This window comes from Chryseobacterium sp. L12 (genome assembly GCF_056133985.1).
The window spans coordinates 57,672-115,342 of record NZ_JBVYOF010000012.1 but is presented as its reverse complement, the minus strand read 5'-3'; the positions used below and the strand labels follow the sequence as shown (position 1 = coordinate 115,342).

The 57,671-nt window shown below is 33.5% G+C and carries 45 protein-coding genes (2 of these 45 cut by a window edge); 20 read left to right on the top strand and 25 right to left on the bottom strand.

Annotated elements, in window-relative coordinates:
- Positions 1-222: the end of an endonuclease gene (locus AC0NBN_RS07305; RefSeq protein ID WP_160812813.1), read on the top strand. It extends 1,551 nt beyond the left edge of the window; only the last 222 of its 1,773 coding nucleotides appear in the window; its start codon lies beyond the left edge, outside the window; the stop codon is at positions 220-222.
- 919 nt (positions 223-1,141) lie between these two features.
- Positions 1,142-2,206, top strand: a complete 1,065-nt coding sequence (locus AC0NBN_RS07300; RefSeq protein ID WP_160812814.1) for a serine hydrolase domain-containing protein — start codon at positions 1,142-1,144, stop codon at positions 2,204-2,206.
- A 134-nt stretch (positions 2,207-2,340) separates the two neighbouring features.
- Here the strand turns inward: AC0NBN_RS07300 and AC0NBN_RS07295 are convergent, their stop codons facing one another.
- The 5 genes from AC0NBN_RS07295 to dinB form a co-directional block, all read right to left on the bottom strand.
- Entirely contained in the window at positions 2,341-4,203 is a 1,863-nt protein-coding gene (locus AC0NBN_RS07295; protein WP_160812815.1) for a hypothetical protein, read from the bottom strand.
- Positions 4,200-4,682: an ABC-three component system middle component 2 gene (locus AC0NBN_RS07290; RefSeq protein ID WP_160812816.1), complete on the bottom strand. Its 483-nt coding sequence runs from the start codon at positions 4,680-4,682 to the stop codon at positions 4,200-4,202. The genes AC0NBN_RS07295 and AC0NBN_RS07290 overlap by 4 nt, the downstream gene beginning before the upstream one ends.
- Positions 4,675-5,778 carry an ABC-three component system protein gene (locus AC0NBN_RS07285; protein ID WP_160812817.1) on the bottom strand — a complete coding sequence of 368 codons (1,104 nt, stop codon included), beginning with the start codon at positions 5,776-5,778 and terminating at the stop codon, positions 4,675-4,677. Before AC0NBN_RS07285 ends, AC0NBN_RS07290 begins: the two co-directional genes overlap by 8 nt.
- Before the next feature lie 119 nt (positions 5,779-5,897).
- Positions 5,898-8,975 carry a DNA polymerase III subunit alpha gene (locus tag AC0NBN_RS07280; protein WP_160812818.1) on the bottom strand — a complete coding sequence of 1,026 codons (3,078 nt, stop codon included), beginning with the start codon at positions 8,973-8,975 and terminating at the stop codon, positions 5,898-5,900.
- Between the two features lie 10 nt (positions 8,976-8,985).
- A complete protein-coding gene (gene dinB / locus AC0NBN_RS07275) occupies positions 8,986-10,128 on the bottom strand; it encodes a DNA polymerase IV (RefSeq protein ID WP_160812819.1) in 1,143 nt (380 codons plus the stop codon).
- A gap of 61 nt (positions 10,129-10,189) precedes the next feature.
- Here dinB and AC0NBN_RS07270 point away from each other — a divergent pair, with 61 nt between their 5' ends.
- Positions 10,190-10,969, top strand: a complete 780-nt coding sequence (locus AC0NBN_RS07270) for a LexA family transcriptional regulator (RefSeq protein ID WP_160812820.1) — start codon at positions 10,190-10,192, stop codon at positions 10,967-10,969.
- Between the two features lie 101 nt (positions 10,970-11,070).
- Positions 11,071-11,679 (top strand): alpha-ketoglutarate-dependent dioxygenase AlkB, encoded by a 609-nt coding sequence (locus tag AC0NBN_RS07265; protein WP_160812821.1) that lies wholly within the window; start codon positions 11,071-11,073, stop codon positions 11,677-11,679.
- A 42-nt stretch (positions 11,680-11,721) separates the two neighbouring features.
- Here the strand turns inward: AC0NBN_RS07265 and AC0NBN_RS07260 are convergent, their stop codons facing one another.
- Together AC0NBN_RS07260 and AC0NBN_RS07255 are read right to left on the bottom strand one after the other, a co-directional pair.
- On the bottom strand, positions 11,722-12,486 hold the full coding sequence (locus AC0NBN_RS07260; RefSeq protein ID WP_160812822.1) for a DUF2971 domain-containing protein: 765 nt from the start codon (positions 12,484-12,486) through the stop codon (positions 11,722-11,724).
- 6 nt (positions 12,487-12,492) lie between these two features.
- Positions 12,493-13,554, bottom strand: coding sequence for a hypothetical protein (locus AC0NBN_RS07255; RefSeq protein WP_160812823.1), 1,062 nt, complete (start codon positions 13,552-13,554; stop codon positions 12,493-12,495).
- Between the two features lie 236 nt (positions 13,555-13,790).
- Here AC0NBN_RS07255 and AC0NBN_RS07250 point away from each other — a divergent pair, with 236 nt between their 5' ends.
- The 10 genes from AC0NBN_RS07250 to AC0NBN_RS07205 all read left to right on the top strand — a co-directional run bounded on the left by AC0NBN_RS07250 (position 13,791) and on the right by AC0NBN_RS07205 (position 24,525).
- Positions 13,791-14,072 carry a helix-turn-helix domain-containing protein gene (locus AC0NBN_RS07250; RefSeq protein ID WP_160812824.1) on the top strand — a complete coding sequence of 94 codons (282 nt, stop codon included), beginning with the start codon at positions 13,791-13,793 and terminating at the stop codon, positions 14,070-14,072.
- A 98-nt stretch (positions 14,073-14,170) separates the two neighbouring features.
- Positions 14,171-15,634, top strand: a complete 1,464-nt coding sequence (locus AC0NBN_RS07245) for a DUF3945 domain-containing protein (protein ID WP_160812825.1) — start codon at positions 14,171-14,173, stop codon at positions 15,632-15,634.
- 14 nt (positions 15,635-15,648) lie between these two features.
- The gene (locus AC0NBN_RS07240) at positions 15,649-17,781 is read left to right on the top strand and encodes a type IA DNA topoisomerase (RefSeq protein ID WP_160812826.1); all 2,133 of its coding nucleotides are present in this window, start codon (positions 15,649-15,651) and stop codon (positions 17,779-17,781) included.
- Between the two features lie 73 nt (positions 17,782-17,854).
- Complete coding sequence (locus AC0NBN_RS07235) at positions 17,855-18,400, top strand: DUF4062 domain-containing protein (protein WP_160812827.1); 546 nt, start codon at positions 17,855-17,857, stop codon at positions 18,398-18,400.
- Positions 18,390-19,892, top strand: a complete 1,503-nt coding sequence (locus AC0NBN_RS07230; protein WP_160812828.1) for an ATP-binding protein — start codon at positions 18,390-18,392, stop codon at positions 19,890-19,892. Before AC0NBN_RS07235 ends, AC0NBN_RS07230 begins: the two co-directional genes overlap by 11 nt.
- A 163-nt stretch (positions 19,893-20,055) precedes the next feature.
- Complete coding sequence (locus tag AC0NBN_RS07225; protein ID WP_160812829.1) at positions 20,056-20,889, top strand: hypothetical protein; 834 nt, start codon at positions 20,056-20,058, stop codon at positions 20,887-20,889.
- Positions 20,890-21,207: 318 nt separating this feature from the next.
- Positions 21,208-21,351 (top strand): hypothetical protein, encoded by a 144-nt coding sequence (locus AC0NBN_RS07220; RefSeq protein WP_474467716.1) that lies wholly within the window; start codon positions 21,208-21,210, stop codon positions 21,349-21,351.
- A gap of 38 nt (positions 21,352-21,389) precedes the next feature.
- Entirely contained in the window at positions 21,390-22,229 is an 840-nt protein-coding gene (locus tag AC0NBN_RS07215) for a hypothetical protein (protein WP_160812830.1), read from the top strand.
- 281 nt (positions 22,230-22,510) lie between these two features.
- A complete protein-coding gene (locus AC0NBN_RS07210) occupies positions 22,511-23,821 on the top strand; it encodes an AAA family ATPase (RefSeq protein ID WP_160812831.1) in 1,311 nt (436 codons plus the stop codon).
- A 2-nt stretch (positions 23,822-23,823) separates the two neighbouring features.
- On the top strand, positions 23,824-24,525 hold the full coding sequence (locus AC0NBN_RS07205) for an HNH endonuclease (RefSeq protein WP_160812832.1): 702 nt from the start codon (positions 23,824-23,826) through the stop codon (positions 24,523-24,525).
- A gap of 12 nt (positions 24,526-24,537) precedes the next feature.
- Here the strand turns inward: AC0NBN_RS07205 and AC0NBN_RS07200 are convergent, their stop codons facing one another.
- The 12 genes from AC0NBN_RS07200 to AC0NBN_RS07145 form a co-directional block, all read right to left on the bottom strand.
- Positions 24,538-26,166 (bottom strand): hypothetical protein, encoded by a 1,629-nt coding sequence (locus tag AC0NBN_RS07200; protein WP_160812833.1) that lies wholly within the window; start codon positions 26,164-26,166, stop codon positions 24,538-24,540.
- 45 nt (positions 26,167-26,211) lie between these two features.
- Positions 26,212-27,426: a phospholipase D-like domain-containing protein gene (locus AC0NBN_RS07195; RefSeq protein ID WP_160812834.1), complete on the bottom strand. Its 1,215-nt coding sequence runs from the start codon at positions 27,424-27,426 to the stop codon at positions 26,212-26,214.
- Between the two features lie 18 nt (positions 27,427-27,444).
- Entirely contained in the window at positions 27,445-27,657 is a 213-nt protein-coding gene (locus AC0NBN_RS07190; protein ID WP_160812917.1) for a PD-(D/E)XK nuclease domain-containing protein, read from the bottom strand.
- A 56-nt stretch (positions 27,658-27,713) separates the two neighbouring features.
- Positions 27,714-30,272, bottom strand: a complete 2,559-nt coding sequence (locus AC0NBN_RS07185) for an AAA domain-containing protein (protein ID WP_160812835.1) — start codon at positions 30,270-30,272, stop codon at positions 27,714-27,716.
- Between the two features lie 293 nt (positions 30,273-30,565).
- Complete coding sequence (locus AC0NBN_RS07180) at positions 30,566-31,258, bottom strand: hypothetical protein (RefSeq protein WP_160812836.1); 693 nt, start codon at positions 31,256-31,258, stop codon at positions 30,566-30,568.
- 29 nt (positions 31,259-31,287) lie between these two features.
- On the bottom strand, positions 31,288-35,919 hold the full coding sequence (locus tag AC0NBN_RS07175; protein ID WP_160812837.1) for a sacsin N-terminal ATP-binding-like domain-containing protein: 4,632 nt from the start codon (positions 35,917-35,919) through the stop codon (positions 31,288-31,290).
- A gap of 57 nt (positions 35,920-35,976) precedes the next feature.
- Positions 35,977-36,978, bottom strand: a complete 1,002-nt coding sequence (locus AC0NBN_RS07170) for a hypothetical protein (RefSeq protein ID WP_160812838.1) — start codon at positions 36,976-36,978, stop codon at positions 35,977-35,979.
- A 207-nt stretch (positions 36,979-37,185) separates the two neighbouring features.
- Positions 37,186-38,274, bottom strand: a complete 1,089-nt coding sequence (locus AC0NBN_RS07165; RefSeq protein WP_160812839.1) for a hypothetical protein — start codon at positions 38,272-38,274, stop codon at positions 37,186-37,188.
- A gap of 231 nt (positions 38,275-38,505) precedes the next feature.
- On the bottom strand, positions 38,506-39,537 hold the full coding sequence (locus AC0NBN_RS07160) for a hypothetical protein (RefSeq protein ID WP_160812840.1): 1,032 nt from the start codon (positions 39,535-39,537) through the stop codon (positions 38,506-38,508).
- Between the two features lie 35 nt (positions 39,538-39,572).
- Positions 39,573-40,436 (bottom strand): hypothetical protein, encoded by an 864-nt coding sequence (locus tag AC0NBN_RS07155; RefSeq protein WP_160812841.1) that lies wholly within the window; start codon positions 40,434-40,436, stop codon positions 39,573-39,575.
- 173 nt (positions 40,437-40,609) lie between these two features.
- Positions 40,610-41,548 (bottom strand): RES domain-containing protein, encoded by a 939-nt coding sequence (locus tag AC0NBN_RS07150; protein ID WP_160812842.1) that lies wholly within the window; start codon positions 41,546-41,548, stop codon positions 40,610-40,612.
- 47 nt (positions 41,549-41,595) lie between these two features.
- Positions 41,596-42,768, bottom strand: coding sequence for a restriction endonuclease (locus AC0NBN_RS07145; RefSeq protein ID WP_160812843.1), 1,173 nt, complete (start codon positions 42,766-42,768; stop codon positions 41,596-41,598).
- A gap of 85 nt (positions 42,769-42,853) precedes the next feature.
- Here AC0NBN_RS07145 and AC0NBN_RS07140 point away from each other — a divergent pair, with 85 nt between their 5' ends.
- Complete coding sequence (locus tag AC0NBN_RS07140; protein ID WP_160812844.1) at positions 42,854-43,066, top strand: hypothetical protein; 213 nt, start codon at positions 42,854-42,856, stop codon at positions 43,064-43,066.
- Between the two features lie 27 nt (positions 43,067-43,093).
- Here AC0NBN_RS07140 and AC0NBN_RS07135 read toward each other — a convergent pair whose 3' ends face one another.
- Positions 43,094-43,423, bottom strand: a complete 330-nt coding sequence (locus AC0NBN_RS07135; protein WP_160812845.1) for a hypothetical protein — start codon at positions 43,421-43,423, stop codon at positions 43,094-43,096.
- Positions 43,424-44,061: 638 nt separating this feature from the next.
- Here AC0NBN_RS07135 and AC0NBN_RS07130 point away from each other — a divergent pair.
- From AC0NBN_RS07130 to AC0NBN_RS07120, 3 genes are read left to right on the top strand one after another with little or no spacing between them, the layout of a single operon-like run.
- Positions 44,062-47,055: a SusC/RagA family TonB-linked outer membrane protein gene (locus AC0NBN_RS07130; RefSeq protein ID WP_160812846.1), complete on the top strand. Its 2,994-nt coding sequence runs from the start codon at positions 44,062-44,064 to the stop codon at positions 47,053-47,055.
- Between the two features lie 34 nt (positions 47,056-47,089).
- On the top strand, positions 47,090-48,466 hold the full coding sequence (locus AC0NBN_RS07125; protein ID WP_160812847.1) for a RagB/SusD family nutrient uptake outer membrane protein: 1,377 nt from the start codon (positions 47,090-47,092) through the stop codon (positions 48,464-48,466).
- Positions 48,466-50,958 carry a prolyl oligopeptidase family serine peptidase gene (locus tag AC0NBN_RS07120; protein ID WP_160812848.1) on the top strand — a complete coding sequence of 831 codons (2,493 nt, stop codon included), beginning with the start codon at positions 48,466-48,468 and terminating at the stop codon, positions 50,956-50,958. Before AC0NBN_RS07125 ends, AC0NBN_RS07120 begins: the two co-directional genes overlap by 1 nt.
- A gap of 13 nt (positions 50,959-50,971) precedes the next feature.
- Here AC0NBN_RS07120 and AC0NBN_RS07115 read toward each other — a convergent pair whose 3' ends face one another.
- The 4 genes from AC0NBN_RS07115 to AC0NBN_RS07100 all read right to left on the bottom strand — a co-directional run bounded on the left by AC0NBN_RS07115 (position 50,972) and on the right by AC0NBN_RS07100 (position 53,219).
- Complete coding sequence (locus AC0NBN_RS07115) at positions 50,972-51,211, bottom strand: hypothetical protein (protein ID WP_474467684.1); 240 nt, start codon at positions 51,209-51,211, stop codon at positions 50,972-50,974.
- Between the two features lie 80 nt (positions 51,212-51,291).
- A complete protein-coding gene (locus AC0NBN_RS07110) occupies positions 51,292-52,785 on the bottom strand; it encodes a DoxX family protein (protein ID WP_474467681.1) in 1,494 nt (497 codons plus the stop codon).
- A gap of 19 nt (positions 52,786-52,804) precedes the next feature.
- On the bottom strand, positions 52,805-52,975 hold the full coding sequence (locus tag AC0NBN_RS07105; protein WP_474467677.1) for a hypothetical protein: 171 nt from the start codon (positions 52,973-52,975) through the stop codon (positions 52,805-52,807).
- A gap of 16 nt (positions 52,976-52,991) precedes the next feature.
- A complete protein-coding gene (locus AC0NBN_RS07100; RefSeq protein WP_160812850.1) occupies positions 52,992-53,219 on the bottom strand; it encodes a hypothetical protein in 228 nt (75 codons plus the stop codon).
- A 276-nt stretch (positions 53,220-53,495) separates the two neighbouring features.
- On the opposite strand from AC0NBN_RS07100, the gene AC0NBN_RS07095 reads away from it, so the two are divergent.
- Both AC0NBN_RS07095 and AC0NBN_RS07090 read left to right on the top strand, forming a co-directional pair.
- On the top strand, positions 53,496-55,199 hold the full coding sequence (locus tag AC0NBN_RS07095) for an AraC family transcriptional regulator (protein WP_160812851.1): 1,704 nt from the start codon (positions 53,496-53,498) through the stop codon (positions 55,197-55,199).
- Between the two features lie 95 nt (positions 55,200-55,294).
- The gene (locus tag AC0NBN_RS07090; protein WP_474467673.1) at positions 55,295-56,089 is read left to right on the top strand and encodes an RteC domain-containing protein; all 795 of its coding nucleotides are present in this window, start codon (positions 55,295-55,297) and stop codon (positions 56,087-56,089) included.
- Between the two features lie 43 nt (positions 56,090-56,132).
- Here the strand turns inward: AC0NBN_RS07090 and mobC are convergent, their stop codons facing one another.
- Positions 56,133-57,671: the 3' portion of a conjugal transfer protein MobC gene (mobC, locus tag AC0NBN_RS07085; RefSeq protein ID WP_160812853.1), read on the bottom strand. It continues 462 nt past the right edge of the window; only the last 1,539 of its 2,001 coding nucleotides appear in the window; its start codon lies beyond the right edge, outside the window; it ends in the stop codon at positions 56,133-56,135.

Below are 57,671 nucleotides of genomic sequence, written 5' to 3'. Positions count from 1 at the left end.
TTCAGTATTTATCCAAATCCAGTTAAAAACAATGAGTTATATGTTAAAGGAAATAACTTAGGTAGCATCACAATAGGTGAAATTTACGATTTATCAGGTAGACTCTATAAAAAATTTATAAATCCTTTTAAAAAATCCAATACAATAAAACTTGATGGATTAGCTAAAGGCATTTATATGCTTAAAACGGATAAAAAAAATATCAAGTTTATAATAGACTAATGAAATAAGGTTTCTAATTTTAAGTATTATGTTACAGAAAGTGCTCTTTATAATACTAACAATCTTTATCACTTCGTCAATTTTGCACAGTCAGATTCCATACTATCCACGTTATATGTCAGCACGTAGTAAATCGTTGACTGTAAAGCTTGCTGATAACGGCGTTTTACCGCAGGTAGTTTACCCTAATAAGAGGATAAATTATCTAGATAAAATTATTTTTCAATCCAGGATTCAGACAAAAGTGAGATTATAGCATTTGTACTACTCAAAGAAAATAGTGATCTTTTAGTATTGTGTAATCAGGAAGTGAATGACATTTGTGACTGTCAAGGAGGTACATTTTTGTTTTATAAACCCCAGCAAAAGTTACAAAGAATAGAGAAAGCATTTAGTTTTTCTTTAAAAAGAAACTTGATTGATCGGTTAGATAAATTTGAAATACTATTAACGTCAGATAGTGAAGAAAAGAGTTTTTGTGACATTATTAAAAGCTTATAGTTTATAAAATGACTGCTGATTATCCTCATGTATAATACTAAATAATAAAGAACTTTGACAATGCAGAGTTAGCCTAATGATTGTCACAAATTGAATTAATTTTAAAGATTTAAATCGTTCTATAGTTTTATTTATCAACGTATGGTGATTATTAGTTAATTGCCGTACGTTTTACAATTTATAAGAGTACTATTATTACTAATAAATCTCATACTATTATTGTTTATCTGGCGCAGAGAAAAATAGTGTAATGAAATTTAAATTTCTGAATACTATTTTATGTAGTAGGTATTAAATTAATAATGTAATGTAACCCTTTTTGTAATTGTCTTAATAAAAACTTCAATCAATGACAAAATTATATTTGAGTTTTACACGATCTATATCCAATAAAAGGTTAGTGAAACAAAACAATTATATGATCGTAATACTGCTTTTCTTGTTTACCCAAACGCTGTTTGGACAGAAATTAAAAATGGAGATTGACAGCATTTCAAAAATTCATTTTACCGACAGTAGTAATGTAGGATTGAGCATTGGGGTAATCGAAAATGGTAAAGTCAGTACATATTATTATGGGGGTAAATATACCCATCAGATAAAAGATGTAGACAGTACAACCCTTTTTGAAATCGGTTCTGTAACTAAGCTTTACACAGCATTTATTTTAGCATCACTGGAAACAGAAAAGAAAATTAAGCGTATAGATTTACTGTCAAAATATTTACCAAAGGATATTGTAAAAGGAAAAGAATGGGCAAACAAAATCAGGTTAATTGATCTGGCGACCCATACTTCCGGACTTCCGGAATTTGATAATACAAAAAGTTTGTCAAACTTAAAGGGATTTGATGAAAATAATCCGTATGCCTTATTTACTGAAGACTTTATGATGTCGGTTCTTAAGAACACGGACAGTTTGGACAGCTACGGAAAAGTCAGATATTCAAACTTTGGAATTGGAATATTGGCTTACGCAATGTCAAGAAGTGAAAAAACCAGCTTCAATCTTCTTTTTAAGAAGTATGTTACGAATAAACTAAACTTAAAATCAACATTTCTGAAAGTTGAAGAAAATCAAATAACGAATATTGCGATACCCCATAGAAAAAAGGAGGTAATGCCATTGATTCAACTGGCTGAGCTAAGCCCAGCGGGAAGTATTAAAACCACAATGTCTGATTTACTAAACTTTCTAAATATACATCTTAAAAAAGAGAATAAAGAACTGAAAGATATTGTAGAAATGGTACTTAAAAACCAGTTAGAAAATCAAGAACAGGCAGTCGGTTTAGGTTGGGGTATTCATCAAATTAATAATGAAACCGTATATTTTCACAATGGTGGCACTTATGGAAGTTCAAGCATTGTAATATTGATTCCTTCAAAAAATTCTGCTGTAGCGATTTTGGCAAATAATGCAGATACGAAATTGACAAGCTATGCTTTGAAACTTGTAAATAAAATTATAAATAAAAAATGACTCAATTAGATATTTTTTATTTCTTTTATTTTTATAAGATGCCCAAAAATAAAATTTCCCATAATTGAGATTATCTTTAGAATGACTGATGATGACAATTTTAGCTTAACAAATCATAATAATTTATATAAATTTTATTTGGGAAAAAAGCCAGATCTCCCCTCGTTGGATCCAGTAAATATTTCAATGTTTACTTTGTCTTTTATTGATGCGTAAGTTTCCGCGTCAGGTTCTTTGTTATCAAAAATAATTACCTGGCTATTTTTTGGTAAATTGGCATAATCTAAGAAAAATGACTTTAACACTTGAGAAGTTAGAACTTCATTAATATCCTCAACTTGTTTTTTCTTTTCTTCAAAAGTAGTTAAAGGAGAATCCATAATAATTAAATTCGAAAATCCCTTGCTATTTTTATTGCAGTAGTCTAATAATCCAAATAAACAAGCTGCATAAGAAATTGATCTCTTACCCTTTCCATAACTTTTCCTACTCTTTCCTGAAATAACTATGTCAAAAATCTTATAATTTGAATCGAAATCTACTTTTACATGCGATTCATAATTCCATTTTTTTAATCTACTTTCAATCGTAGTAGCTAAACTATTCAGCAAAGAAAAAGAGAGTATGGTTACTTCTTCAGTATTATTTTTCTGACGAAGAATACTCTCAAGGCGATCCTTATCTGTAAGTAATTTTGAAATTCGAGTATCTATGAATGTTAATTCATTATGTGCTTTTTGAATGCTGAGAAATCCGCTAAGACTAGCCTTAAGGGTTTGAATTTTTGGTGAGAAATTATTTTCAAGATCTTTTTCAATTTCTTGCATATCCGTTTCCGCTATTAAAATCTCCTTACGAATCTTCTTTTCATCATTTTTTAAAGTTTCCATAGTTTCTTTTAATCCATGCAGTTTTGAAGTGTTTTTTTTAAGTTCTTCAACAGCTGCATTTTTAAAGTTTTCCTTTTCTGTCAGATGCGTTAAATGATTATCATCCAATGACGAAGAACAAATCGGACAAATAGTATCTCCAAGCTGAGCCGCTAAGGCTGAACTTTCTAAAATAAATCCCAAACGTTCTGTATCCGTCATGTATTGTTTTTCTAAAATTGTAAAACGGTTTAGTAGCTCTAATGTGTAGATTAATTCTTCATGAAGACTTTGCCGTTGGATAGTGATATTATTCTTTCTTTTTGTCAAGTCTTTTGCCTCATTTAAATTTAATTGTAATTCTTGATCTAAATTCAAATAGTGATTACTATCATTTGCAGTATCACTTTTTAGGCTATTAACTATATCATCTTTTTCTGATGCTAATTGCGATATTTGAGCACTTAAAAACTCCAGTTTTCCACTAATTCTAGCTTCTTTTGAACTTTTATCTTCTTTTTCAACAGTATCAGAGGCATCGTTACCTGTTAAAATTAAATTTAAAAGGGATTGTCCGATTGTTTGGTTAGTAAATTGGCTTGAATAATAAAATGGTGATGCTGTCTTTATTATTCGTTCTTCATCAACAAAAGTCAGCTTCCTGAGACTGTCAAAAGATAAATTTCTAGTGACTCCTTTTGTTCGGTTAAAGAGTAATCGTTTTTTTTCTAGATTACACAGAGACAATAAAAAGGTTGAAATGTGTGTATCTTTATCTACCTGACCAGTTGTAGAAAATTTCTTATATGTTTTTTCAGAAGTTATAAACTTTTCTATTGATGATTGTTTTACCATAATCTGATTCCGTCCAATTTCCCTATGCAAAGTGTAGGTAGTCTCATCAGCATATGCCTCAATTTCAAGATACACGTTGTTGTAACCAATACCTTCATTGATATCTTTAGGTTCTTCATTAGCACCTAAAGCGTAACTTATTGCAGAAAATACATAAGATTTACCCGTATCTGAAGCACCAGTTACTAAGTTAGCCCCCTTTTTAAAGCTGATCGTAGCATCTTTAAGACCATTGCCCTTTATTGCTAATTGTTTTATATAAAAACCAATCATAATAATTCTAAATTGTGGGTTGTTGTAAATTCACCTCCCCATTTTTGAAGATTAATATCTATAAATTGTTTAAGCTCAATATGTGTGTAATTTTCAAAATTTGAAAGAACCCATTTCGATCTCTCTACAAGTTTAACATAGTAGTTTGTTTGAAAATAAGTTAAAAAAAGATGTCCAGCTTCAGTAGAGGAATACATAAAACCTTTATCAGAGCTTGGTTTAAACTCAATTAATTCTTTTGACAACATGATAGCTAAGCCTTTTTGTATCAGTTCTTTTTTAGAAAAGAGTTGTACACCTCGATTTGGAATAGGGGCATGTAAGCTCTCTGGACCGCCCATATCATAAGTATTTAAACACATAAAGTCAAAATACATAATTTTTTCTATGTCCAAATCTGCCTTTGTATGACATAGTATTATTAATGATCTTAGTCCTATTTCCAGAGGCGTATTGTAAAGTTTAATATTATTATACATTATCAATCCATTTTAAGCGATTCTCATTTGCTAAATGATGGCAAAGACCATCTTTATCAAGATTTTTTATTTCATTTGCAAGTGGGCTACTGGGAAATGATTGACGTTTTATTTCCTGAGAAGCCAAAAGCATTCTTTCGTAACCAGATTTGCCACTATTAATTTCTAAAGTTGTTGACAGAACGTTCTCAGCTTCGTCTTTTAAATCCTCAAATGGCAGAGGGTTAGAATCTGGAAAGTTTTCCCTACTAAATTTTTCTAAAGACTCTGCACTGTAGAAAGCGTTACGTTGGGTGCCGAAATGCTTATACAGTATTTGATCTTCAGACTGTAGGGTCTTAGCATCCGGAATGCTTTTCATCAATTTCTGTCCATAGACTCCAAATAACATTGTTGTGTACTGTTGTTCACGTGTTTGTATTTCTAAATCAGCTGTAGGAATAAATTCACGGTATTTTGTTATTCCACCCCCAAATCTAATTATATGGTATTTGGTTTTGCTGTGTTGCTCTATTAATTCGTGTGGTGCAATATCTTTAACTATCGAAAAATCAAAAGATTCAATATGTTCTCTCAATTCTTTTGACAGCTCAATGTTTTGTTTTTTTGAAATTTTTCCTTTACACTGCTTTTCCCAGCTATCTAATAGCCCTAAATTAAATTTTGATGGGTTAGCTATGAGATCTAGGAGGGAAGGTCCACATCCCTTTGGAGCAACAATAAAGTATGAAAGGGGTATTGGATAAGAATTATTTAATGTATAATAACAAAGCTTTCCTAACTCAGTGTATAATGTGGATGGAGCTAATTTATCATCGTAATGCTTACATTGATAAATATCTACATTCCCGTCATCATAATAACCTACTACATCACGTCCTTTATCTCCTGCACCAGCAAATAATCTGATCCTATTATATTTAGAGCCCAAATATCCATCAACCCATTCTAATGTATATTGTTCATAATTATCTGCTGACATCAATTGAACATGCTGAATTGGCGGAATCACAGTTCCTTGCATGATCTGTAATGCAGAGATACGCCTTTTAACAGAAGGTTTTATAAATGAAATTTCTCTTGGTTTGGTAGTCACAGTTATATGAAGTTCTTTTTAATGGTGCTAAATTTATTAATTTTTAACCATACAAATAAAAAGGGAAACCATAATTTTAAAATAAAATTCTCTTTTTGGAGTATTATTTTTTAAATTATTTATAATATCTTTTGTCTGGGTAATCCTATCTCATGTTCTTGAGGATAGGGTTGTCTAAAAGTCAAACTCACATCGTCACGAAGACTGTTTTCAACTTCTTTAGCTTTATCTTTATCCATGGCATACCTCGGATCATCCCTAAGTGGCATCCTTGACATCTTGGTAATGGTTACTGTGGGAAAGTGATAATCAATCTCAACAGTTCCAAGAAGAAGATAAACACCACCTTCTCTAAAAGGGAATTTTTCAAGGCTTCTAGGAAAATGAGCTGTATCGAAATATTGACCCTCTGCATCAATCCAAGTTCCGAAATACATAAAGTCTTTTCCCAATGGATGATCTTTTTTCTTAATCGGAACATGTTTTCTTGAGATGAGATAAGCCAGCATTTTAACTTGCTTTTTATGAAATTTGGGTAAATCCTTCACCAATACATGACCCCGGTATTTTGTTTTCAATAAATCAAAAATAGAGTTAGATACAGGAAGTCCCATAATTTCAATCTCATCGAAAGCATCTTCAAGAGGATGTCTTTCTATAATCGGTAATTGATATTTTTTTTGAGGTGTCTCAAATAATGACGGCATAAAGGATTTCATAATGGTAGTTTTTGATAACAAAAATGTTGCTTCTACAATCAACTCAGTTTTTTCTTTCTCAGTAAACCTGAATGCACCCACCAAAATCAATAACTTCAGGGTTTCAGTACCAATATCCACTCTTTTGACAAAATCTTCCAATGATTGATAGTCTCCATTCTTCTGTCTTTCTTCTATAATGAAACGCATTAATTTTTTTTCAGCTTTTTCGATATGCATCAAACCCAGATAAACATTTTTCCCATACACTGTTGTCTGATATAAACTCAGGTTGATACATGGGTTATGGATTTGAGCCCCTGACATTCTGGCTTCGTGAATGTAAACTTCGGTCCGGTAAAACCCGCCGCCGTTATTAATTGCGGATACCATAAATTCGATAGGGTAGTAGGCTTTTAAATATAAGCTTTGATAGCTTTCTACTGCATAAGATGCTGAATGGGCTTTACAGAAAGAGTATCCTGCAAAAGATTCAATCTGTCGGTAGACTTCTTCTGAAAGCTGTTCAGGATGCCCCTTTTTCTTACAGGACTCGAAAAAATCATCTTTTAGTTTTTGTAGGGCTGAAAGAGAGCGTCCTTTGCCACTCATCGCTCTTCTTAAAACATCACCGTTGGCAGCCGAAACTCCTCCATAATGTAAAGCAATTTTTATAACATCCTCCTGATACACCATGATTCCATAAGTTTCCCCAAGTTCTTTTTCAAAAACTTCATGGAAGTATTCAAATTGCCCTGGATGATTATGCCTGAAAACATATTCCTTCATCATACCGCTTTGCGCTACACCGGGGCGAATAATAGAAGAGGCAGCAACCAATACTTTATAATTGTCGCATTTGAGCCTTCTTAATAATCCCCGCATAGCAGGAGATTCAATATAAAAACATCCGATTGTATTTCCTAAACTTAAATATTCATTACACTTGGCTTCATTTTTTGAAATTCTGGTGTCTTCAATATCTACAAAAATCCCTTTTTTTTCTTCCAAAAATTGAACAGTATCTTTGATGGTACCAAGACCTCTCTGTGAAAGAATATCGAACTTTTCCAATCCTATATCTTCAGCAGTATGCATATCGAACTGAACAATAGGGAAACCTTTTGGAGGAGATTCTAAAGCCGAATAATTAGTTATTGGCTCTTCAGAAATCAGAATTCCGCAGGAATGCATACTACGTTGGTTAGGAAAACCTACTAATAACTGTTCATATTTATAGATTTCCTGAACAACCGAATTTTGATCTTGCTGTTCGTTTGGGTTTTTTGAAAGTTGATCCAGTTCCTCTTTAGGAAGACCAAAAACTTTCCCGATTTCCCTAAACCTGGATTTTCTTTTAAACATGACATTGGTACCGCAAAAAGCTACATGATCCTTTCCATATTTATTAAAGATATAAGCTAAAATTGCATCCCGATTGACCCAGCTCCAGTCGATGTCGAAGTCAGGAGGTGTTTTACGGTTCAGGTTTAAGAAGCGTTCAAAATACAGGTCTAGTTCTAAAGGGCAAATCTCAGTAATTCCAATGCAATAGCTGACAATTGAATTTGCACCGCTTCCTCTGCCAACATGCATAAAACCCCTCATCATGCTATATTGAACAATGTCCCATGTAATTAAAAAATAGCCACAAAAGTTCAGCTGATCAATAACTGCCAATTCTTTTTCCAGTCTTTTTTTTGCGTCTATGTTGTCCTGACCATATCTTTTTACTAATCCTTCATAAGCTAATTTTGATAATAATTTAAAATCATTTTCCTTGCTGTCAGTAAAATGTTTTTTGTTCTTAGGTGTTTTAAAATCGAAATCAAAACTGCAGTTATCTACTAAATATTTTGTATTATCCAAGATTTGAGGATAGTGCTTAAATTTTTCTAAAAGCTGTTTTTTGGCAACGAAACTTTCATTTTTTTTGCAGCAGTCATGTAGATTGACTTGGCTTAGTAAAATGTTGGAATCAATAGCCCGTAAGATTTTATGAAGTTCATATTCCTCATCTTTTTTTAAAGTAACTGGATGAAGAATGACCATTTTATGGATCAGAGACTTAAATTTGGGATTGATAAGAAGATTTAATTCTTCTTGTCTTATTCCTATAAATTCATGCTCTAACAATTTCTCCGGGATATTTCCTAAGGGATAGATTACGAAACAATTTTCCAGTTGAGGATTTGCTTTTGGGATTTCAACACCCTCACAATTATAATCGGTCAAAAGCCTGTTAACTTCAGCTATGCCTTTGGCATTTTTCGCTAAGCATACATAATACTGTTCATTTTCAATTCGTACATCAACTCCGACAATCGGTTTAATACTGTTCTCCTGACACAACTTATAGAACTGATAAATTCCTGTGACCGTATTAATATCGGTCAATGCCAAAACTTTCAGCTTATAATCCACAGCCTGCTGAACCAAATCTTCGACAGAAATGGTTCCATAATGTAAGCTATGATAGGTGTGGCAATTGAGAAACATAAGCAATTCATTAATTTATAAAGCCTGAAGCTCTTCCTACACTTTTAGCTCCAAACCGGTCTTTAATTTTATCCAGAGTTTGATATAATGAGATAAGTTCTTCCGTATCTTCAAACAGATTCATCTGATGACTTCCATGGACAAGACCTGTAAACCTGACACCTACTAGACGAATTCTCATCCTTCGAGTATATACTTTCTTAAACAATTCCAAAATATATTTTAAAAGGGTATGATCTGCTGAGGTATAGGGAATTCTACATTGTTTGGTCTCTGTATCAAAATTGGCATATCGAATCCTGACCGAAACTGTCGAGGTCAGCCATTTTTCGTTTCTTAGCTGATAACATAGCTGTTCCACCATTCCGGAAAGAATACTTCTTATATTATCGATATCTATAGTATCAACTGCAAAAGTTGTTTCCGTAGATATTGATTTTCTTTCTGAATACTGAACGACCGGATTATTATCAATGCCGTTGGCTTTTTTCCAAAGCTCAATTCCATTTTTTCCAATCAATTGCTGCAATATATCAGCAGGCATTTGAGATAATGTTTCTATTTTTCTAACCCCCAGCCTTGAAAGCAATTCAAAAGTCACATTACCGACCATAGGAATTTTTCTGATGGACAAAGGATTTAAAAACGGTTGAATGAACTGAGGCTTTAATTCCATTTTTCCTGCAGGCTTTGCTTCCCCGGTTCCTATTTTTGATACCGTTTTGTTGGTAGACAGTGCAAAACTGATAGGCAAACCTGTGTTTTTCCTCACTGCATCCGCAATCTCAGTTGTCCATTGGTAGCAGCCAAAAAACTTGTCCATTCCCGAAAGATCAAGATAAAATTCATCTACACTGGCTTTCTCCATTACAGGAACTTTCTCCTGAATGATTTCTGTTACTACATGCGACATATTGGAGTAGTATTCCATATCACCTTTAATCACTTTTGCTTCGGGACACAGACGTTCTGCCATCCTGATAGGCATAGCAGAACGCACTCCGAATTTTCTGGCTTCATACGAGCAGGATGCCACTACACCACGATCTCCACCTCCTATGATAATAGGCTTATTTTTCAGTTCAGAATTTTTAAGCCTTTCACAGGAAACAAAGAATGTATCCAAATCCATATGTGCAATCGCTCGTTCCATTTTACAAAATTAGTTACGTTTTTAAACAATTTTTGTATTTTTGCTGTCATAAATTATGACAATGTCAATTTTTGCAGATAACATCGTGTTTTTGAGAGGTAGAAAAAAGCTGTCCCAACACAAGTTGGCTGAAGAACTTATTCTGACCCGATCCAGATATGTTTCTTATGAATATGGAGCTGCTGAGCCTCCCATTGAGGTATTGATTAGGATATCGAAGTATTTCAATATCAGTATTGATCTTTTGGTCACTGTAGATATCAGGAAATTTCCATTGGAAGAGATGGTTAATCTTCCCGGGAATAAAATTTTGTTGCCTGTTGTTGTAGATTCTGACGGAAGTAATTTCATAGAAATTGTTCCGCAGAAAGCTTCTATGGGTTATTTGAAAGGATTCAGTGATCCTGAATTCATTGAAAGCCTTCAAAAAATGCAGCTTCCTTTTTTAAAGAACGGAAAGTACAGGGCTTTCTTGGCAGATGGTGATTCAATGCCTCCATTCGCAGACCAGTCGATTATTATTGGTGAATATGTTGAAAAATTAGAAGACTTAAAACCCAATAAGGAATATATTTTTGTGACTAATGATGGAATTACCTACAAAACGTTTATCAGAAGAAATAAAAAAATTATTACAGTGTCTGCAGATAATTCATTTTATGAACCATATGATATTACTTTGGAAGATATAGCTGAAGTATGGCGTTATGTAAGAGGAATATTACCACAGGATTATAAACCGCATTCTTTTCCTGATGAAGCCAATCTGAAAAATTTGCTGAAAGAAGCGAAGAGAAGTATCAGCAATCTGGAAAACAGTCTTCTGAAATTAAATCAATAGAGAAAAAAAACTTCGTCGAAGGGAAGTAAAAAACACAATGATGAAAAAAATCCCATTTATACGGGACAGATCAAATTTAAATATTTTATAAGAAAATAATAATGAGCCAGCTGAGTTTATTTGATGCAGAAGAATTTTATGAATTTCCAAAAGACCTTTTGGAATACAAAGAGAATTTTCTGAGCAGAGAGGAAGCAGATCTTTTGAAAGTTCAACTTCTTGACACTGTGCCTTGGGAACAGCGTACTCAGAAGATGTATGACAAAACAGTATTAACACCACGTCTCACCGCATGGTATGGCGATAATAATTCCTATGATTTAGATGGAAATGTTTCCGGTGCTAACCCATGGACTCCTGAACTCCTGTTTTTAAAAGAAAGAATTGAAAAAGAATTTGGCTATCAGTTCAATGGTGTTTTACTTAACCTTTACCGTGACAACAATGATTCAGTTGCTTGGCATAGAGATAAAGAAAGCCGCTATGGTAAACGACCTGTCATCGCTTCAATCAGTCTCGGAGAAACCAGAAATTTTGATTTCAGAAAAAAAGACCATCATCAAAGCAAATACAGCTTACCCTTGCCTCACGGTTCACTACTCATCATGAAAGGTGATTTACAGGAAAACTGGGAACATAGGATTGCCAAGTCTACAGTTCTTATGAAACCCCGTATCAATTTGACTTTTCGATTAATCGGTGCTTCATAAAGGCATATTAATTATATAGGGGGAAATAAAATTTAATAACAATTAGTATATGTTGTTATCATACAAATTAGATCTTTTAATTTTTCCAGTATAACCTGCAGATTTAAATATATGGGTATACAGATTTTCCTGATTTATATTGATTCTAGGGTCTAACAATATTTCTTCTATAAAATCATTTGGATCTATGGGAAGCTTAACAAATTTTCTTTCACCGTTTTTATAAAAATCATCTTCAGTTTGACCTCTTTTCTGAATTATTATTCTTACTTCATGCTCGTGCCTGAATTCATCTCTTTTGATAAATAAGGAATTAAAGGCCATTGTTGGATCAGGTAATATTTGAGAGGTGTATTTACTTATTATATTTTTCATTTTATTTTTTGAATAATAAGTCACTGGTGCAATAGCTTTTTGTCTTGTGTCGAATCTGTCCACTAATAAGGTTTCTGAATCATATACAGCTTTAGAAAGTTTTGAAAGCTTTGTTTTGATCACCACACCTTGTTTCATGGGTGAGTAGATTCGCCAGATTGCATCAGTTTCTTTTTTCATTGTCCAACATTGACCATAAAGGGAGTCTGTAAAAGCGTTCAATGAAGTAAAGTGCTCTCCAAATTTAATTTTAGATTTGAATAAAAAGTTTTCGTAAGGATCTTCCCAATTCTTAGTTTTCACCAATACGATATTCTTATGCAACAACATCTCCAGAAGTCTTTCAAAATGAATACATCTGTAAATTGGAATATTAAAATCTTTATCAGTAAATGATTTGGGAAAGTTTTTTATAATTGTATTATCTATCATCTCTTGTTATATTGTATTTGGTTTTAAAGGTAAAAAATTTGCTGATTCAAGAGCTTCTTTTAATTTAACAGGTAAATATTTGTTATAAAATTCTTCATTAATCAACCAATTATCTGATACGTATAAAAGAGATGACAAAACAAAATGCAGTGCCGATTCTATATCTAATCGATCCAGTAGTTTTTTAAGAGTACTGAAATTTTCATTTTTTGTTGTGAAAATTAGCTTTGTACTTTCTTTAAAAGGATGAATAATCAGGCATGCGTTATCATCAAATGATAAGTCCTCATTTTTAATCGTTAAATTCCCCAAGTAACAAAAGAAAATTGGAATCACTTTATCCATTTCAATAATATGAGATTTTAAATTTTCCTCCTTATCTAAAATAATATCCTGCCAAATCAGTCTTTTGAATTTCAAAGCGTCATTTACTATCTTTTTTCTTTGTTTTAAAAGTTGTTCAAAATCTTCGTGTCTGGAATCTGCAAAATGAAAGTCTTTAAATTCTATGCTCAGTAAATTGAATAAACTTCTATATTTTCCATTAGTAAATTTTTCAAACTTTTCCTGCCTTTTCTTAATAAGTTTCTCTACACTGTTTTCAGTTTTTTTTAAGACGATGTCCCAATAGACATGATGATAACAAATTGCTTTATAGATTAATGTCTGTAATTCATGCTCATATTCCAGTTGTTCTTTTTTTTCATACTCAAACATATTCTCGTGGAATTCACAAAATCCAGGAAACGTCAGGGCTTTATTTATTCCGACTTTACTGATCTTAATTTTTCTTTTATCTAAATCAGCTGCAGGATAAAGATAATGTCCATTGTGAGCATTTTTTCTAAGAAGTGATTCCTGAAATAAATGCGATTTTACCGCTTTTTTTCTACAGTACTTTACAGAGCACTTCCTGTTTTCCGAAAATGAGTGTAAATGAATTTTGCTTGTATACAGAAGTTCTTTTGTTTCAGATTCGTCAAGCTGAATCGAACCATAATCTTTGTAAGCTTCTTCTAAAATATCGTTTAGAAAAATAACGTTTTCGTTTGCAATTTCTTCTTCCATGTTTTAGATAATATTTTATCTATCCTCTAAAATAACCCTTATTTATCATTCACGACAAATTTAAAAGATTGTATGTTAAAGGAAATCAATCAGATTCCAGTTCTTTTTTTATTTTTTGTGAAAATCTTTTCGGTACTACGAAAAGATAGTGATTTTATCTGATGTTCATTATCCAATTTTACCACAATAAAGTTGATCAACTGTTCAAAAAAAAATTAACATTAAAAATTACAGTTATGAATATCGAAAGAACAGAATTTATTGTGTGGATGGAACGGATTATGGAAAGATTTGACATTCTGAAAGAACAAATAGCCAATAATCAATCCAGATTTATTGAGATAGATGGTGAGCAGCTGCTCGATAATCAAGATGTCCTGCAATTGCTAAAAATCAGCTCAAGATCTTTGCAGCGCTACCGCACCAGTAAGAAGTTACCCTACTATACAATCAGTGGAAAGTTGTATTATAAACTTTCTGATGTCCATCAGCTTATCAGAGATTGTTTAAGTTCTTAGTATAACTAAGACAGAGGTTGCCAAATAAGCTCATGTAAATCTATCTTGAGAATGTCCGTAGTGATGAATTTACTTTTGTCCCATTAAAATTTATTTTTATGGATGAAGTCACACAAAAGGAAGCTGATAAAATCAAGCCTGCATCGGATACACTGTTGGTTCTTGACAAAGACAGCAATAGAGTTGAGATGGTTAAAGGGGTTGATAAAGATGGACATCTTCAAAAAATTTCTCGTGAGAATCAGAAAGGCAATGAGCCATTCATTCGTGTAGATAAGCATGGTGATCTGTTTTCCAACTTCTTTTCCAATTTTTACAGACAGCTTAAAAATCCTTCCCGTTTCAACTTTTTCAAAGTTTCAGAATATGATGCAATCAATACAGCAAAAGACCTTCAGCAATATGTGGATCAGGCATCTCCTGAAGAAAAAGAAAAACTGAAAGAATATGAAATATTACCTAAAAATATTAACCCATTAAAAAATCAGAATACAATGGAAAATAACACAGACAATCAGGAATACCGTTTTCAGCCAGAGCAGATCGACTGGAAAACGATGGAAAAGTTCGGACTTAATCAGGAAAAGCTCGAGAAGATGAATGCGATGGATTCTTTACTCAGAGGTTATAAGACCAATAATTTAATCCCCATTACAATCAATCTCGGAACTGCGGTCAGTAAAATGGATGTGAGACTGTCACTTCAAACGGGAGATACAGGTCAGGTTGCTGTACATCTTCACGGAATCCGCAGAGAACCCAATTTCAATCTTAAGTTCCTTGGACATGAATTCAGTGACGAAGACAAGAAAAATCTCAGAGAAAGTGGTAATATGGGAAGGGTAGTAGACTTAGTCAATCCCAAAACCAACGAAATCATCCCTTCCGTTATCAGCCGTGACCGGCTTACCAATGAATTGGTTGCATACAGGTCAGAGTATATGAAAATCCCGGATGAAATTAAAGGTGTAAAGCTGGATGAGCACCAAAAGCAGACCCTGCTGGAAGGGAAACCTCTTTATCTGGAGGGAATGACCTCTACTAAAGGTGCTTCATTTGATGCTACGGTACAGTTCAATGCCGATAAACGCTATGTTGAATTTCTCTTCAACAACAATCAAAAGCAAGAGCATAATCAGCAGCAAAGCAAAGAACAAAATATAACCAACGAGCAGAGCCAAAATACTCAAGGCGAAGCACCGAAAGTGTTCAGAGATAAAGAGCTGGATGATAAGCAATACGAGAAATTCAAAGCAGGTGAGACCGTTTATGTCAGTGGACTTGTAGACGGAAAAGGCAAAGAATATCAGGGCTATATTACTTTCAACAAAGACACTTCCAAAACAGATTTTTCTTTTACCAATCCCAATAAGCTAAAAGAAAAAGCTCAGCCATCGGAAGATCACAAAACTCAGAAAGCAGTTAATACTGATGGTAAAACCAATGAAGCCACTAAAAATATCAAAGAACCGCTTCAGTCTAAACAGCAGCAGCCCGTAAATAAACAGCAGGAAGCGGAACAGCAAAAGAAACCTGTAAAATCCAGAGGACGTAAAATGTAAATAAATCTAAAGTTATGAAAGCCATTATCGCCGAAAAACCAAGCGTTGCAAGAGAGATTGCACAAATACTCAATGCCAGAGAAAAAATGGAAGGTTACATTGAAGGAAACGGATACTGTATTACCTGGGCATTAGGTCATTTAGTATCATTGGGAATGCCGGAAGATTATGGTATAAGAGGTTTTGATAAAGCCTCTTTACCTATCTTTCCCGCACCATTCCTATTAGTGCCAAGGTCGATAAAAAAACAGAGTCAAAAAGGCCATCAGCCTGATTCTTCTGCACTCAAACAAATAAAGATTATTCAAAATGTCATCAATAAATGCAGCAGTATTATTGTAGCAACCGATGCAGGAAGAGAGGGAGAGCTCATCTTCCGGTACATTTATCAATACCTTCAGTGTGATAAACCTTTTCAAAGACTTTGGATCAGTTCACTTACTGAAAAGGCTATACAGGAAGGATTTAAAAAACTACAACCCGGTTCTATATTCGAAGGTTTATATCTTGCTGCTAAAGCCAGAAGCGAAGCGGATTGGTTAGTTGGGATCAATGCAACCCAAGCGCTGAGCATTGCTGCCAATCAGGATGTCTATTCCTTAGGCAGGGTGCAAACACCAACACTGGCTTTAATCTGTAAAAGGTATGAAGAGCACAACCACTTCACCCGCAGGAAATACTGGCAAATCCAGTTGAAACACCGGAAGGAATATTTAGATTTTACCAGCCAATCCATCCAGCAATGGGAAGATAAAAAGCAAATTGAACAGGTTTTAAAATCTATTGAACGCGAAGGTAGAGCCATCATTGAAGATATATCTATAAAAACCGTTCAAGAAACCTCTCCCTTACTTTTTGATCTTACAGAACTTCAGAAAGAAGCTAACCGAAAGTTAGGACTTTCAGCTGACGAGGTTCTGAAAACTGCACAAGCTCTTTACGAAAAAAGATTCATCAGCTATCCGAGGACGGGAAGTAAATATATTCCTGAAGACCTTTGGACGGATATCCCTGAATTGGTAAGAATGTTAAACACAACTGACCAATTCAAGTCTGCTGTTTCAACACTCAAATTCGGTAATTTCAGCAAACGTATGGTTAATAACCTCAAGGTGACGGACCATCACGGGATTCTAATCACCACTAAAATTCCATCCGCACTTACCGCAACTGAGAAAGCCATTTACAATATGATTGCTTACCGTCTACTTGAATCCCTTTCAGAGCATTGCTCCAAGCAGATTACCCACATTACGGTTAAAGTTCACCATTATGAATTTAACATCAAAGGTTCAAAAATACTGGTTCAAGGCTGGCGGGCTATCCAAGGAGTTCTATCAGATATCCATGGAAATGATACCGATGACACAATGAATTCTAATAAAAATAGTACAGATGAGAAGCTTGTCAACCTTCCCGAATTCAAAATCGGAGATGAGCTTAAAATTTCTCAGGCAAATTTACAGGAAAAAATAACCCAACCTCCCAAACTGTATAGTGAAGCAGATCTTTTGTCAGCAATGGAAAACGCGGGACGACTGATCGAAAATAAAGAACAACTGAAAGCGATTTCAAATATCGGTATAGGTACTCCAGCTACCAGAGCTTCCATCATAGAGACCCTGCTTACCAGAAACTACATCATTCGAAAAAATAAAGCTTTAGTACCGACTGAGAAAGGTTTAAAAGTTTACAATCTGGTTAGAGATAAAAAAATAGCCAATGTACAAATGACGGCAGAGTGGGAAATAACTTTAGATAAAATTGAAAAAGGAGAATACAATCCTGAACAATTTATGACAGACATTAAGAATTACACGAATGAAATCACTAAGGAACTTTTAGCATTATCAATTCCCCAAGAAAGTATTTCAAATCTCCAATGTCCCAAGTGTAAAAATCAAAACCTGATCATCAGAGAAAAAATAATCAAATGTCCGGATGAAAACTGTTCATGGCTGCTATTCAGAAATATTTGCGGAGTACAACTTAGTACAGAATATATTACCTCTTTACTTACCCAAAGTAAAACACCACTTATCAAAAATCTGAAAACTAAAAACGGGAAAAATTTTGATGCATATATATTATTAAAAGATAATCTGACAACAACATTTGAATTTATAAATCCAATTTCAAAGAAATAATTAGATTTAACTTATATTTGTTACAAACTAATATTATCAGTTGCATATGCCCCCAAAACCTCAAATCAAAATAATGCTTTCCTCTACTGTGCATGGCAGTAAGCATATTATTGAATCAATATATGCTACTTTGGAAAGGTTTGGATATAAGGTTCTTTGTTCGCATATGGGAACTATTTACTCAAAGCCAGGTTTGTCTCCCGAAGAATCTTGTTTAGCTGCTGTAGAAGAATGCGATTTCTTTTTTGGTGTTATTTTTCCTTATTATGGCTCGGGAATTACTCATAAAGAGTTTATCAGAGCGGTTGAACTGAATAAGCCAAGAGGTTTTTTAGCTCATTCACATATTCCGTTTTTACGAACTTTACTTAGGCAATTTATGTATGACGAGCACGGAAATAGAACAGGATTTAGATTAGATAAAACTACTGTTTTAGACAGTTTGGAAGTTATAGAAATGTACAATTTAGCGATAGGGCATGGGCTTCCCTTAAAAAATAGATTGTGGACACAGGAATTCAGTAAGTATGAATTAGATGGAAGTCCGTTTATTAAAACTTTATTTGAAGATTACCCAAGATTTGAAAAAGATTTAAATGATTTAAAAAATGGAAAATAGTAATCTTAAAAATTTAGTTCAAAAAGGACAGAGTAATACCTTAGCATTTCTTGAAGATTTAGATTTAGATCAGATTGCTATAATTCTCTCAAGTCTATTAAATCATAAAGGAGGAAATCTAATTGTAGGAGTTACTGATTCAGGTAAACTTAAAGGCATTTCCAATCAGTACAGTCTTAATGAGATTAAGTCTTTTCTAATTAATTCAATTGTTCCGGAAAGTCCTATTGAAATATTTGAGGAATTAATCAATGATAATTCATTTTTAATATTTAAAGTTTGGGAAGGAACAAGACAGCCTTACATATTTAATGGAAACATTTATTACAGAAAAGGAAAATTTACTGATAAAGCTGACTCTCAAGAGCTTTCAGTATTGATACATGATCGCCAAAAAAATGAACTTCATTGGGAAAGACAAGCTTCTTTAGGTTTTGAATGGGAAGATTTAGATCTTAAAGGTCTACGATCTGTAATGACTGATGCCAAAGCAAATAATAGAAGCAGTTATCAAGGAGAAGATGAATTAGAATTTTTAAGCCACTATGGGTTATTTAATAATGGTTCATTTTCTAACGCATGTATTGTACTTTTTGCTAAAAACCCCGGGCAGTTTTTACCACAAACCCGAGTACGCTTAACTGAATATCCAAGCAATAAAACCGGGGACAGTTTAGTAAGAGATGAAGTGATTGAAGGAAATCTGTTTGTTATTAGAGAGAGGTTAGAGAAGTTTGTTTCCGGTATGGGAACAAAAAGTATATTCTCACATGATGAATGGAAACGTCATGATTTTAAATATCCTGTTAAAGCCTTGCAAGAAGGTATTATAAATGCTTTAATTCATAGAGATTATAGCCGATTTAACAGTCATCTGACTATTTCAATTTATCCCGGTTCTTTTGTAATTGCGAACAGTGGTAATCTACCTGAAGAAATGAAAATTGCTGATTTAAGGAAAAATCATCGATCATTTCCAGCAAATCCAGATATTGCACAAATTGTGTTTTTGTTGGGTTATATTGATAAATTAGGACGTGGAACAGTTAAAATTATTGAAGAATGTAAAGCTTCGGGACTTAGAGAGCCTAAGTGGACTAATAAAAGTAATGAGGTTGTATTAACTTTTTACGGTCCTGTTGCCAATATTGGTAGTAAGTCAGATAAGACAGTTAATAATACTAAGGATACTTATGTTATTAATGATGCAGTAGATGATGCAGTAAATGATGCAGTAGATGATGCAGTAAATGATGCAGTAAATGATGCAGTAAAAACTAGATTAAAATATACAGTTAAACTTATATATACTCAAGATTCAGTCTCTCTGAAAGACTTAGTAGCGCATTTTGACAGCTCCAGAGCCACAATTCAAAGAGATCTTTTATTATTAAATGCAGTTAATATAATTACAAGAATAGGTTCAGATAAGTATAGAGAATACGCCTTAAATGATGCACTAAAAAAACAATTTGATGCACTAAAAAAGTAATAATTGATGCACTTAGTTTGATATACTGAGCATTTAAAAAACTGCTTGACTTTTTAAAAAAAATAATGTAACTTTGGCTTCAGAATTACATATATGTAATTCTGAAGCCGTAAAATACCTTATGGTTATTTAAGTATTTGGAATTCAGCTACTTGAAGTTGCAATGAAAAATTTAGATTATTACTTACCAATAATGGAATTCTATATTGCAAAAATTACTCACTCTGTTATTAATGAAAGTGAACTAAATGATGTTCTTGCTTTAATTAAAGATAATAGAGGTTTAAAAAGTCGCAATAGGGAAGAGGTAAAGAATTTTATACTTGACAAATTTGTTAAAGAAAAATTTTTAGGAACACCCAATCTATACAGTTTCAGCACTGACGCGAATATTTTAGAAATATTTTCTGCATTTTCAAGATTTTCGTTTTTCAGCTATCAAACTGCATTATTTATGCACTCATTGGTAGATGAACTTTCCTATGATATTTTTATGGTTAAAGAAAGAAAACCTTATGACCAGCAATCACAAAATTTGTTGACACAGCAATCAATAGATGAATCATTTAAGAAAGATCCAAGGATAACAACAAAGAAAAGAACAATAAGAGGTCATCAAATCAATATTATTAGCGGACAGTTTCAGGATGGTAGAGGAGTTATTAAATCTAAACAATGTTATATTGCTGATTTAGAAAGAACTTTAATTGATTGTGCAGTCCGTCCTTTTTATGCAGGTGGGTCACTAAAAGTACTAAAAGCGTTTAAGTCTGCAAAAGGAAGGCTTAATACAGAAACGCTATATGAATATTATTCAAAAATGAATTTTACATACCCATATTACCAAGCTATAGGTTATTACCTGGAACAGTCAGGATATGAGGAAAGTCAATATGAACCCTTCTTAGAGTATGAACAAGAATTTGATTTTTATCTGGAGTATAACATGACGAAAAAATCATATAACAAGAAATGGCGTATTTACTTTCCAGTCTAAAAAAAACATACGAGATACTATATAGAATTTTCCATTATTCAAAACCTTTAAGCTAAGCTTTCATTATATTCGATAAGGAATTTTTGACTTTTTAATCACCACATTTTCATATTCCATTTTTTGTATCAACCCGTGCAGTGAAGATTTAGCTGAATCAAATCAAAACCCAGAGAGTGATTCATATTAATTCTTTATTGTAGAAAAACCTGATTATATTCGTACTAACAATAAATTTTCACGTATCGCTATCGGGGAATATTTTCTAAACATTTTTTTAAGGTCTATATCTTTGTAAAAAGAATTTTAAAACTTAAAAAAATGCCAAAAAAACAAATTACTCAAGCTGATTTAAAAAGAATTCAAAAAGTAACGGCTCTTTTACATGGAGGAATAACCCCAAAAGACAGCTTTGCTGCAAAAGTCCAACGTTTACTTGCTAAGAAGGGGAAGCACACTAACTAAAGGATTTCAGTAATGGCGTCCTTTTTAAAATTTTATAAATGATTGAAATATTTCTAAGCTATCTAAATCAAAATAAATACTCTATAGAATCACCTGTCTATAAAAAGTATTCTTCATTGGTTTATCCAAAATTTATAGGAGACCGTTTTGATGAATATAAAAACGGTTTGCCTGATAATTTTAACGATTTTGTACTCAGATTCAAAAATTATTTTAATGAAAATACTCCGGACGGCGCAGATATAAATATGAGTGAATTTAATTTTAAGAACTTATCCTCAGCTGTTGTAAAGTTAGATGATGTCACCGGGTTTATATCGAGCAGTGAAAGGAATTTATATTTATTCTTTGGATTTTTTATTATACAGTATGTGCATATTCTGACAATCATTTCAATCAGAAAGAGAACCCCTGTTTATTTTAAGGAAGACATACTTAAGTATTTTGACAGGAAAATCCAATTCAGCCAGGCTGCAATTGCTAAAGAGTGGGAGGTAGACAATGACACCTTATCCAAATGGCTTGAGATTATGTATCAATCCAACCCTTTTGTAAAAAGGAAAAGAATTAATCTGAGCGAGTATCTCAGGGTGTATAACGATTTTTTCATCTTAAAAAATGAGAGAAAGACTGGAGATGATTATTTTATGATTCCGGAAGAAAGAATTAATTTTTATATTATGACAGCTGTTAAGGGCAAAACTTATACGAAAAGTGAGGTCATTGAGTTGGGTTTTAATCTTGATGATAAACCAACGACCACACATTATACGCAGGCAAAAAAAATTCTTTCAGAAAAATTTCCCTATTATAAACGTATTAATAAATTTCCAAATTCATGGGCATTAGAACTAATTGAACAACTGAAAGTAAGATGATCAGTGTAAAAAAAGTTCAGTTCTTATAATGCTATTAAAAGTTGATTGAGTAACAGCTTTGAGTTTTTAAATTTAGTCTGTTTTCATAGTGTAGTATACCTGCCCACTATAAAAGTTATCAACTACAATTCTCAACTAATTCTCAAAAAAAAAAAATTGGAATATCAGTTATTATATTTTTAAAGGTAAAAAAGAAGTTGTTCTCTTCCGATATTGAATGTAATACGTTATATTTGTGTTGATATTATAAAAATATTTACAGAACAATATAGCGTCTTTAAATGATAATCAACACGATAGATTTAATCAACTTTCGAAACTTTGAAAATTCAACTTTCAATTTTCATTCACATTTCACTGTTATTATTGGGGAGAACGGAAAAGGCAAATCGTCCATATTACAGGGATTACGAGTTGCGGCTGCAACTTTTCTGATGGGTATTGACGAAGCAGAACGTTATCATATTCAGAAAGACGATGTTAGACGTATTGATCTGCAAAACAGATTCGTTCCTCAAAAAGGATGCAGTATAAAAGCCTACGGAACTTTTAATGATGAAGAAGTCGTTTGGAAGCGTTCTAAAACATCGTCCAGCCGCACAAATTCAAAAGATGCCAGCGACATTATAAAGATTTCTGAAAATATTAACAGGGCTGTAAATGACGAATTCAGGGAAGATCTTGATATACCGGTTATTAATTTTTTCAGTACATCAAGATTATGGGTTGAGCCAAAGCAAACTGTCAAACTAAAGAAAAAAGGTTCCAGACTGAGAGATGGATATGCCAGATGTATAAACAGCAGTTCCGATAAAAAATCTCCAATGGAGTGGATTAAGTCAACGTATTATAAAAGTCTAAAGGGAAGAACTGAAAGTGTGTTGCTGGATGCTGTTTTAGAGGCTATAGACATATGTATACCTAATTGGACACCTTTGGAATGGGATGAAGACACTGATGATTTAGGCGGAAAGCTTTCTGATGAATCGGGCACATCGTCATTTATTCCATTATTTTATTTAAGTGACGGACTCCGAACTATGGCTGCTATGGTAGCTGAGATCGCTTATCGATGTGTCGTTCTGAATCCTCACTTAGGGGCTGATGCCGTGAAAAAATCTAAAGGAATTGTTTTGATTGATGAGATTGATATGCATCTTCATCCTAAATGGCAGCAGAGCGTAGTAAATGATCTTAAAACGGCTTTCCCTTGTATTCAGTTTATTGCGACGACTCACTCTCCATTTATCGTACAATCTCTTAAAGCAGAAGAACTGATTAATCTTGATGCTGTAGTGGAGGAAGATCCCAATAAAATGAGCATAGAAGAAGTCACTTCTCATATCATGAAGGTGGAACCACGCAGTCTTGAGTTTCAAAAGATTTTCGATAAGACAACCTACTATTTAGATTTGCTTAACAAAATTAATCTGGGAGATGATTTTGGGCTTGATGACAGTAATCCCTTGAAAGATCAATTAGATGAACTGGAAGAGCAGGCAGAAATCAATGACCCGGCTGTAGCCGCTTTTCTGAAAATGAACAGGCTGGCTTTACTGGGATCAGACAATATAAATAAAGAGAAGGAGTAGTTATGCGTCCAATAGAAAGAGGTCCTGTACCAAAAAATCAAGACGGTAGCGACAAAGTATACACCTCTTATGGGAATGCCCGAAGGGATCTTATTGACCGGATGGGTCAATATTGTGCTTACTGCAATCAAAAGCTTCCGGCTTCATTAGCTGTTGAGCACGTACGGCCGAAAATTTCAAATCCAACATTAGAGTTGGCTTGGACAAACTTTGTTTTGGGATGTACCAACTGTAATTCGACAAAAGGGAAGAAGGAAGTTATTCTTGATGATTATCTGTGGCCAGATGTTCATAATACCCATATTGCCTTTCAATATGAAAAAGATGGCACAGTAGAAGTACATCCGTCTTTACCTGCTTCTTTAAAGACAAAGGCTAAAAATATGTTGGATCTTGTGGGATTACAAAATTATCCTGATAATCCCACAGCAAGTGACCGCCGGTGGCTTAATCGCAAAGAGGCGTTTGTCAAGGCAAATGCGGCATTGAAACTTTACCAGTTAGCTGCTGGAAAAGGCGCTGCTGCAGAATTCGAAGAGATGTTAGGATTATTGGTTTCTGATAACGGTTTCTTTTCCATCTGGATGCAGGTATTCAATGCTTATCCATCAGCTAAGCGACATATTATCAATTCGTTCAAAGGCACAGCCACCGGATGTTTCGATGCAAACTGTAATTCAGTAAAAAGAACTGCAGAATTGTAGAAATTCGATTTGCTACAGTATTTTAATCTCTTCCGGATAGATTGAATATACGTCTTTAAAATTATTCCTTACATAATTTTTGACGTCATCTGAATTATACTGAGGCGAAAGCCATTGGTAATCGTATGTAAAAGCTCCCATTTCCGTTATCCATTTCATTGTCATATCGTACGTCGTATTATTCATGTAAAAAAAGTTAAATGTATCCATAATATTTTCTTCAGAAATTCCTTTATACAAGGTCGGTCTGATCTCCCCACCCACTACATTAGTAAATAAAGCCTGATGCTTTTCAAAAACTTTCTTTACAGTCTCAAGATCAATTTCTTTACTTAGCTCACCCGTCATAGATTTTCCCGGCCAGCAAAAGATATTCGGATACTTTAATTTATCTTCCTGAAATCTTATATATTTCGAAGTAAAAAGACGAATCACTAAATTCTCATTACTAAATTTCATATCAGCCTCCTCAGCCATCATCTTCTTCACATCCGTATGCTCTTCAGCCCAGCTTGCTGCAATTGCACTTCCTATCAGCGGAGGTAAACAAACAATTGAATCACAGAGTTCCTCGGATAACTTAACATATTCATCCCGTGAATAATCCTTTACAGCATTTTCCCATCTATCTTTATTCACTGCAACATTTTGGCAAAGCAGGGTAAATCGCATACCCGGGTCATTGGAGATAATGAAAGAATTATAATCAATAATGTCTGAAGGAAAACCTTCCGCCGGATTGATAGCGACATCGCATATCAATAAAAACAAACCGATTACAGAGTTATTTAAATTGGTGGGACGGTCAATGCCTGTTATCATTAAAAAAAGATCAAAAGCTTCAATATATATTCCCTGCAGCATTCCCATCTCTGCAAATTTTTCATATGATAAATCACTGGATCCAATAGCAAGATATTGCAGCTGGTTAAATCTTGCCTGTCCTTCGTAGATGGCGTGAGTACCCAGTGAGGATATGGTAACGTCAGCGTCCGTTGTAAATCCCGGTATTTGACTTCTCTCTAATTCAAGAAATTTAGGAGACCAATCTTTGATTTTTGGAAGAAAATTAAAGTGCGGATCAATAGAAACGGAAAGTACATTTATGGACATTGACCAGAGCATGTGAAAGCAATGACCTATATTAAGAAAAAACCGTTTATCCTTGAGCATGTACCGGATGTTCTCATTATTACTGATGTATGCAGTAGCAAATCTTATATCATGATAATAATTTAAAATTCTGTTGATTTCTATATTGTTATAAGACCCTGTCTGGGAATAATAATACTGATCATACGCTAGTATTGGTTTATAAATTTCATTTCTATCCACCAAAGTTTTCAGATCCCGGTGAGCAATATGTGCGAGTGCAGGATAGCTTAAACTCGTAATAAACCCCAAATGTGATCCCACATGCTGCCACCAGTGAATGGTCTCGTGAAGATAAGTTGAAAAAGCCTGAATCCTTTCAAAGCTCATATCATTTCTGTCAAGCGCTTTAAGAATATCATCATGCAGTCTCACAACAGATTGCAATGGATTATAAGAACCTCTCAGTCTGTTTCCGTTTACAGCAGATGCAAAATTCATTTCCTGAAGTTCTTCCGTCATCAAGAGTTTAGAGTTAAGATTTTTCATAAAAGTATCAACAATTTGATTTTACAATTTAATAATTTATGATCTTCAAGCGTATCCCAGCAATTTTATGGCGTTATTGGCTTTTTCATTTCTGATCGGATATTTCTCAGGCATCACCCATCCGATTAATTCCTGTATGCCGGAAAGACTCAATTGCTTTAATTTATATTTTGGATTTGCGTAAAGATTATGGATACGCAGATCAAGATCTTCATTGGAATATAAAAGATATTTAAAAGACGACCTTATTTTCATAATAGAATTTTCCTCTACGAACTTTTTATCCGCTGCAAATCTTTTAGTCCGCATTGCTCCGGAATGGAGATTTGAAATAATAGTAACAGCATCGCTGTCTGTTAAATAATCAATTTTATCTTCCGCCAGGAGTGCAGCAAATATGTTTGCAGATTTATCTGCCATGGTGTACGTATAATTATCTTCATTTTTATCCCAAGAGCAATAGTCTCTAAAGATTTTCTGAAGCGTTTGCTCCTTGTCAGAACCTACGTATAAACGGACATCAGTTCTGTCCCATTTGACTACGACCCAATGCCAAAAATGATCAATAACCAGATATATAGGTACGCCTGGATATTCCTTTTCAGAAATTTCAGATACAATTGCCTTTATTTGATTAACGGCAGCACAGAAAATATGATGTTCCTTTGCATGACGTCCGATTCGAGGCTTATCTTCTTTTTTTGACCGACCGGATAAAATCGCCGTTTCAAATGCATCCAACTCTGCTTTCTCATCCGCTGCTTTTTTTGCGAATTTATCAAAGATAATTTTAAGCCCGTCCAGATCCGTGGGCTGCAGCTGGTAGGAAATCTTCCAGAGCGCTGAGAATTCCCTGTCAATTTCTTTCAGATAATTTTCATCCCTAATTATCGTATTGGTCTCTATATTCTTATAAAGTCCACCAGCTGTAAGATTAGATGATCCAATAACAAAAGCAAAAGGTTTGGAATCTTTATAAAATATAAAAAATTTAGAATGAAACTCATTTCCTAAGAACTGAATATTTACATGCCTTTTCGAATATATCTTTAACAGAGAATAATAATTCGTTGGAGGGCGTAAAGATACCAGTAAATCGACCGTTTTTGAACGGTCTACCCAAGTACTAATTAATTTTGTATCAGAAAAAAATGCGGTTGCAATTTTAATACAATCCGCTGTCTCAGATAAATCCATCATGAGATCTTCAAAATCCGAACATCCGTTATTTGTTATAATTTTTATGTTTTTATCATTCATTTTTTGCGTGTTTCAACTTTACAACAAACTTTCTTTATAATTATTGATGTCTCTTATTTTACTATTAAAGCGAATTCCTAATACAAAAGTTTCAACATTATCTATACGGTACTTTTCTACATAATTTTTCTCTATAATCTGATTCAATGTTTCCTGAGAAAAATCAGTGTTCTTGGAAAATTTGAACTCAACTACATATATCTTGCGACTAAAATGTATAACAGCATCGATTCTTCCCTAAAAATTCTTCAAATGGAAACTTTTACGGAAAACCGTAATCTTAGAAATTATTTTCTAATCTCATTCAGTTTTTTAATCAACATCTCTCTTTCTCCGCTACCTGTCGTAGAAAATCTTAACAAAGGAATCTTATACTTGTTCAAAATCTCATTTTTCAAAACATCTCTTTCAGCTTGCCTGCTTTCTACTTTATGATATTCATACCCATCTACTTCTATTGCTAAAACTGGATTTTTTCCCAATTTATTGTAGATTAGAAAATCAAGATGTGTGGCGTGATGTTTTGCATACTTTTCTTCTTCAGGACTTAATTTAGAAAAATCCAGCAGTAAATTTCTTAAGGGATGATGCAGAATAACTCCATATTTTGAAAATTGATCGTCGGACAACACTTCTCTGATTAATGCATACATGAGATTCTCACTGTCGAAAACAGATTTCTTTTTTTGATCCGATAAAAGTGCTCTTCTTTTTTCTTCATACCCTTTGTACAGGTAATCAAAAATAGAATGTACTTCACTGTTGATTGTACTGAAATTATTGTAATCAATATAGCGAATCAAATCTGAGATATTCGTGTCATTATCACTTTCATTTCCGTTTACCAATAGAATCAGCTGATCTTTGGCTCTTGAAATGGCTACATTTAATCGATTGGGATTATCGGTGAATTCAGAGATTTCATTATCTACGGTGGAGAGAATGATCACATCATTTTCTCTTCCCTGAAACTTATCCACTGTATCGGCTTTGATATCTGTTCCCTGAAAGCTTCTTTGTAATGCGATGGTCTGATTTCGGTATGGCGTTACAATTCCCAGATTCAAACCTTCCAGCTTTTGTTGTGGAATGATTTCCTGAATAATCACATCAATCTGTCGCTGATTCTCTCTTTGACGGGCATGGTTGCCTTCAGTTGTTTTATAGACTAATAAAGGTTCTCTTTCCATCTGTCCTTCCGAGAGGATAATTAGCTGATCGTTATAAAATTTACGGTTACAAAAATCAATGATTTTAGGATGGCAGCGATAATGTTCTTTTAAAAGTGTTTTAGGCAACTTCGGAAATACTTCTGTTACGGAAGAAAGCAGGCTATGACTGGAATACCGATAAGGTTCCGGAATATCATAGTTCCTAAAGATATGATCTGTATTTTCTGCTGTTTCAGAATCCACTACATTAGGTAGCTGTTTTAAGTCTCCTACAATGACGGCCTGTTTTGCACAGGATAATGCGAGCACACCCGTTGCAAGATCTACCTGTGAAGATTCGTCAATAATGACATAATCGTAGACTACATTTTCAGCAAGGCTTCTCCTTAATGAGTAGGTCGTACTCATAATGACAGGATAATCTTTAATAAATTCTTCAGATTTAAAACGAAGATCCCATTCAGTATATTCTGAACGTTCCTGTCCTTTATATCTTTGATAGAGTTTGTTTTTAAACAGCTGCATCGATCCTTCCGTATATTCTTTCATTTTATCATTGAAGGAAAAATGCTCTAAGATATTTTGCAACTCCTGCTCTCTGAGAGTAAGCTCTGAAATTTTTACTTCATAATATTTTGACTGAACAATTCTGATCATTTCTTCATACGATAAAGTATAAAAAATCTTATCTCTCAACCCATACAAAAAAGGGAATATCAGTTTGCGCCACCAGTAAAATTTCTTCCCTGTTTTCTCATAGTCTTCCAACGTTACCCATAAAGAAAGCAGCTGATCTGAACTGACATTCTTTTTAAAACGGATTTCCGTTGCCAACGCTACATCATAAGTAAAATGCTCATGCTCTGTTTTAATCTTATCGATTTCCAGTTTGAGTAAAGCCAATTCATTCTTTAATTCCAATTTTTCAATAAGCTCAGCAAAAAGAAGGAGGGTTGACTGCATAAGAGATTGTTCCTGTTCTTGCTCTAATTTAAAATCTGACAGATCCGGGATTTCAGTCTGAGCATTGATGAATTCTTTTTTATTCTGACTGCTTCCCAATAATGCCGCTATAAAAGAAACCCCATTGCTTTCCAGTTTCTCAAAAACATTTTTTGTCGCCGAATTATTGCTTGAAACAACAGCTACACTCTGATTATTCATCACCGCATTGGCAATAATATTGAGAATAGTCTGTGTCTTTCCTGTTCCGGGAGGACCTTCTATAACACTTAACGAATTTGAAAATGCATTGTCAACTCCTTTTCTCTGGCTCAGATTAAAACCAAAAGGAAAGATTTCAATAGGAGAGGCGTGGTAATTTTTATCAGGTTCTTTTCCGTTAAGGAAATTGTAAAGAATAGATGTCTCAGGAATAAAAGATATCTTCCCATAACTATTGGCAAGAATATTATTGCCTTCCTCTGTCTTCAAGCCAACGCTAGCTGCAATCGCCTTTAGGTAAGAAAAAATATTTCCGGCTCTCTCACTTTGAATAGCAGATCTTACCATCTTAATTTTATGTTGAGGATAAGAATAGGCTTTACCACTGCTTTTATATACTACGACACACTTATTGCCCTCATAAGAATAAGAGTCTATCTCATCAGTTTTGTCTTTACCATCAATGTAGATGGCTTGGGATTTTAACTTGGAAATTGTGTTTTTTTGCATTAGTTTTTAGTTAGTAGCAAATATAGTGAACTGTTGATAAAATATGACTCAAAAGCTAGGAGACTTTGTCGAGCGAGTAATCAAATGATACCTCAAATTATTACTCTTATTGGAGAATACATTTCAAAACAACATTAACAGCTGGGAGTCAAGAATGATTATCTAAAATCATTCACATCTCTTGGTTTCTGAATAAAAATAGCAGAAAGTCTTCTGTAGAATTCTGCTTGAGTAATTCTTAAATATGGCTAATCATGACTTTAAGTCCATCGACCAATTATTTACTTATTATTTTATTGAAATTTTTTCTGTCTTGCAGCTTCAATTTTATCAATTAATTTATTGAGTTCATTATAAGTTGCTGTGTAGGAAGTGATAATTTCTGCGTTAACTATAGCTACTTCTCTGTTTTTTTCAACATCTTCGTACTCGATTATCGTCTGTTTGCTTGGATAGTAAAGCATTAATTCTCCGTGTGTATATTTATTTCTATCCATAATAAAATTATAAAATGTTTTTGTAAGCGATTTAACATCGTATTCATCAGAAATATCTTTTATCCAATCTATTTTATTTGATTGTAGAATTTCACTGAAGAGTTTTCGATGTCCCATAAAATCTAGTTTTTTGTACTTTTCTTCATATTTGTCAAAAATACCTTTAAGTTCTGAAGTATATTTTAATCGTAGATGAAGCGCCTTTAATTTTGAAAATAAATTTTCAGCAAGTTGAGAACATCTTCCCATTTGTGTCTTCACTTGACTAATAGCAGCAGCACTTTCTTTTCCAAAGATTGCCTGTCCATCGATTGGCAGCTTAAAACGTCCATCTTCGCTTTTCTCCGACATTAAAATTAGTACGGCATGATTAACAGGCATGTCAGTACCTAATTTGTTTTCAGTATACATTTGATGAGAGATTTTTGACGTCATATCTTCTTTTTCAAATTTAATTACATGAGGACTTAGTAATGATAGAATTTTCATTTTTTAATATTTAGATTATTAAATAGTTTTTATTCTTCTTGAAATCTTATTTCAAAATTTTTATACAAAGCTTTAAATCTTTTATTAGATAATATATCTTCACCTATTTCAAATACAAATAAATTACCTAAGTCTTTTATGCGCCGCTGGCTGTTATTAAGTGTATTGGTTACAAATAAGATTTTATAATATTCTTTAGCTGTCTGTGCCTTCTCAATTTCTTTTTTAGTTATTTCAAAACTTTCAAAACTGTCAGATTTTCCCTTCACTTCAACATAATACTTATTTCCATCATCATCCAAATACTCAATGTCATATCCCAATCCATCCTGACCTTCAGGATTATAACCATGATGCGTTTTATAGATCTTACTTGCAAATTTGGAAACCCAATTAACTGTTTTATATAAACTTTTTAGCTTATCATATACCACCATTTCAGCAACTAAGCCTATGGTTATTTTAATTTGGTCGTTTATGCTTCCATCAAAACGATTTCCAGATGCGGTATAGTGGTTTCCAGCATTGATTTGGTTATCAATTTCCAGGGTCGAAATTGATTCAATTTGCACGTCATCTGGATTATAGAAGCTTTTTAAGTAATCTTCTAATTCTGAGTCATTCTTTGACTCATCATTCTCATTAACACTCAACCAATCTTTAAAAAGGCTAATAAGTTTTTGTGTTTTGCTAAAATATAATAAACTTCTTCTAATGTTGTCTGATAGAAATAAATCTAAATTTTTTGTGTTTAATCCTGCAGATATTATCTCATTTTCCAAAATGATAAAATTATTTTTATATATGGTCGCAGAATCGAAGGTGGAACTGGAGTTTTTTAAATTATCTACTGTAATTTCAACGTAAGAAAATTTGTTTTGTACAAACTCAATAAAATATTCATCGACATCTAAACTTAATATATTTAAAGAAATACAAAAGTCGCCTAAATCCTTATATGAATCCAGTAGATTTTGGTATTTTTCCTGATCATCATCACCCTTGAATAGCAAATACTTATACAAAATTTCATTAAATGAATTTTCAAATTTATTTTTAATACCTATCAATCTTTTTGAATAAAATTCTCTAAAGTCAATTTTTGGGAATAAAAATTTGTTAAGATCGAGCAATTTGATTTTTAAGTGTATCAGCAATTTGGTCAGTAATTCAATATTTAAGGGATCGGATGTAAAATTAAAGTTGAAATAAGTGTTAAAACTCCTTATATTTTTTTCATCAAGATCTAGGATTTTACTAATTTCATCAACGTCGATTACTTGACCAATAAAAATACCCTCCCTCTTGTCTTTACCAGCTGCAGAAAGAATTGCGTCCCAAAATTTTTGAATTTTTGTGAATTCAGTAGTATTCAGCTTGTTTCTTATCTCAGAAATTCTCTCAGGTATTATATCATAGTCCATTAAGTAATCGGTCTTATCAACTGCATTAAGATATCGAAGTAAATCTGAACTATACTTACGGGTATCTCTTCCTAACATGTTCAAAAAGACTTCAGTGATTGCCTCAGCCATCTGCTTGTAGGTATTTATATCGCTCGATTTCGAGAGATAAATACTATAATCTTTTTCCGTATCAACATAATGGTTCACAATTATTATCACAGGCTCAGAATCAGCCACTGAAACCTTGACTGATACTAGACTTTTTTCAAATACTTTTACTAATTTAATCTCTTCGATATAATCATTCATTAAAGTATCTAGTGTGCATTCTAAAATGGCTATTGCCTCTGGTAAATATTTGAAATAGTTAACTAATAAAGCAGAATTGATATCGTCACCATTTATTAATTCTTTTTGAATTGAATTTGAAAATCTCTTTCCAATTTTTGCTGCAATTTTTCCAAATGTATTCCTATCCCTATTTGTAAATTGTGGTTGTATCTTCTTCTTTATTGTCGAAGGAAGAATTTCGTAATTTGGTTTATTGTCAAGGTAGTATATCCTTGATGCTCTTTCCCACAAGCTTTCTTTTGTGATCTCATCAACACCTAAAAAATATTGATCTTTTAAGCTCTTTATCTCGTCAAATTGATTATTGATATAATAAAAATCAACTATTTTTCCAAGAATTCTATTATAGAAGTCTATAAATTCCTTTTCTTGTGGGATATTTTTTTCATATCTAACATAAATATATTGTAATAAATCTTTAAAATTTTTAAGATGGTCCGCATCAAGATGGATCAATCCTAAAGCCTGTATAAAGTTCTTTTTAACATCAAAACTTATAGGCAAAAGTTTTAAGTATTTAGAAATTACATGATTATGAGGCTGTGAAAAATCTAAATATTTAATTCCTATCAATTCATTGATGGAATATGAGAGGTCTTCACCTTGAAAATATATCCAGGCATCAGTACTGAGGGTTTCAGTAAATGAGGTGATTGGAAGGATTTTATCTTTAAATGCACTCCTGTAATTACTGTTCCCATTATGATATTGTAAACTTGGAAATAATTCATTTTTTATAAATTCTTCGTATCGCGTCCAGTTTTCTATGACAGAATTACTAAACCAATGATTGTATTTAATAGGAATGTGCAGAACTCTGTCATTTTTTGTATAAAATGGTCTGCTGGTCAATCCGCATTGATCTTCAATTTTTTTATTGCGTACCTCACTTGTTGCAACAGTTAAATTTTTTTCAGAAATATAGACAGCAGGAATATCCCAGATACCAAATATTTTTGAAAAATCAGTTGCTTCAATTTTTTCAGATTCATCACCAAGCCACTGAAAAATATTCAAGTCTGCGAAGTTTCCTGACGGATACAGTTCACGAAGATTTTCATTATCAAAATAAATGGGATTATATATTGGTGAAAGCCATTTTTTGCTTCCTCGAATTGGAAATAAAATCTTTTCCCTAACATCTAATTGAGATTTTACATCAAAAGGATATAGGTTGTAAAGAGTGTTTAATATATCTGATTTAGGAACATTTGATGTATCAAAAAGCTTTAAAATCCTCCTTATCAGTTCGTAGGTATTAAATTCCGTGATACCAGTTCTACTTCGCCCTTCTCTAAAATCTTTTATCTTGATGTTTTTATGTATAAAATGAATGTGTTTTTTTATACTTGCTGGTAACTCAATTCTATTTCTTCCGCCACCATAAAATACATCTTCATTACTTGATACTAATCTCCAGCTATCTGTCAATAAAACATTTTTACCAGTTAAATCTAATTCAGAATGTTCACCGACATAATTATAAAGATTTTGAAAAAATTTGATTTTCCGCTCCTTAGCTTGTTTTCTGCATTCATTTTCAATTTTCTCTTCAATATCTTTGTAGCTCAAATATGGTACATCAAATTCTGTTCTAAGCCAGCTAATTGTATCAGCATCGTCACTGAAAATGAGTTGCTTGCCAGCAAATTTCCGATCAGGAAAAAGACCTTTGTCGAACCCATCTGTAACCATTACCTCAGATGGTAAATAGTACTTCTTTGCACCGCTATCATAGATGAATTTTTGATTTTTTAATCCGGCTACAACTGTATCATATAGTAAATCGATTTTTGCGTCTTTATTTCTCTTAAAACACAATATCTTATTAGTATTAATCCGACTATTTTTTAAGCTACTAAGCATTTCACCAACTATGAAGTTACCTATTTCTTTCAGAAGAAAATTATTTATAGCAGAATCTCTAAGCGATGTTCTTTCCGGATTTACGATAAAGTAGCTGTGTATTATGAACCTAAAGCCGGAGCTGATCTCTAATGGGTAAAATAGAAATAATTTAGCGTCTTTAATAAAAGAGACTTGTCCCAAACTATTAACTTCTAAAACTATATTTATATCAAGCCCAGATCTTTTGCCGAAAACATCTTTTTCTTTACCATCTAAGGTTTCTAAAACATCTTCGGGAGTATAAATTGGCTTTGAAGGGGTAAAATATTTATACTTTAAATTTAAAGAATCGTTAGCCTGAATCTCAATCAGATTTTTCGAGGGATTCTTTTGTATTGAATAGCTTATATCTTTACCAGTAGACAGAAATTTCAGATATTTTATATTACCTAAAAGTATCAGCTGTTGAGGCTGTATCTCTACAAATGCCTCAACTATATCGGTCTCACTGATATTCTCTTTCAGAGGAAGGTGAATTCTTGTGACAATGCCTTGAGATTTTTCTTGATCAGATAATTTTTCAGAATCATAATGTGGGAAGTAGAATAGAGGTGTTTTATTTTGGGTTAGTTTTTTATCAGCATATCTTTGGAGTGTTGTTATTTTGTCAAAATAAACTGTACCATGATGGGTGATGATTCTTGGCTTTTCCGTAACTTCCTGAATGGACTTAAAACCAATTCCTTTAAACCCAATATAATCCTGGCTTTCTTTAGTGCTTTGTCCTATCGTTGTAATCCCCTCGATTCCTTCAGCGCTAAATTCTGCACCACTGTTTGATATCGACAAGATATTATTGGATAGTTCTATCAATATCTCCCCATCTTGGTCAATCTCTTTGTTGGCATCTCTGACGTTTTGTATCAGTTCAAAAAAATAGCGTCCTTCATATGCTTGTTGTAAATACTTTTCTGCTTCTGCTATTGCTCCTAAGCCTCTCGGGGGTGTTCGTTCGCTATCAAAATATAGTCCCTCAACAATATTTTTTAAATCCATTAACTTTTCTTGGTATTAGTTTTTTTAAAATTACTTTATTTGTGACATTCACATGAATTATTTAAATTTTAAAGCACTAAATATTTGTTTAAAATCCTCATTGTAAAAATTTATTTCAAAAGAAGTTCGTTCATTTTTATTATTCTTATCCAACATAAATTCGGTTGCTTCAATGTGTTTAGATTCGATTCCTTCAATTTTTTCGCTGTAAAATTGATCACCGAATACCTTATTTTCACAATTGAATATTAATAAGTTGGTGATTTTTTTATAGCACAATTCTGGGTTTTCTTCAATGAAGAATTCATCAAAATAATCCTTAACCTTTACATCATCAATCTTTTCATAACCCATCAGTAAAATATTACCTTGTTGATATGGAAAAATACTAATAAACATTTCGGTGTATCGATCTAATTTTCTACCTGATTCTTCTTCTAATTTTTCAATTTCTTCAGTAGTATCATAGGTGAAAAATGTTGATACACAGAAATCAATTCTCGGAATATCCCTTTTTTTAAAAACAAAGTGTTCGGTATTTTGTTCTAGATCCAATATTATTTTTTGTTCTATTCTTTTCAGATCCGAAATGGCTAATTTTCCATCTTCAATATCTGTTATTAGTACTTCTTTGTCAAATAAATCAGAATTTGTATCTAAAATTAATTCGCAAGTTTCTACAAACACTATTTTCTTATAAATCTCATCATACAAAACTCTGAGCGTGAATAGAAGCATTGTTCTGTATTTTGTAAAATCAATGTCAGTCGTTTCTATTTCTTTAAAAAGTTCAGTATCATGATGATTGCAAAAACAATGAAATGCAAATGCTTTTTTTAAACCAACTCTTTTAAATTCTAATTCATTTTTTTGATGATTATTTCGAAAAGTCCACAGATGGCTATTAGTAGATATTTTGTCTAAAATACCTTTTCGTTGAAGAATATGAGAATTAATTGATTTCTCATTACAACCTGGATAGAAGCATTTTTTAATGTTATTTATTGCTGTTTTTCTAGCTTCTACAATTATTCTTTTTTTTGTGAAATTTGAATTCATGCTGTTCTAATTGATGATGATTTTAAAACCAAAAAATATTTGATTTCGGAAAGTTCACATTAATTGGTTGTTAGGAAATTTTGAATTGACAGTTAAAGATTTTTACGTAAGTTTTTGAAATCAAGAATCGCTCGTATCTGCTAATTTTTTATACAAATACAATCAATCTTTATGTCAAGAACTTATTTTTAGATATTTGTATGATTTTTAAATATCCCTTCTTTCTATAAATTCTAATAAGTTTGGATTACAGACTACAAATCCATCAGTAAATCTGAAAAAAACTGAGTTGAAATTTTCATACTTAATATCTTCAATATTGAAATACCTTTTACCCCTTGCAATATCCAGTAATCTTTCAAGTGTTTTTAAGGTTATACCAACAAAAGGAATACTTTCATCGTAAAACCGTTGATAATATCTATTTAATGATACAATTTCATCAAAACCATGAGTTTTAAAACCATCAATTTTGAAAACTGAGACTGGAAATTTCTTTTGAATAGATAGATCATCTTGTGATAAAAGCGAATTTCCTATAAAATTTAAATAGGTCTTTGACAATATTCTTTCGTAGTGGGCTAATTTTATTAGTTCCCCTAAATTCTCATCTTCATATTCTTCGCCCTCATAATCTGGATCTTCAATGTTAAGTATTGAATTTGATAACTTATTATTTTCATTGGCGATTGATAAAGATGTAATATATCCTTTAACAGCTTGTGGTATCTCATTTATCAGTATTTCAACAGTATCAAATTGTTTCCTCCATTTATCGAAATCGTCGCTATCAAATTCTATAGCATTTCTTCTTCCTTTTGCTTCTGCTAAACATGGCTTATTGTTATTGTCCATGAACAAATAATCAGGAGTGTCACCTTTTTGTTTTTTTTTTATTGAAATATGGGAAAATTTCCCAGGTAAATTTCTATTAAGTATATTACTAATATTTGCAATATACGTTTGACCGAAAATCTTTTCAACAAAATATCTGCAGATTGTTTGTCCTAATATCCGCGAATTATCACGGCGCGAGTCTTTGTCAGCCCCTGGTTGCTTCCCTGTAAATTTAAATTCAGAAACATCTGGAATCAAATAATTTAATAATGTAAATTGACCATATTCAAATATTGGTCGTCTATCATTAAATGCTTCCAGAAAATATCTTGCACACAGTTCTTCAAGATTAATCTCGACTTCTTCTAAAAATTTTTTCTCTATCTGATCAAAAATATAATTTCCTGAAAAATCGGATGGGAATCTATTAGTTTTTATATCCAGTGTTCTTTTACTCATAATTATTTTAATAACGATTAAATTCTTTGTAATTTTTTTGGATTTATAAATCTCATACCTATATTTCTCTTATTAGCTCTCGTTTCGTAGGCTAAAATTAAGGCTCTAAGCTTGAATGTAACATGACAGAAAATTTTTATATCCAAAATTTAATTATCATGTTTTTGGGTTTGGTAATAAGTATAATAAATATCGAAATGAATTTACTTCTATGGTATTATTATTTAAAATCTATACCGTTTTGTCTTTCTTCTTTTCAAATAGGTAAATACCTTGTTTTTGTTCCAAAAACTCGCGGACGAAATACGGAATTCTTACAATCTCCTTTACATGATCGGGTGCATCCCCAGGAACTTCAAACTTTGCAATCTGGTCATTATAATTAATCATTTCGTTTCGAAAATTTAATATCCCAACTTTTTTATTCCTCTTTCTGTAAGGACTGATAAAACTTAAATTTAATGTTTCACTTAAGGTCCAAGAATGTTCAATTTTCTTATTATGAAAAGTTTTGTGTTTAAAATACAGATTAGTTAAAACTACTATATCAACATTACTGTATTTATCTTTACTATAAAAAGAGTCCTTAGTAAACAATCCTTGGGAAGCATAAAGATAGCCAAACCAGCTTTGCATATCTGCTGGATCATCACAACATACAAGTAAAATATTGATTTCATTTTCATCAGAATCAGGATTAAATTTCTGATGAGCAGACTTTAAAAAATCCTTAAGATTATTATCCATGTTTTTTAGCACCAAATGAGGTTTTAGTAGCTCTCCTTTATTGGTCGATCCTTCATCAATAGAATTTGAAATAACTCCCATAACACCTGGCATATTGTCAAATCTACCTGATGACAGATATTTATAAGAATCAGATTTTTGCACCTTTTCCTTATCTTCGAAAGTAGCACACTTAACTTCAACATTATAAGTAAAGCCATGAGATTTAAATTGAACATCAATATCTTTTTTATTTTTAGGATTCACTTTTTCTTCAACCTTAAAATCTTCTTTTTCACAAAAATAAGTTGCTACGGACAATTCGCAAGCTGACTGAATAAAAGCTTTTTCATCAAATTTCGCTTTGCTCAGCTGCATTTTATCATTCCAAAGTATTTTAAAATCTTTGAGAGACATATAGTTTTTAACTTTTGAGATGGACACAATAAATTCGTCAAAATAATTGTTGCCAGATTCTTTAGCAATTCGCAGATAGTGATTAACTGGAAGCTTCAATAAATTAAATTGTTCAATCATATATTTATTAGTTTCATATTACAAATTTTAATAATTTATGAAAGGTTTTCAATGTTCTTGGAGATATCTCTGAACTTAATGATATCCTTATTAAAAACATCAATGAGTGTAGAAGTAATGGAATCCATATCCAGATAAGCAGAATTTACTTGGTTTGCCAATAAATTGACATTATTCGCTTTTTCACTTTTTTCAATGAATGGAAAAATATTTTGGGCTAGAGGACGAATATGATTTTCCACCAAAAACTTTCTACTTTTTAATGAGGTTGGTTGATCTCCCACAAAATTGAACACCTCTCTATCTTGATGAAGTTCGTTTACCCAGTTAGAATAAAAATCTTTATAACGCTGATCTTCATGTTCATCCGTTATGGTCGAAAAAAACACGTTTGAACGAAGAAGTTGCCAAGTAGAATAAATTTGCTCTTTATCCAAATATCTTTGTCGAAAGAAATTCAGTTCATTAGTAAAATAATTTTGATAGGTACCAAAGAAATCTGAATCAATTAAAAACTGTTCAAGAACTGGAATTTTAGCAGTGTCATTTTTTGTAATATGTCTTTTAAGATCAACTAAATTGATCTTGTCGATAATATTATTATTTAATGAGGTTGGAATAACTGGATTTTTAAAATCGCCACTTTGTAAACTGGCTACAAAATCCTGTAGATTTTCTATAGTGGCTTTAATAGCTTGATTTAAATTCGGAAGCGAATTGATAAAAAAATCAAATGCATCTTGAGCAGCATCTCTTCTCTGTTTAAAATATAATATAAAAGCGACGCTGAAACCAACTAGTCCAATGATTATAGTAGAAATTCCAATAAATATAGTCCATTGGTCTAAATTAAAATCCCAATTTTTACAAAGAACATAGTATGTATTTGTAGTATTCATAGTTAAAGTTTTTAGGGATAAAAAATAATAAAATAAAAGCACTTTTTGATTATTAATACAATGGATGTGAAAATTTATTATATTATTAATCGATAATTAGTTTTTGCAAAAGAATTTTCAAGTAGCTTTAACAGACGTGTTTGCTCACATCATTGCACTACCATTTAAAAGGATTAACAATAATTTTTTAATTCATCTAGAGAATTTAGTTTAATCTGTCTTAAACATTCTAACTGATGATTATTAGGAAGATCAATTAAATCAAACTCATCTTCATTATTATTAAGTTCTATCACAGCATCATTACCAACTACAGTATGATCTTTATGCTTGTATAAGGAACATTCGCCCGCAACCACGAGCTTAAGTTTTTTAGTAGCTTCTGGAGTAATTGCAATATTAAATCCTTGACCATTCACTCTAACACTTGGATAGAAAATACCATCAAATCCTTGTTTTATGGCAATCTCAGAAAAAATTGCGGAAATCATATAGTCATAATCAGCAGAAATATTTTCTTTTGAGAACTGCTTTGCTAAAAATGTCTGAATTTTTAAAGACTTCTGAATAATGTCAGGTACTTTATTCAAAATTTCTTGTGGAATATTTTGAGTAGCTGAATTATAAGCATATACAAGTTCTCGGGTATAACTACTTTCTTCAAAATAATTATCTTCATGAATAATTGACAATAACTTTAAATCCTCAATAACTTGCCATTTTCCAAATGAAATTTTTTTGTAAAGACTAGAAGATTTATCTCTTAGTTGCGGAATAGACTCAGTTACTCCTATAATTCTCAGATTGTCAAGTTCTCCGGGTTCGGGTTTATCCGGTACAGCCGTTGCATAGAACATTGTCTGATATGGGGTACTCGCTCTTTGATACGTTTTATTAAATTTCTGAGGTTTGTAAGAAAAGTCACCTTTTGTTCTGTATCTGATGTCCTCAGATTCATGGGGACGGGCTCTCATTACAATTTTTCCAGCATGGAAATTAACTTGCATAGAACAAATGATTCCAATTTGACTTAAGAGGTATTTTATTTCTTTTTCAGGATAGGTAGAAAGATCCAAACTCTGAAGGTCTTCTATAATTTTTTCTATTTCCATTGGTTATTAGTTTATTAATTATTTACTTTTTAGTAATTTAAATTTGGTTAATCAGGTTTTGCTGTAATGCCATCTTTAGATTCTAAAATGATTCTATATAAATCTGATGGTATATCTGGATAATCCATACTAGGACGATCTAAATCATTTTTGAAGATATTTACTAATTTGCGGGCGTTTTCTAAATCTGTCCTTTCTGGTCTGTTTAAAGTATCTTCTAAAAATTTATAGTGTAGATCAACTTCCTTAATTAGTTCTTTAATATCGTGTTCTTTGGCGAATCTGTAAATATATTTCCAGATTAAAAGACCATTAATAGCAATTTGGAAGTTATCAATCCATATAAAAGAGTCATAGATTAAGTTGTACGCAAGATGAACACATGTTTTTCCATTTTCAACTAATTTTTCTGAATCATAATCACTTGAGCTAGGAAAATAGGTGTAAACTAAAGAATTAATTTCTTCGGAAACTTTTATGCTCTCGGAGCTTCTAATGGTTTGAGATACAGAATACAAAAAATCTAGTACTGAATGAGCTATTTCTTCGTTTCTGTGTTTATAAAATTTGAGTAACTTCTTGAGTAATTTAATTTTTTTCTTTATAGATTTATTATTGAACTTGTCTTCTATTTTATCAATTTTCAAAATAATCATCGCAGTCTTAGAAACCGCTAAGCTAGTCTCATAATCGAAGGTTGTCTTAGAAAGATCATTTTTAATATTTAACTGTCTGTATTTGTCATAAGAATTAGGAAAAAAATTTGCAATTATCGCTGCGGATTGCTTCATCGTAAGTAGCTCACTTGATATTCTTGCGTTGTCATAAATAATATATTTAAAACCTTTACTATTATTTTTTAGACTATGTAGTTTATTCGAAAGTCCTGAAGAAGCAATTGTAGAGTAAAATCCTATGAAGCCATCACAATCAAATTTTTTTACTCTATCAGAGATGTCTGGTTCATCGGTATCAGTAACCGATTTATTTGAATGTGCATGATGCTTGCAGCTAACCAGCCACATAGTTTCAGATGTTCCGCTAAAACCTTTTTGTATTTCCTTGACCAACAAATCTTTTTTCCCGTCCGGACCTCTATCAGGTCTTTGGACTATTTCGAAACCTTTTGCTTCTAAAAATGCACATGCGAATTGTTCAAAAAAATCTTGGTATTTACCACCTTTATTTGACGGCGGAATATCAGCAAAATTAACGATCATGAATAAAAATTGTATATCAAATATACAAAACTATCACATCCTATAGATATCTGTGATTTTTACTATATTTACAAAAACCACAAATATGAAAACACTAAAAATCTACAGCGCAATCGCAACAATCGTAATCATCACTTTGTCTGTACTGCTTTATCAAAGCGATACAAAGTTCAAAAATTCAACACTAACCTTAAAATTAAAGAAAATAGAATTACAACAAAAATCTAAACTACTAAAAGAGACAGAAGATGTCTTACAACAATGTTCCGACCGCTACTACAATGAAATTGGAAAATAAAATACTACCAAAGGGAAGATTACATTTTTATTTGTAAATAGAATAAAGTCTTGTAAGTTTTTTCTTTGAGATAATAGTTTTATCAATTTCATTGTCTGTCAAGGAATTAACAATTTCGAAATATTTACTATTACTAATTTTAAAATAGTCACAAATTAAATATATGTTTTGAAGAGTTGTATTTGGAAGAGACTCTTCTCTTGCACTATTCCAGTCAACATTATATTTTTCTTTGATATCTATATTAAGATACACTTGAGTCATGGGCTTACCATTGATAAGAATTTCCTCTCTCAATCTTTTGTTGACCACACCGACAGCAACTTTATATCGGAAAACTTTTTTCTGATATTCCACTACTGTAAAATAATTTATAAAAAATTGCAATTTCAACGACGTATATGTCGTTATTTTATTATATTTGCTTTAGTCACATTATAAATGTAACTTTGCGATACTTCAAAGAAAAATAGAAGCTATTGCTTAGAATCTTGTAATAGAAAACTGGTAATTTTTAAACACACAAGACGATAAGTAAGCGGCTCACGACCTAGGCGTGGGTCTCTTCCTCTTATCTGTGTGTAAGGTATACCAGTACCCCTATTACGGATAATGTAGAGTACCCATGCCGTCTTTTTTCAATGCTGTTCGCTCATTTCTACATTACAATCTAAGCCCTGCTTACAAAATAGTATCACGAACGATACAATAGGAGGGTACAACCTATTGAGGCTTTAAGAAGCTCACTTGGGAAACAGATTCATTCATATTAAATTCTTTCCGGTGCCTTGCGGTTACTGATTACAGAACCTCACCAGTCCTTTTCATACCAAGGGGCATTAGGAAAGTCTTATTTGAAAAAAAGAATCTAAAAAAACTACTAAACTTAAAAATCAGAAGAAAGAAAAAGCCCCTTCCCAGACAGTTTGCAGACCAACGGGAAAGAGCGTAGTTCAGTATTTTAATCATTTAAAATTAAAAACCTTTACAAATTTATGAAAAATTCCTATTACAATATAGGAGGTATTTTCTTTGGCCTAATGCTTACCACAGTAAGCTTCAATATAAAAGCCCAGACACGCACTATTTCGGGCACTGTTACTTCATCCAATAAACCGCTTTCAGGAGTAGTCATCTCCCAAGAAGGCAGTGATCAGGTAACAATGACCAAAGCAAACGGAACCTACACATTACAGGTTTCAGCAGAAAATCCCATCCTATTGTTCAGACATACTGATTATGCTGAAGTAAAAATTACAGTCACAAATCAGACCGTCGTCAATGTCAGCTTAGAACAAAAAGTAAAGGGAATCGAAGAAGTTATTCTCAATGCAGGCTACTACAAGGTTAAAGACAGAGAAAGAACCGGTAGTATCGCCAAAGTTTCAGCAAAAGATATAGAAAATCAGCCAGTAACCAATGTATTGGCAGCAGCACAAGGCAGAATGGCAGGGGTAAGCATCACCCAAAACTCCGGAACTCCCGGAGCAGGTTTTGACATTCAGATTCGTGGACGAAACAGTCTGCGCACCCGCGCAAATTCTGAAACCGACGGAAACCAACCGTTATATATAGTAGATGGAGTTCCCATCGGAGGAAGTGTTACCTCAAGATACGGAGCAGGCATTTTACCAAATGCCGATATTAATCCTTTAAATGCAATCAGCCCCAACGATATTGAAAGCTTTGAAATTCTCAAGGATGCCGATGCCACTGCCATCTACGGTTCCCGTGGAGCAAATGGAGTAGTACTCATTACTACCAAAAGAGGAAAGAAGGGAAAGGTAAAACTGTCTCTGAATTCTTCTTATGCTCTGAGTCAGGCCTTATCAAACCTGAAGATGATGAATACCGAACAGTATATTGCCATGAGAAAACAGGCTTTTGCCAATGACAATATTTCTGTTTATCCTGCAACTGCCTACGATGTGAACGGGATTTGGGATCAGAACCGGTATACAGACTGGAGAAAAGAGCTGATCGGTAATTCTGCCACCATGTCCAATACACAGCTTTCATTAAGTGGAGGAAGTGAAACGACAAGCTTTCTGGTAAGTTTAGGACACATGCAACAGACCACAGTATTCGGTCAGGATTTCAGATACAGAACCAATACCGTTTCCGGAAATGTAAGCCACCGTTCTCAAGACAGAAAATTCAGTTTTAACACATCCAACCTCTTTTCAGTATTGGATAATAATCTGATCAATTCCGATATAACCAGAAATGCATACAGTCTTTCTCCGAATGCACCTGCTTTATACGATGCCGATGGAAATCTTAACTGGGAAAATAACACATTTACCAATCCTGTTGCAGCGTATAAGAATTCATATTCCAACGACAATCTTGAGTTTATGAATAATATGAGTGCAGAATATGAAGCATTTGAAAATTTCAGAATTAAAGTAAACGGAGGATTTAACTATCAAACATTGGAGGAATGGTCACTGCGTCCCAGCACGGCATTAAATCCTTCCACTGGAGCAACTTCGCTAAATTCACAGTCTTCTAAAAGCAATATGAACCGTTTCTCTATGGTAATCGAACCACAAATCAGTTGGTTGTATAAAAAAGGAAAACATCAGCTGGATATTTTGGTTGGAGGAACTTATCAGAGGGATACTAACGGATCAGGTGCCATTCAGGGAATCGGTTTTGAAAGCAATTCATTTATCTATAATATCGGAGCGGCACAGACCAAGGTTATTCTGGATCATATAAACACAGAATACCGCTATGGGGCATTTTTCGGAAGGGTTAATTATCAGTTCGATAAAAAATACATTATCAACATTACCGGGAGAAGAGATGGAAGCAGCAGATTTGGAAGTAGTAACAAGTTTGCCAACTTCGGAGCGATAGGAGCAGCATGGCTGTTTTCAGAAGAGAATTTTCTGAAAGATAGTTCATGGCTAAGTTTCGGAAAACTGAGAGCAAGTTTTGGTTCCTCTGGTAGTGATAATATTGGAGACTATCAGTACCTAAATACGTTTGCAACATCAACACTGATTTATAACGGAACATCAGGACTCAGCCCGACCAAATTATTCAATCCTGATTTCAGTTGGGAACGAACCGTAAAAATGGAGGGTGCTCTCGAATTGGGACTATTCAAAAACAGGCTGAACATTACAGCCGCCTGGTACAGAAACCGCTCCGGAAACCAGCTGGTAGGCTACCAGCTTCCTGCGGTCACGGGCTTCAGCTCGGTTCTGGCGAACCTCGATGCCGTGATTCAGAATACAGGTTTTGAATTGGAGCTGAGAGGAGAGGTTTTACAATCCCAAAACTTTTCATGGAGCAGTTCTTTTAATATCACCGTTCCCCGCAATAAACTGATTTCATTTCCGGGTCTTGAAGGTTCTACCTATGCCAATAACTATATTGTCGGCGAACCCATTTCCATCATCAAACTGTATCAGTTAACAGGTGTAAATCCTGCTACTGGATTATACAGCTTTACGGACTTCAACGGTGACGGAAAAATTTCATCCCCTGACGATCGGCAGATCGTAGAAAATATCGGACAGCGGTTTTTCGGAGGATTGAACAATGAGCTTAGATTTAGAAACTGGAACTTATCTTTCCTTTTGCAGTTTGTAAAACAACAGAGCCGAAATTATAATTCAATTATAACATCACCGGGCATCATGACAAACCTTCCCGTCGAAGCCCTTAATGTCTGGTCTCCTCAGAATCCCAACGGGTTGTATATGCCTTACAGATCTGTGAATTCATCTTCCAACACTCTGTTTCAGACAAGTACAGCCAGTGTATCGGACGGATCTTTTATACGACTGAAAAATGTTCAGCTCAACTATACCATTCCGATGCGCTCATCAGTATTCCGGGAAGCTAAAGTTTATTTGCAGGGACAGAATCTTCTGACATGGACTAAATATTTCGGAATTGATCCCGAATTTACATCTGTAGGTTTCTTACCTCCTTTACGTACTTACTCATTGGGAGTACAGCTCTCCCTTTAACTGAACGTTCCTGAATTATTAAAACAAAAAGAAAATGAAAATAAATATTAATAAAATAACGGTAATAGCAGTGTTTTACGTCCTGACTGCACTGATGTCGTGCGAAAAAATGCTGGAAGTAGATCTTCCGGAAAATCAGATGCTGTCTGAAACAGTGTTTCAGGATGCCCAAACTGCTAATTCGGTACTCTCAGGTCTGTATGCAGGACTTTGGGAAGCTTCCCCGATTGCAGGAGATCAGAGCGGCAGAATTCTGAGTCTTTACACCGATGATCTGACGTATTACGCAGTGAATGCAACCAACGGGCTTCCCGAGATTTCCAATAATACTTTGATAGATACCAATCAATTTGTAAGTTCAATGTGGTCTGCTGCCTATCAGAAAATATATGTCAGCAATTCCATTATCGAAGGACTGGAAAACTCATCTTCTATATCAACTGCTGAAAAAAACAGAATGACAGGGGAAGCTTTGACAATACGTTCTGTACTCTTTTTTTATCTGCAGCAAATCTATGGTGATATACCGTATCCCGTTACCACTAATTATCAGATCAATCAATCCATTGCCAAGACAAATTCTGAGGTAGTTTTACAACGAATTGAATCAGACCTACAAGAAGCAGTGGAACTGTTACCGGATCAATACCGTTCTGCAGAAAGGATTTTTATCAACAAAAAAGCGGCTCAACTGATGCTTGCAAAAGTTCAGATGCAAAGATCAAAATATGCTGCTGCTGAAAGTACTTTAAAGGCAGTCATTCAAAGTTCACTGTATCAATTTCAGAATGATATTACTAAAGTTTTTTTAAAATCAGGAACCCATATTATCTGGCAGCTTAAACCCAAGAACAGTGGAGATCCTGTAAGAGAAGCAACAATCTACTACTTTGTCAATGTAGCACCGTCTTCCATGTCCCTGTCTCCGGCTCTTGTCAGCTCATTTCAGACCGGTGATCTCCGGAAACAGTATTGGATGGCGCCTGTTACCGTTGCGGGAACTACCTGGTATCGTGCAGAAAAATATAAGGCAAGATCTGCTAATACAACGGAAAACTCTATCGTTTTCAGACTGGAAGAAGCATATCTCCTTTTAGCCGAGTCATTGGCTAAACAAAATAAGACTGCGGAAGCTCTCCCTTACATCAATCCAATAAGACAGAGGGCAGCGCAACCTCTTTTAACAGGTACCGTTTCACAAAATATCCTTTTGGATGAAATTCTGAAAGAAAACAGAAAAGAGTTTTTTACGGAAATGGGCCGCCGGTTTATAGATCTGAAAAGAGCGGGGCAGTTGAATACATTGCAAACGACTAAGCCCAATTGGAAAGACTTTCATCGAGTTTGGCCTCTGCCGCAGAAGGAGCTGTTAATGAACTCCAATATGAATCCTCAAAATGCAGGTTACTAATGAGAACCATTTTTCTTTTATTATGGCTTTTCTCAGGTATACTGATCAAAGCACAGAGAACTGATGCCGGAATGGCTCAATGGATGTCTCGTTTTTCAACAGCAATTGGAGGCCTGCAGGTAACGGATGATCAGCGGTTTGCCTTAGTAACAAAGTACTATAGGAAGAACTCCGATACAGTTCTGATTTTTGATACAAAATCGGAGAACATCATTTTAGATACTTTAGTCAAAAAAAACAAAGTAACATTCCTGAATAACACTCTTGTATTTGCAGTGGGTAACTATACAGCAGAACTGATCGATCTGCCGTCAAAAAAGAGAAAGAAGTTTGATGAGATACGCAGTGGAGAAATTCTGTCAAATTCAAAACAACTTGTTATGTTAGATATTGATAAAACTCTCAGTATCTATGACTATAAAGGGAAACTTCTGCATGCTTCAAAAGCAGTGCATGATGTTATTTCGGATGAGAGCAGCAGCGTATATCTGGTGTATAAAAAGGGCAGCACATCAGAAATTGCTGTATGGAATGGTAAAACCGTAAAACCCGTTTATATAACAGACAATGATATTAAATCACTGAAGTTTCTTCCTTCAAAAAAGTTTATTGCATTGACAGAGCAAAACAGGAAAGCGGATGCAGTAGAATTAAGTGTTTCTTTAATCAAAGTATCAGATAATTCTGTATTAACAAACAAGAAAATAAGTTCCGGTGGGTTTGAATCCGTTAAAATATCTGAGGTTCATGATTCCGATACATTCCTGATTGATTTTCAACAAATCCAACCGCCACAGAGAGATCAAATGGTTGATGTCTGGTATAGTGGAGATAAACGCCTGCGGGACAAAAAAGATGGAACAAAGCATCATCGCTATCTACACTGGAACATCGTAAAAGATGAAATAAAAGAAATACCAACAGATATGTTCTCTGATTTTGTGGGAATGAATGATGCACGTTACCTGTGGGCATATCATACGGACGAAGAATTTGCGTACACTGGTTTTAGGAGTTTTCATGTATTCAGATATGATACAGAAACCGCTACCGCTGAACGTGTGTTTGAAAATGTAGAAGAACTCGTTTTAAGCAAGGACGGCAGATTTACACTCGCATACCGCAATGACAGAAAGAAGTGGATTGTATATGATCACTTTCAAAAAAAATTGAGAGAGATAGAAACGAATGAGAAGATCACAAATCCGGTGCTCATGACTAATCAGACAGCCTTGTTTGAATGTGAAGACGGTCTGTTGAGGTATGATCTATTATCAGGTGCTGTAAAAAAAAATATTGTTTCAAAGAATTCAAAAGTGACTATTCATAATCTCCGAGGAAATCTCATACATCATTTTAGCAATTTTAAATTTACTGAAAGGAGTACAGATGTAAACAAACCTGTAATTTTAAATGTAAGAAGAACCGATTACAATGACAGTGGCTACTTCACATATTTGAATGGAGAGATAAAGAATATTATTCCTTATACACCCAACAAAATTAAAGATTTTAAATGGGGCAGGAATAAAAACAGAATATTTACGGTAGAGGAAAATTTTAATATAGCCGGAAGTCTGTATATAACTGAGAAAGGAAATACAGAAAAAAAATTGATATACCGTTCAAATAGCCACGACCAGAGAGCAAAGTTGATCAGACAGGATATTCTGTCTTATAAAAACAGCGCAGGAACTCCTTTAAAAGGAATTCTGACCTATCCTGTGGATTTTGATTCTTTAAAAAAGTATCCTGTCGTAGTTCATGTCTACAGTTTACTTTCCGGAAATGCAGATAAATATCTGTATCCTGAATGGGGAGCCACGGGTTTCAACAAACGAATGCTTTTGGAGAATGGATATTTTGTTTTCCAGCCTGATATGGTATTCGATGAAAGAGGTACGGGAATTTCTGCTTTAGACTGCGTAAACAGCGGACTAGATGAAATTGTAAATCATCCAAATATTAATGCATCCCGTTTAGGTTTAACCGGTCATTCTTTAGGAGGTTACGAAACCAATTTCATAGCAACACAGTCCAGACGTTTTGCGGCTTATGTATCCGGGGCTTCCTTAGGAGATGTTGCACATTTTTATTTTTCTTTCAGCGACTTTTTTAATATTGCGAATTATATGCGTTTTGAAAACGGTCAGTTTGAGATGGGAGTACCCTATGCTCACAATAAAGATCTTTATTTTCGCAATAATCCAGTCAATTATGTGGAAAATGTGAATGCACCGGTATTACTATGGGCAGGTAAAAAAGACACCAACACGCCGCTGGATCAGCCGATGAGTTTCTTTATGGGGTTGCTGCGCAATAACAAAAAGGCAGTGGCTTTACTGTATCCTCAGGAGGAACATTCTTTAAAGGAGGATACTCCGGAAATCAAAGACCTTAATTTTAAGCTAATGGATTGGTGGAATTATTTTTTGAAAGATCAGAAAAATATACCTTGGATTGAGAAAGAAATGAAAAGGGACGCTTATTAGCGTCCCTATCTTTCTATTGTGGAATTTCATAAAGTTCATTTCCACACATAGTTCCTGAACCTTCGCTATGAAGATCAGTCGTGCCGTCAACTTCCCATTTGCAGAACACGCCTGATACAACATCACTACACTGCTGATCTGCATCCTGACACTGGAATTGACCGCCTCCAATACTTACAATTCTGTAAGCAGGTACTAAAGCTTTGTTACTCTTTTTTGCTACTTGGGTAGCAAGTGCTGACCCTGTGCCCACTAATACAAGGACAACAGGAAAAAAAAATTTTTTCATAATAAAGAAATTTGATTTTGCCTACTCTTGGATACGGTTTTCGGCTACCCCGTTTTAAAATATTTTGTCAGAGAATATGTCAGACGATACTGAATTAGCCGATTTCCGGCAATTACATAAAGGTGTTTGTCTGTAACTGTGAAATCTGACATCTCCGAATCTTTGTAATGATCAATGTATATGCTTCCGATGTACTCCTGTTTATTGATGTTGTAAACATCAATTATTCTGGTTTCCTTCCATCGCTTGACAGATTCATGCTGACCTCTTAAATAGGCGGGATTGAATAAAAGTCCGTTAAAAACTTTTGCATAGCCATTAACATGCAATGCAGGCTTAGACATTTTAAATCTTCCATCAGCCAGAGGAGTTACTTTGATTTGTGCAATCTTTGTTGTGTCAATGGTTAATAATCTTCGCTGAAGTTTCATGGCTGAATCCATAACAAGAAACTGATTGCGGTAAGCATGAATGTATGTCACTTCTAATGATTTAGAATCTGAAGACAGATACCCGTCCGAATCAAATACCCCATCAGATTGTTTTTCCAGAAGTTTCGGAAATAACTGCACCTCATTTTTCCCATTGCTTACAATCTTCAATAAACCAAGTGTAAGATTTTTAGTTGTTGATGATAGTGTCCTAATAGCCATTTTGTTACTGTTGATTACTTCTATCTGACTGAAAAAAGCATCCTTGTAACTTATCACCTCCGTCTCAGGGCTACCTAGCTGTCCTTTTGATATTACCGGTACTGTACCATCGTATATAAAATAGCTGTTATCCAATACTTTAACCTCTATCTTTTTGTACCGATATTTTTTAAGATTTAGATTAATTTTTAAATTAGGAAATTTTTGAAGTGATGAGTCTACACTAAGTAGATTCTGTGGCATTGTCCTGTTTCCAAGATATATCTTTTGATCTTCAGATCCGGCAAAATAGTAGGTCTTATTATCGAGAGCCGTACTTTTTGTTTTTAAAACAGGATGCATTAAAAACCTTCTGGTAAAGTTATTTTCCTGCTTAATTACATATTCTGATCTTAAAAATAAGAAAAGAATAAAAACAGCACTTAATATATTGGAAATACCGAGTGATAGGATAACGGTTCTCCGTGGGTATTTATTCTTACAGTTCAAATAGATTGCGACAATTCCCAGTGCTACAGCAGCAATATTAAAAATCAGGTGTTCCGTCCAACCCATCTTTTCCAAGATCCCGCCGCAAGAACAGGGTACGAAATCACTGTAATTTAAAATTAAGTAGATATAGACCGTAAACGACGTCATTAGTGCAGTTGCTGAATATAATCCAAACAGAAATGTTTTAGGGCAGATCAGCAACAAGACGATAAGCAGTTCTCCAATAATAACAGCATAAGAAATAAATCCTGCATAAGCACTTAAGAGTGGCGATTGTCCTATCTGCACCTGAAAATTTTCAAAGTCTAACGCTTTGCTTACAGCAGCATAAATAAATAATAGAATAAAAAAACAGGAAACAGTTCTGATAAAAATTGGCTGGAAAGTTTTCATGGCTTTGGTTTTAATTGATTTAACAGACCTGAATCAGTCTCCATCTTATGTTCCTACCGCAATAGTCTGGCATAGGTTCGCCCTTAAAAAGGGTTACAGTTGTTGTAAAATTCCCCATACTTTCCCAGATGCCGCTTGCCGGACATGGTAAGCCAGTTTTTACATTTGATATGGAGGTATGAGGAATCATAGGTCATAACAATTGATTATTTATTTGGAATACTTCTCCAATTATCACCATCTCTGACAGGAGGGTCAGGATCCGGATCTAAAATTTCTCCTGATGATTTCGCAGAGTCTCCCCGCATCATCATTTCTTTTTCGATCTCAGTTAGTGGATCAGAATCTGAGACAATATCTTCCTCTCGATTTATACAGTTCTGCAAACAAACTGAAGCTATTGCTATACTAAAAATTGGGATAAACTTTTTCATTGTAATTGTTTTAATTTGGTTATCCCGGCCGGATTGATTTAGAATTCTGAGGTCAAAGTTATCAGGCTCCTGCCCTCAAAAAAACTGTTCTGCGGGGCAATTTTAAAATAAATCCGTCTCAATTTTAAAATTGATACATCGATTTAATGTTGATAAATGCTTATTAGTCAGTGTTGTGTAGTATTTGTCTGAAAATGGCTTCCGACTGCCTGAAAACATGTTTATTTATAGGTAAAATGTTTACTTTTGAAATGGTGAGGTTCTAATAATCAGTATATGAAAAAGTTAAACAGCTTTATCTTTCTCTTTTCTGTGATTTCGCACTTGTTATTTTCGCAAACAAAACAAGATGAAACTTTTGAGAAGATTAGGGGTAACTATGAAAAGATGACCACAGATGACATTAATGCGATGCCATATGTGAAGATGTACATTAAAAAAGCCAAAGCAGAAAACAATTACCCTAAATTAGTTCAGGGATATAGGGACGCCAGGCAGTTTGATTATAAGAATAAAATGAAATATGCCGACAGTGCAATTTCAGTTAGTAGAAAGTATGGTAAGCGAAATGATCTCAGCAGGGATTATTTAAGCAAAGGAATTATTTACTATTTCTATCAGAAAAACTATAAGTTGGCTTTGAATCAATATCTTAAAGCCTATGAACTTTCCAAAGGATTAAAAGATTATTACCATCTTCATAAAGTTCTGTATCATTTGGGTATCGTCAAAGAACATTTGGGCTATTATGAAGAAGCTTTAGGTCATTTTAATCACTGTGCTGATTATTACAGGTTAAAGTTAAATGAAGATTTACACGAAAATGAACGGTTTAACTATAAAAAAGCATATTTAAACTCACTCCATCAAATGGCTGTCATTAACAGATATCTTAGTAATTTTTCAAAGTGTGACAGTATCAGTCAATTAGGATTTGATCACACAGTGGGAGATAGTGATTTTAAACTGGAGAACAGTTATTTTCTCAAGTGTAAAGGCATTCTGAAATATCGGAACAAAAATTATGACGGAGCTAAAGCAGATTTAGAAAAGGCTTTGCCAATTATTAAGAGCAGAAATGATTTTGCCTGGATTTCTGTTATTTATTATTATTTGGGAAAGATTTCTGAAGCACAAAAAAATGAAAGTACCGCTATTATTTATTACAGTGAAATAGATTCAATTTTTTCAAAACACGAATTTATACTGCCTGAGACTTACAAAAGTTATAATCATCTAATAGATTTCTATAAGGGAAAAGATGTTAACAAACAGCTGTACTACACCAATCAACTGCTAAAAGCAGAAAGTTCACTCGCAAAAGATTATCCCTACTTATCATCAAAACTTCATAAAGATTATGACCGGAATAAATTAATTGAAAAAAATGATAAAGTTGAGAAAACCAGCAAAAGAAAAATAGCGCTCGCACAAATTTTATTACTGGCAGGTGCAGTAGCTCTCAGCTTTTTTATTGTACAGTATTTTAAAAACAGAAAGATCAAAAGGCAATATGATATGCTTCAAAAAAGAATTTCAGAAGGATCATATAATGTAGCTGACATTACAGAGAATGCCACTGCAGATCCAGCATTAAGAAAAACCTTTCTCAGCCCTGAAATGACCATTGAAATAAGAGAAAAGCTTGAAAAATTTGAAAGGGAGCTGCAATTTAGAAAGAAGGGTTTAACACAAAACAGTATTGCAGGTAAGCTGAATACCAACTCCCACTACCTATCAGTTTATATTAATGAAAACAAAGGAATGAATTTTAACAGATACATGGCAGAGCTGAGAATTAACTATATCACCAATCTGCTCAATACCAACAGTAAATATCTAAACTTTACCATTGAAGCTTTGGCAGAAGAATGTGGAATAGCTGCCCGACAGAATTTTTCAAAACTTTTTTTTGAAATCAATGGAATTCGTCCTGTGGATTATATAAAAAAACGAAAGCAGGAATTAGAAATCAACTGAATTCACCATTAATTGATGTTTTTTTTATAAATTTCTAAAAAAAGGACATGGTAACAAAAACTATTTTTAGAAAAATTGCTCAATTACAAAGCGAGATGGAATTAAATCTTAATGAAGTTTACGATGACGATGGCGACATGGTCAAAGTTGCAGAAAAATCTCTGCTGATCATTGATGAAAGTATTCGAAATTTAAAGAAAATGATTACGGCTCATCATTTTGATAATATTGCAGAAGAAGTACATTTTTTTAAAAAGCTAAAACCACAATTTGTTTCAAAATTTATTTACTATTCAACAATTTTGGATGTTGAATCCCACAAACCCAACGCAGGAAATAAAGCTTTAAAAAAATATTACGAGTCTGAACAAGAAAAACTAAAGACATTTTATGTAGAGCAATCCGAATTTTACAGTTATTATCGGAGGGAAGCCACTTATTTAGATCATAAAATTTTTGTCAGAAACTCTTACGATTTAAAAATGAAGCTGTCATTTGGTTTTTATAATTTCGACTCAAGTTTTACCACTTCTCACGATCATATGATAGCAAGATTTATTGCTAATCATCAGTATGACCAATATCTTAAAAGACAGATTGAACGTTTGGGTGAGAATACAGGTAAGACCATATCACCGCTTGCCTGGTCTGCATCGAAAGTTGGGCTTATAGAGCTAACCTATGCTTTATACCAGATGCGATGCTTTAATGGTGGCAATATCGAACTCAGTGAAGTGATTAAATTTGTTGAAAAAACATTGGATACGGACTTAGGGAACTTTCACAAAACCATATTTGAAATCCGAAACAGAAAGCAAGGACCAACAAAATTTTTAAGTTTGATAAGTGAAAATCTTAATCAACATTTTTTAAATACAGATCGCGAGTAGTATTCAGTAACCTCATTTGTCATGGTGATATTTGAGGTTTTTTTTAATGCTTATTGATTAAATGCTGCAGGTCAGGATCATTTTTTATACGCTCTATTTCTCTTTCGATGATATTTAAAATGTCCGCCTTGATCTGACGGTAGTTGCTTTCAATTTCCTGTTTCATATGATCGGTTCCGTTCTCATCAATAAAAGAGGCTATCTGTGGAATCTTTTTATAAGATTTTTCCTCAGCTGATAGCTTTACACTATCTACTACAATTTCTGAGTGGAATATTTTCTGTTCGATTCTTTCATCAAAATTATCAGAAACTGCTCCTACGAAGAATCCCTGAGTTAATGTTGAGATTTTCGATGCCGGAATTAAGCTATCCAGTTGGGTAGAGAAGGATGTCGAAGTATCATTTCTATTGATTGAAATGCTCTGTCTTTTCTGAAGTATTTTTCCAAACCTTTCTGACAGTGTTTTAGCAGTTTCACCAACAACCTGCCCACTGAAGATATTTCCTACTGTGTTCTGAATGACCTTACTTTCCTTATCTCCATAATCTCTTGTCAATTGTGAGAAATCCTGAAAGCCAAGACATACTGAAACTTTATTACTACGTGCTGTAGCAATCAGATTATCCAGGCCTCTGAAATAAATCGTCGGTAGCTCATCAATGATTACTGAACTTTTCAGCTGTCCTTTTTTATTTATTAACTTTACGATTCGTGAATTGTAAAGTCCCAGGGCAGCGGAATATATGTTCTGACGATCCGGATTATTTCCTACACATAAAATTTTAGGTTCGTTTGGATTATTGATATCCAGAGAAAAGTCATCTCCCGTCATTACCCAATAGAGTTGGGGTGATATCATTCTTGATAGCGGAATTTTTGCTGATGCTATCTGCCCCTGCAACTGATCCTGTGCACCACCTTGCCAGGCATCCATAAAAGGGGATAGGTAATTTTCTAATTCGGAATAGGAGGTCAATATTGTAAAAACATCTTCATATTTTTTATTTAAAAGCTCAATAGCATGTGGAAAAGTACAGAATTTCCCATTGTCATAGATTTTTAGAAACCAGATGATGGCTGCTAAAAGTATAATAGGACTTTCTACGAAAAAATCACCTTGCTTTTGTATCCAGCTTCTGTTAAGATTCAGCATGATGGTATATGCAGCTTCATAAGCATCTGAAATATCCGTCATAAAATTGGGATTTAAAGGGTTGCATCGATGGCTTTTTCTGGGATCGTCAAAATTGATGACGTAGAATTTTGGTTTTTTCGCATAAGCATTTGAATGACTAATAAGATGGTTGTAAGCAATGGTAGACAAATCATCAAATTTAAAATCATAGATGTACATTGAAAAGCCTTTCTCAATGTGCTGTTTAATGTAATTGTTGACTACTGCAAAAGATTTCCCTGAACCGGGTGTTCCTAAGACAATCGTTGCACGGAAAGGATTGACTACATTAATCCATCCCTGATGCCAGCTTCCCTTGTAATAGAATTTCGTGGGAAGGTTAACTGAATATTGGTTATAGAGCAACTTCATTTCCTGCTGAAAGCTTTCATTCTCGCTGTTAAA

What these genes read in the sequence shown, in the direction of transcription:
- AC0NBN_RS07225 (WP_160812829.1), top strand. Translation starts at nt 20,056, where the DNA reads ATGAAAAATTTAGATTATTACTTACCAATAATGGAATTCTATATTGCA.
- AC0NBN_RS07295 (WP_160812815.1), bottom strand. Translation starts at nt 4,203, where the DNA reads ATGATTGGTTTTTATATAAAACAATTAGCAATAAAGGGCAATGGTCTT.
- AC0NBN_RS07280 (WP_160812818.1), bottom strand. Translation starts at nt 8,975, where the DNA reads ATGTTTCTCAATTGCCACACCTATCATAGCTTACATTATGGAACCATT.
- AC0NBN_RS07230 (WP_160812828.1), top strand. Translation starts at nt 18,390, where the DNA reads ATGGAAAATAGTAATCTTAAAAATTTAGTTCAAAAAGGACAGAGTAAT.
- AC0NBN_RS07100 (WP_160812850.1), bottom strand. Translation starts at nt 53,219, where the DNA reads ATGAAAAAGTTTATCCCAATTTTTAGTATAGCAATAGCTTCAGTTTGT.
- AC0NBN_RS07140 (WP_160812844.1), top strand. Translation starts at nt 42,854, where the DNA reads ATGAAAACACTAAAAATCTACAGCGCAATCGCAACAATCGTAATCATC.
- AC0NBN_RS07125 (WP_160812847.1), top strand. Translation starts at nt 47,090, where the DNA reads ATGAAAATAAATATTAATAAAATAACGGTAATAGCAGTGTTTTACGTC.
- AC0NBN_RS07185 (WP_160812835.1), bottom strand. Translation starts at nt 30,272, where the DNA reads ATGCAAAAAAACACAATTTCCAAGTTAAAATCCCAAGCCATCTACATT.
- dinB (WP_160812819.1), bottom strand. Translation starts at nt 10,128, where the DNA reads ATGGAACGAGCGATTGCACATATGGATTTGGATACATTCTTTGTTTCC.
- AC0NBN_RS07155 (WP_160812841.1), bottom strand. Translation starts at nt 40,436, where the DNA reads ATGAATACTACAAATACATACTATGTTCTTTGTAAAAATTGGGATTTT.
- AC0NBN_RS07090 (WP_474467673.1), top strand. Translation starts at nt 55,295, where the DNA reads ATGGAATTAAATCTTAATGAAGTTTACGATGACGATGGCGACATGGTC.
- AC0NBN_RS07170 (WP_160812838.1), bottom strand. Translation starts at nt 36,978, where the DNA reads ATGAATTCAAATTTCACAAAAAAAAGAATAATTGTAGAAGCTAGAAAA.
- AC0NBN_RS07240 (WP_160812826.1), top strand. Translation starts at nt 15,649, where the DNA reads ATGAAAGCCATTATCGCCGAAAAACCAAGCGTTGCAAGAGAGATTGCA.
- AC0NBN_RS07255 (WP_160812823.1), bottom strand. Translation starts at nt 13,554, where the DNA reads ATGGAAGAAGAAATTGCAAACGAAAACGTTATTTTTCTAAACGATATT.
- AC0NBN_RS07160 (WP_160812840.1), bottom strand. Translation starts at nt 39,537, where the DNA reads ATGATTGAACAATTTAATTTATTGAAGCTTCCAGTTAATCACTATCTG.
- AC0NBN_RS07300 (WP_160812814.1), top strand. Translation starts at nt 1,142, where the DNA reads ATGATCGTAATACTGCTTTTCTTGTTTACCCAAACGCTGTTTGGACAG.
- AC0NBN_RS07200 (WP_160812833.1), bottom strand. Translation starts at nt 26,166, where the DNA reads ATGAAAAATCTTAACTCTAAACTCTTGATGACGGAAGAACTTCAGGAA.
- AC0NBN_RS07110 (WP_474467681.1), bottom strand. Translation starts at nt 52,785, where the DNA reads ATGAAAACTTTCCAGCCAATTTTTATCAGAACTGTTTCCTGTTTTTTT.
- AC0NBN_RS07270 (WP_160812820.1), top strand. Translation starts at nt 10,190, where the DNA reads ATGTCAATTTTTGCAGATAACATCGTGTTTTTGAGAGGTAGAAAAAAG.
- AC0NBN_RS07175 (WP_160812837.1), bottom strand. Translation starts at nt 35,919, where the DNA reads ATGGATTTAAAAAATATTGTTGAGGGACTATATTTTGATAGCGAACGA.
- AC0NBN_RS07250 (WP_160812824.1), top strand. Translation starts at nt 13,791, where the DNA reads ATGAATATCGAAAGAACAGAATTTATTGTGTGGATGGAACGGATTATG.
- AC0NBN_RS07095 (WP_160812851.1), top strand. Translation starts at nt 53,496, where the DNA reads ATGAAAAAGTTAAACAGCTTTATCTTTCTCTTTTCTGTGATTTCGCAC.
- AC0NBN_RS07105 (WP_474467677.1), bottom strand. Translation starts at nt 52,975, where the DNA reads ATGATTCCTCATACCTCCATATCAAATGTAAAAACTGGCTTACCATGT.
- AC0NBN_RS07195 (WP_160812834.1), bottom strand. Translation starts at nt 27,426, where the DNA reads ATGAATGATAAAAACATAAAAATTATAACAAATAACGGATGTTCGGAT.
- AC0NBN_RS07290 (WP_160812816.1), bottom strand. Translation starts at nt 4,682, where the DNA reads ATGTATAATAATATTAAACTTTACAATACGCCTCTGGAAATAGGACTA.
- AC0NBN_RS07130 (WP_160812846.1), top strand. Translation starts at nt 44,062, where the DNA reads ATGAAAAATTCCTATTACAATATAGGAGGTATTTTCTTTGGCCTAATG.
- AC0NBN_RS07145 (WP_160812843.1), bottom strand. Translation starts at nt 42,768, where the DNA reads ATGATCGTTAATTTTGCTGATATTCCGCCGTCAAATAAAGGTGGTAAA.
- AC0NBN_RS07205 (WP_160812832.1), top strand. Translation starts at nt 23,824, where the DNA reads ATGCGTCCAATAGAAAGAGGTCCTGTACCAAAAAATCAAGACGGTAGC.
- AC0NBN_RS07260 (WP_160812822.1), bottom strand. Translation starts at nt 12,486, where the DNA reads ATGATAGATAATACAATTATAAAAAACTTTCCCAAATCATTTACTGAT.
- AC0NBN_RS07120 (WP_160812848.1), top strand. Translation starts at nt 48,466, where the DNA reads ATGAGAACCATTTTTCTTTTATTATGGCTTTTCTCAGGTATACTGATC.
- AC0NBN_RS07245 (WP_160812825.1), top strand. Translation starts at nt 14,171, where the DNA reads ATGGATGAAGTCACACAAAAGGAAGCTGATAAAATCAAGCCTGCATCG.
- AC0NBN_RS07210 (WP_160812831.1), top strand. Translation starts at nt 22,511, where the DNA reads ATGATAATCAACACGATAGATTTAATCAACTTTCGAAACTTTGAAAAT.
- AC0NBN_RS07180 (WP_160812836.1), bottom strand. Translation starts at nt 31,258, where the DNA reads ATGAAAATTCTATCATTACTAAGTCCTCATGTAATTAAATTTGAAAAA.
- AC0NBN_RS07165 (WP_160812839.1), bottom strand. Translation starts at nt 38,274, where the DNA reads ATGAGTAAAAGAACACTGGATATAAAAACTAATAGATTCCCATCCGAT.
- AC0NBN_RS07235 (WP_160812827.1), top strand. Translation starts at nt 17,855, where the DNA reads ATGCTTTCCTCTACTGTGCATGGCAGTAAGCATATTATTGAATCAATA.
- AC0NBN_RS07150 (WP_160812842.1), bottom strand. Translation starts at nt 41,548, where the DNA reads ATGGAAATAGAAAAAATTATAGAAGACCTTCAGAGTTTGGATCTTTCT.
- AC0NBN_RS07220 (WP_474467716.1), top strand. Translation starts at nt 21,208, where the DNA reads ATGCCAAAAAAACAAATTACTCAAGCTGATTTAAAAAGAATTCAAAAA.
- AC0NBN_RS07215 (WP_160812830.1), top strand. Translation starts at nt 21,390, where the DNA reads ATGATTGAAATATTTCTAAGCTATCTAAATCAAAATAAATACTCTATA.
- AC0NBN_RS07265 (WP_160812821.1), top strand. Translation starts at nt 11,071, where the DNA reads ATGAGCCAGCTGAGTTTATTTGATGCAGAAGAATTTTATGAATTTCCA.